The following is a 57071-nucleotide window of genomic DNA, read 5'->3' as shown; positions in this document are numbered from 1 at the left end:
AAGGGAGAGGTCCGTGAGGGCACCACATAGTATATTGCGCGCGTTCGCAGTCATCAGTCTGCTGTTCACCGGGACGGTGATCGCAGCCGCGCCGGCTTCGGCGACACCACAGGCTCCAATCGTCACCGACGTCTCCGTCAAGGTGACATCCGCGAAGGGCTCAGTACTACCCTGCGCGCAGCAGATTAAGGCGCAGGCGCCAAAATCCTGGTCGCCCAACGCTGTCGCCAAGGCAGTCGCAACACTTTGCGACTTTAAAGTCAGCCACGTCGAAACGACTAGCCCGTCAACGATGCATCCGCTATCGACGGGGCCTGGCAGTTTCTGCACAAAAGCAGACGACGGCATTCCCACCGTCGAAGACGTGAGAATCAGTTGGTGCTTTGGGGTGCACGCTGGCACTCCAGGATGGGCGCAGCCAACTAGCCTGCATTGCAGCCAGTCTGCGACCGGGTTCTCGATCGATCTGAAAGGCCCGTGCCAATGGTATGGGCAGAACCCGGCTTATGGAAATGGAAACCAAGCGTTCGGCGCAACCGAGAACTTCACTAGTAGCGCCAAAATTTTTGGGGTTGGGTTTAGCGCTGATCACTATCTGAACATAGCGACACACTGGGACGGCACGAGTTGCATGAGTAGCGACGAAGATACCGCCGGTAACTGCTGGACGCCCTAGCCTCTTGTGGCCCCCATCGCGAGATGGGGGCCACTTTGGCGGATCTAGTACTCCAGCCGTAGATCGTGATCACGGATGAGAAGGTCTCCCGTCCCGATAGCCTGCGGTGAGGTCGCCACGGCGGCTTCACCGCAATGGTAGGAAGGATGTGTCGTGATCCGTCCGGAGGTTGCTGACTTCACCGCCCTGGGCAAACTCCCGTCCGAGGACGGCGAGCCCGACGAGGCTCTTGAGGAGGCCGTCGAACGCGCGGGAGCTCTTCTGGGTCTTATTGAGCGACCCGTGACCGATGAGGAGGCCCATGCCTTGGCGGACTGCTTCGGCGACGACGAATGCTTCGGCGTGGCCTGGGTCCTCCTGCATCTCATCGAGACGGCTCCTCACGCGCGTGAGGACCAGCCTGAAGCCGCTCGACGATGGCGCGATGGTCTGACGAGCCAGTCCCACGCGCAGGCTACCGACGAGCGGCCTTCACATCCGTGATCACGATGGTGAGTGGCGCTTCTCCGCCTACCCGAGTTCACCGAGACGGAGGGTGTCCCTTATCTCGCTGAGCTTCGCGGTTGTCGCCGGGGTCCTTTCCTTCGCCTGTTCGCCGAGACGGAGGGCGTCCTCAATCGCGCTGAGCTTCGCGGAGGACAGGACGCCCGCCCGCTCGATCAGGTCGTCCCGGGACACGGTGGTCAGCCACGTGCAGGGGGTAAAGCCCGGGCGCGGGAACGCGAACCGCAGCACGCCTTCAAAGGGCAGTCCTTCCCTGGCGCCTGCGTGCACTTCGACGCCCAGACCGCTGATGTCGACGCCCGCAGGAGTGACGACCTGCATCGCCCGGATCCTGGACGCGTCGTCTGCCGCCAACAGTACGACCAGCCGCCGCTCGTCGAACTCCACCCACCAGACTTCGCCACGTTGCATATGTCCTCCTGACTCAGGACGGCAGGCGGAACTGCGCGACCCTGACGCGTTGTGGAGACGGATGCGGCCACCGTTGATCATCGTGAGTTGTGTGGACTGACGAAGAGACGGTGGCCGCAGGTCACAGGATAGAACCCGCCCGTTGGCGGGACGCGTTCGAGGGCCTGATGGGCCGGATCGCGGGGCGCTTCGCCCGGGTCGAACCCCGGCGCAGGGCGGCGCGGTTGGTGCTCGGTCTGTTCGCCGACCTGCCGCGCAAGAACTGCTGGACCATCGCCGAGTGGGCTGGCGAGACCACTCCGGACGGCATGCAGCATCTGTTGGCAGGGCCAAGTGGGATGCCGATCAGGTCCGCGACGACGTGTGCGGCTACGTGGTGAAGCACCTGCACGACGACGGGGCGGTGCTGGTCGTCGACGAGACCGGCGATGTGAAGAAGGGCACTGGCACGGTCGGCGTCCAGCGCCAATACACCGGCACTGCCGGCCGCATCGAGAACTCCCAAGTCGCCGTCTACCTGGTCTACGCAGGCAAGCGCGGCCACGCCGCAGTGGACCGGGAACTCTACGTTCCGCGCTCCTGGACCTCCGACCCCGACCGCTGCCGCGCCGCGGGCCTTGCCGAGGAAACCACCTTCGCCACCAAGCCGGAGCTGGCCACGCGTATGGTCGCCCGGTTCCTGGACGCCGGCTATCAGGCTGCCTGGGTTGCCGGCGACGAGGTCTACGGCGGCAACCCGAAGTTGCGAACCGCGCTGGAGGAACGCGGCACGGGCTACGTCCTCGTGGTGGCCTGCTCGCACGAAGTCACCACCGGTGCGGGGAAGTTCCGTGCGGACATCTTGGCCAAGAAGGTGCCCAAGCGGGCCTGGCAGAAGCTCTCCGCAGGGGCCGGGGCCAAGGGCCACCGCGTCTACAACTGGGCAGTCATCGACCTCCCCGACCCCCGCCCCGGGAGTCGTCAGCTACTGATCCGCCGTAACCGCAGCACCGGCGAACTCGCCTACTACCGCTGCTACTCGCCCGCGTCCGTGCCGCTGACCGTGCTGGTCAGAGTCGCCGGATCAAGATGGCGGGTGGAGGAGTTCTTCCAGTCGGGCAAGGGCCTGGCCGCACTCGACGAGCACCAGGTCCGCCGCTATACCTCCTGGACCCGCTGGGTCACCCTCGCCATGCTCGCGCACGCTTTCCTCGCCGTCGTACGCGCAGACGAGCACACCCGCCCCGCACCCGATGCCCTCATTCCGCTCACCTGCAACGAGATCCAGCGCCTGTTCATCACCCTCGTCGTCCGACCCGTCCACGACACAGCCCACCGGATCGATTGGTCGAACTGGCGACGCCGCCACCAGGCCCGATCCCGAGCCAGCCACTACCGACGACAAGCCACTCAGGAAGAAGTTCAGTAGCCAATATCTGTGCCCGTGAAGTGAGAAAATGGCGGAAGGTGCAACGAGGTTTACTGCATCGACAGGCCGAGCGCGGTTATTTACCGCACGCGATCGATCGCAACGTGCTACTGTAGATCCCAGTTGCAGTTGTGGTTCCCGAAATCTTGCAAGTGCCCTCACCGGCTTCATCTGCCGGTGGCGCTCTTTTTCGGCTCCGGCGATCTTTCCGGCGGGATAATCATCGCGGCGACGCGGAGTACGCACAGTGCGAAGCTCCGAACACCGTCCCGAAGGAGATTTATATGGCTGCCGGTACCGTGAAGTGGTTCAACGCGGAAAAGGGCTTCGGCTTCATCGAGCAGGACGGCGGCGGCGCGGACGTCTTCGCCCACTACTCGAACATCGCCGCCCAGGGCTTCCGCGAGCTGTCGGAGGGCCAGAAGGTGACCTTCGACATCGCTCAGGGTCAGAAGGGCCCGACGGCCGAGAACATCGTTCCCGCCTGACGCTGACACGTACTTCGCAGCTGGGGCCCGCACCTTGGGTGCGGGCCCCAGTTCGCCGCTTTCCGGGGCGCAGTCGCTCCGTCAGGGCCGTGGTGATGTCACCCACGAGCTCCTCCGAATTCCCTGCGGATGCTCCACCCCAACGCTCCGGATGCAAATCCGGCAAGGCCTCACTCAAGGAATGCCCGGTCTCACTGTCGAGATCGCGCTGCTCTCTACGGCGGCGTATTCCGAGGCCATTCCCTGCCGATCCGACCGATCTGACCGATCCGATCCGACCGATTCGGTTCCGCATTATTTTCGGCTCGTTCTTGCGATTCTCTGCGCTGTTCACTCGCTGCGGGAATTCCTTGATACGTGCCACATCAAGGAAGGTTCCACATGAACCGCACGCGTACAAATGATCGCTTCGCCCGTACCCGCACCCGCACCGGAAATTCTGGTTCCCAAAGGGGCGGCAGCCGCTTCGGAGCCGCATCCTCCAGCCGCTCCACCGCCCCCAGCCGTGCGAAGGGGTACGGACGCCAACAGGCCTCACCGCAAGGTGAGTTCGCGCTGCCGACGACGATCACCCCCGCGTTGCCCGCCGTCGAGGCGTTCGCCGATCTCGCCCTGCCGACGCCGTTGCTGGCCGAGCTCGGCCGCGCAGGTGTGACCGTACCGTTCCCGATCCAGGCGGCGACCCTGCCGAACTCCGTCGCGGGCCGTGACGTACTCGGCCGTGGCCGCACCGGCTCCGGCAAGACCCTCGCCTTCGGTCTCGCCCTGCTGGCCCGTACGGCCGGTCGACGCGCCGAGCCGCGGCTGCCGCTGGCCCTGGTCCTCGTCCCCACCCGAGAGCTGGCCCAACAGGTCACCGACGCGCTCACTCCGTACGCCCGTTCCGTGCGACTGCGTCTGGCCACGGTGGTCGGTGGGATGCCGATCGGCAGGCAGGCCAGTGCGCTGCGCGCCGGGGCCGAGGTCGTCGTAGCGACGCCGGGCCGGCTCAAGGACCTCATCGACCGCGGCGAATGCCGTCTGGACCAGGTCGCCATCACCGTCCTCGACGAGGCCGACCAGATGGCCGACATGGGCTTCATGCCCCAGGTCACCGCGCTGCTCGACCAGGTGAGTCCCGAGGGGCAGCGGATGCTGTTCTCGGCCACCTTGGACCGCAACGTCGACCTCCTGGTCCGCCGCTACCTGACCGACCCCGTGGTCCACTCCGTCGACCCGGCCGCGGGCGCGGTCACCACCATGGAGCACCACGTACTCCATGTGCACGGCGCGGACAAGCAGCGGACGACCACCGAGATCGCGGCACGCGAGGGCCGGGTGATCATGTTCCTGGACACCAAGCACGCGGTGGACCGGCTGACCGAGCACCTGCTGAACAGCGGCGTCCGCGCCGCGGCCCTGCACGGAGGCAAGTCCCAGCCGCAGCGCACACGGACCCTGGCCCAGTTCAAGACCGGGCATGTGACGGTGCTCGTGGCGACCAATGTCGCGGCGCGCGGGATCCACGTCGACAACCTCGACCTGGTCGTGAACGTGGACCCGCCCACCGACCCCAAGGACTATCTGCACCGGGGCGGCCGCACGGCCCGCGCCGGCGAGTCCGGCAGCGTCGTCACCCTGGTGACGCCTCAACAGCGACGCGACATGAGCCGACTGATGACTGCCGCCGGGATCACCCCCCAGACCACCCAAGTGCGCTCGGGCGAAGCCGAGTTGAGTCGCATCACCGGCGCCCAGGCCCCCTCGGGGATCGCGGTCACCATCACCGCGCCGGTCGTGGAACGTCCTCGGCGCGGCTCGTCTTCCCCGTCCCGGGGTCGCCGGGGCCGTACCGGCCAGGGCCGATCCGCCGGCGAGGCGGCACGCCGCACGCCGCGGCGGTCGTCCGCAGCCACAGCGGCGGCGTAGAACCCTCGTGATCGGAAACCTCACCCATCCATCCAGGAGGCCCCTTTGACACTGGTTCAGACGCAGCAACGCCTGGTCGGTCCCGCTCCGACGACCGTATTCGACGCCCTGGACGCATCCGGACCGCGGGTCGGTGACGACATCACCGTCGAGGTGGCCCTGTTCCTCATGGCCAGTGCCCGTGTCGAGTACCTGCTCCTTTGCGACGAGGACGAACACTGCACAGGTTCGGTCACGCGGGCCCAACTCGCCGTGGTCCGTGACAGCCCCGCCTACACGGACCGGATCCGTGTACGGGACGTCCTCGACACCGGCGGACCGCACGGCCGCGGCCCGGGCGCCCGCGCCCTCACCGTCTCCCTCTGATCCGGCTCACCCGATCGGCATCAGCCCCGTTCCTCCCTCTCCCTTCTCCCTTCCCTGCGAGGCAACATGCGCTGCGTCATCGCCCGGTTCCCCTTCGACCTCACCAAGAGCGGGGTACTTGCCTCGATGAAGGGCGTCAAGCCGGAGCCCATCACGGGGGAGTCCGTGCTCATCGGCCGCCGCCACTACCCCGCGAAGCAGGTGGGCGTGGTCATCACCCGGCAGGACCCCCGCGACTTCACCAGCGGGGAAGTCACCCGGGCCATGACGCGCCTCGGCTTCACTTGTCAAGGCACCCAGGAGCCCACCCGTGAGTCGGCGACCGCCATGCGGCCCCTTACGCCGTTGCAGACCGCGTCGGCGCTGCTCGGCAGCCCCACGCCTCTGGGACTGTGAGAACCGACGGAAGCTGACACCAGGACAACGATGGGGCCCTGCCGACGCGCGTCGGCAGGGCCCCATCGCGTGTCACCGTCCGGTCGACGGCTTCCGGCCGGCCGGAGCGGTCCGGTTACGGTGCCTCACTGGTCGGAGTAACTGAAGTCGCCCACGGTCCAGGCACTGACGTCCATGATCGCGACGCGATACATTCCGCCCGTCTCGGGAATTCCGACGCTGCCCTGCAGGATCCGGGCGAGGTGGAAGTGCAGATGTGTGGGGGCCTCGCCGGGTTCGGGCCGGCCCACGGTCCGGTCGGCGGAGAAGACGTCGGAGAAGGGGCCCAGGCGGTCCGAGTCCTTCAGGACCTCCGACACGCGCTCTCTCCATACGGCTTCGGGAGCCAGCCGCCCGGTGATGACGGCACCGCTGACCACCACGGTCAATGACATCTGATTGCTCTGCTCGGACTCCACCAGGGCGCAGAGATCCACGAGCAGCTCGTCAGGGTTCGACATGAGAGCCGATTCTATTCGGTGCGCGATCAGAGCGCTGGAGTCGGCAGACCGCCGCGCCTCCGCCGCCACCTGCCCGTATGGCCTGCACGACAGAGAATATCCATGCCTTGGGCAACCTAAAATCTATGTTTGACAGAGTAGACATTGGGCGGTGGCGTGATTAGTGTTTCTCTCGTAGTGTAGAAGTCCGCAGGTCGGGGTGACTGTGGAGTCTCGAAGCCGGGTTGTTCGTAGGACGGTGACGAGACGGACGGTCACGCGGTCTGCCAAGTGAGTTGATCCAGCGGAGGAACGGAAGGAGCCGACGCCATCGGGATCGCCCGGCCGACAAGCACGAGGTCGGGTGCCGCAAGACCCCGGAATGGAAGGTGGTCCCCGGTCACGCATCCGCGATCCCCGCATTCCCGCCCTCTCACAGGGGCCGGGTAGCGGAAACAAGAGGTCGGCAGAGCGGTAGCGCCGACAGATGGTGTTCAATTTCCTTCGGGGCCCTGGTGCCGTACGGCATCGGGGCCCCTCGACGCGTTGCACAACGAGGTGAAATGACAGCAGATACTCCACTGAGTGGTCGTCTGGACGACGACGACTACCCCGCGTACACGATGGGCCGGGCCGCCGAGATGCTCGGCACGACTCCCGGCTTCCTCCGGGCCATCGGCGAAGCCCGCCTGATCACTCCGCTGCGCTCGGAGGGTGGGCACCGGAGGTACTCCCGCTACCAACTCCGGATCGCCGCTCGCGCCCGCGAGCTCGTCGACAGGGGGACCCCCGTCGAGGCCGCTTGCCGCATCGTCATCCTCGAGGACCAACTCGAGGAAGCGCAGCGCATCAACGCCGAGTACCGTCGCGCCGCGAACGAGGTGTCCGACACTTCCAGTTCCGGCTGAGCGCGAACGGCCCAACCACGTATGCCCAACCACGTATGCCCAACCACGTATGCCCAACCGTGGGTCCTTCAACGGGACCACGGCCGTGCTCCGTGGTGGGCTGCGCAGTGCAACGGAGTTGACGCGCAGTGTGGAGGATCACCCGTATGGGGCATTCGCCTCGTCGGCGTCGGGGCGGCCGAGGAGCTACTGGTCGTTCTGGCCGTTCCGGTCGCTGGGGTCGGTGCGGAGGTTGGCCGCCAACCGGGTGATGCTCTGGACCGCGAGCTCGGCGAAGTTCGAGCGGGCGACGATCGCGGTGGTCTCCCCTTGCCTGCGGACGCTGCGCAGGTCGCGCTGGACCTGGCGCGAGAGCTGATGGAGCTCGCGTTGGGCGGTGGCGAGTCGCTGCTCGGCGGCGCCGCGGATCCGACGGTGCTCACGTCGGGTGCGGGGGACGGCCGAAGGGTTTGGTGCGGGCGTGTCGGCGCTCGTTTCTGCGTGGTGCGGCTGCGGTACCGCCACGGGGCGGATGCCGACGGCGTCGAGGTAGGTGGCGAGTGAGCCGAGGTCGGACGTGCCGACCACGGCCGCGACGTACCCGTCCGGACGGACCAGCACCCACTGCTCGGACGGCAGCCCGTATGCGCTGTGGACATGGCCGCCGGTGTCGAGGATGTCGCCCCCACCGCCGATGGTGTGGATGTGCAGGCCACGGCGCGGCGCCGGTGCCGGGGCATCGTCGACGTCGTGGCCGAGCAGGGTCCAGTGGGGCCCCTGGAACAGGCTGAACAAGCGCGTGGGGAGGCCGCCCGCGCCGGTCACGGGCGCGTCGGGCGCGCGGTCGCCGGCCCGGACGCTGTTGTCGCGGTCCGGACCGGTCATCGACAAGGGCGAGTCCAGGTAGCCGAGATCGAGCTGACTCACCTCGCGGCCCCGGTGGGTGTTTCGGTTCTTGGCCGCTTCGAGCAGCCTCTCGGAGAGGCCGAGGACTGCCTCGGCGATCGGCCGGCGCTCCTTCTCGTAGGTCGACAGCAACGAATCCGGAGCGCCGTCGAGCACGGCGGCGAGTTTCCAGCCGAGGTTGTAGGCGTCCTGGACGCTCGTGTTGAGGCCCTGTCCGCCGGTCGGCGGATGGCAGTGTGCCGCGTCCCCGGTCAGGAGCACCCGCTCGCGCCGGTAGGTGTCGGCCAGCCGGGCGTTCATCTCGAACGCGGACGCCCAGGACACCGAACGGATCACGACGTCGTTCCGGCCGGTGCGCTCGCGGAAGAACGAGGTGAGCCCCTCGGCCGAGAGGTCGATGTCGACCTCGAAGGGGATCGGGGCCTGGAGCTGGAACATGTCGGTGCCGTAGAGCGGGCACATCGACACCTGCGCCGCCGTGTCCTCGCCCCAGCGGTGCCAGGCGTCCGACGAGACGCCATCGACCAGTACGTCCGCGACGATCGCCCGGACGCCGAGGGTCTTGCCGGGGAAGCCGATGCCGAGGGCCTTGCGGACGAAGCTCGATCCGCCGTCGGCGCCTATCAGGTACGAGGCCCGCACGGTCCGCTCGCCGTCAGGGGTCGCGATCCGTGCGGTCACGCCGTCGGCGTCCTGGTCGAAGCCGACGAGTTCGTGGCTGTAGTGCGGGGCGTGGCCGAACTCGGTCAGCCGTTCCCGCAGCCGGCGCTCGGTGAGGAACTGCGGGACGAGCAGCGGAATCTGGTACGGCTCGTCCGGCGTCGGATCCGACATCTCGACGGTGGCCTTGTCGACCGGTCCCTCGGCGGTGTGGAAACGCTGGACGGGGTACTCACCCCCGGAGGCGACGATCCGGTCGATCACGCCGAGATCCTCGAACACCTCTTGGCTTCGGGGCTGAATGCCCTTGCCGCGTGAGCCGATGAACGGATGCGCCGCCTTGTCGATCAGCAGGAATCCGACATTCCGGCGGGCGAGGTCGATGGCGAGGGTTAATCCGGCCGCTCCCGTTCCGCAGATGATCACGTCGGTGTCCGGGTTGTGAGTCATGGCTCAGCTCTCCGTCGGCAGTAGTTGTCCGGGCGGTTTCAGCACGCTCGTAGGCCACACACCAAGATTGGTTCGTGGCACGTACTAAATTAGTTCGCGGCACGTACCTTTGCAAGTAGAATCGGAGTATGACTTCGCCCAACGACACGCCGCCCCCGGTCGCACCGTCACGCACAGGTGAGGAGCCCGGGCCGGTGGACGTGGACGCCCTCGCCCAGCTGTCGTTTCTGGTGCACAACGCCCTGGACGAGATCGCCGGGCAGCATGACTTGTCGATCATCCAGACGCGGCTGCTCGGGGTGCTGCGGGACCGGGAGCCGACGATGAACCAGCTCGGTCGGCTGCTCGGCCTGGACAAGTCCTCGATCAGCGGACTGGTCGACCGCGCACAGCGTCGCGGCCTGGTCACGCGCACCGTCAGCGCGAACGACCGCCGCGCGTTCCAGGTGTCGATCACCGACGCCGGCCGACAGCTCGTCGAACAGCTCGCGGCAGAGTTCGCCGAGCGGATCGAGCTGTCCGTCGCGCCGCTCTCGGACGCCGACCGGCAGCGGCTGTCCCAGTTGGCGGCCCAGGTCGTGGCCTCCGACGCCCACCGCCGCGGTATCGACCTGCGCACCACACCCCGCTGACCGGGCCTCAGAGAACCCGCTCGTGCTGGGGGAGGGGGCGGCTCGAACGACAACGCCTGGCTCTCCTGGGCCGGACCTCCGAGGCCGCCCCCTCTTCACCGCGTGTGGATCACCAGCCGATGCCGAGCGTCAGCCCGGTCGGCGGGTTCGCGTTGCCCAGGATCTGCACGGACGACTGGTCGTTGACGTCGTCGTAGGGGAAGGCGTAGGCCCGCCGGCCGAGGCCGACGGTGTGGAGGAAGGCGGCGTAGTCGTTCTTGATGCCTCCGGTGTAGTAGGCGGACGGGGTGTACCAGGCCGAGGTGTCGAGGGCCACGCCCCGGTTGAACGCGGCGCAGAACTCCGCGCCGAGCTGTTTTTCCGGGTCGCTGCCCGTGGCCAGCGCGCCCGCGCAGGCCACGACGTCCGGGGAGGACGGCTTCTGGAGCGTGTAGGGACCGGTGCCGTTCTTGGTGAAGGTGAGCGTGGTCCCGGAGACACCGCCGGTGAAGGTCTCACCGAGCCGGGTCAGCCTGAAGGGGTGCGTGGAGTAGTAGGACCAGGTCTGGTCGATGGTCGACTGGAGGTAGTTCGCCTGGGAGCCTCCCGTGAGGAAGAGGTTGGAGGAGCGCGGCGCGGTGATCCGGTAGGTGCTCTGCAGCGGCTTGAAGGCCGCGCCCACCGAGGCGGCGTACTGGGACATCACCTGGGCGCGGGTCAGTGTGATGCCCCGTGTGGTGTCGTAGCCGCTCGACGTCTGCGTCAGACGTGAGGTCATCGGGAAGCCGAACTGGTCGACCTGGGTGGTGTTGCCGCCGAAGGCCACCTGCCCGAAGACGTACGTGTACTCGTACCAGTCGTAGTAGACGTCGGTGTTGGGGTCGTTCGGGTTGCGCAGGTCAGGGCCGCCCCAGCCCTGGTCGTCCGGGGAGACCGGGATGTAGAGCGGGGAGCCGAGGGAGACGTAGATCCGGCCGCCGCGGATCGATGTCGGCGAAGGTACCGAACCGCCCGACTGGGCGAGCGTGAACGACATGTCTGGATAGTTCACGCCGTTCTTGGTCAGGTGTCCCGGCGCGTTCGCGTCCAGGTGGTTGATGTGGGTCATGGTCCCGTCGGCCTTCATGTACGACCACTGACCGGGCGTCACCTGGCCGAGCACGGTGACGTAGATCTGTGTACTGGCGTACGCGCCACGGGTGTTGTTCTGGAACGTGATGGGGAAGCTGCCGCCCCCGCTCCCGCCGCCGCCGCTGCCGATGGCGTAGGAGAAGTGCGGAGTGTCGTAGAGCGGGCCGCTCTTCTCGTACGTGAACCAGTACTCCAGGGTGAAGCCGCTCGGCAGGCCGCTGACGTTCTGCTGCCAGGTGCCCGCGTTGTTCGTCATCCGAAAGTTCTGCTGGCCGGCGCCGGCCGACAGGTAGTGCACGTCGACCAGGGACGCGGGGGTGGTCGGCTTGAACCAGATCTGGACCGAACCGGAACCGGTCGAGGTGACGCCCTGGGTGTAGTCGGCGGCGGCCTTCGCGGGCACCGCCCCGGCCAGGCCGAGCGCCAGCACCGTGAGGAGGGCGGTCAGGACGGCTGTCACCAGCCGCCTGACCTCGGGGCGTGATCTCCTGGACCTGGCCGGGAGATGTACGATCATTCGTCAACTCTCCCGTCAGTGGCCGAAGTCGAACCAGTTGACGTTCACGAAGTCCGCGGGCTGGCCGCTGGTGAAGGTCAGATAGACGTCGTGGGTTCCGGTGACGGAGCTGATGTTCGCGGGGACCGTCTTCCACGCCTGCCAGCCACCGGTGTTGGCCACCGCGAAGCTGCCTATCGGCGCGCTCGTGCGGCTGTCGAGGCGCACTTCGACCAGTCCGCTGACACCGCCCGCCGCGCCGCTCGCGACCCGGCCGTAGAACTGCCTTGCCGCCGTGGCGCCGAAGTCGACACCCTTGTAGAGCGCGTAGTCGCCGTTCGCGAGCGTGTCGATGTTCTGGCCGCCGCCCGTGTCCGTGGTGGTCTCCGTGCCGACGCCCGCCTGGCCGTCGTACGACTCGGCCTGGATCGCGCTGTACGCGTCACGATTGCCGGAAGGCGGCGGGGTCGTGGGCGGCGGGGTCGTGCCGCCACCGCCGGTCGACTGGAGCACCTGGACGTAGTCGACCAGGAGCGGGTGGCCGGGGTCCGTGCCGCCGTCGGGGCCGCCGCCGAAGGCCGCCGGGAACTCGCCGCCCATCGCCACGTTCAGGATGATGAAGTAGCCGTGGTTGGTGGCGTTGGCCCAGGTCGTGGCGTCGACCTGATTCTGCCTGACCGTGTGGAAGTTGACGCCGTCGAGGTAGAAGCGCATCTCCTCGGGGCTGGTCGACCTGTCCCACTCCACGGCGTAGGTGTGGAAGCCGCCCTGGCAGGTCGTGCCCTCGCAGACCTTCTGGCCGCCGATGCCGGACTTCTCGTTGCAGGGGCCGCCCGGGCTGGTGCCGCAGTGCATCGTGGCCCACTCGTTGTTGATGCCCTGGACGTTCTCCATGATGTCCAGCTCGCCGACGCCGGGCCAGTTCCACCAGTTGCCGCGGTACGGGGCGCCCAGCATCCAGAAGGCGGGCCAGTAGCCCTTGGCGGCCGCGCCGGTCACGTTCGGCATCTGGAGCCGGGCCTCGACGCGGAGTTTGCCGCCGGCGGGCGGCTGGAAGTCGGAGCGATTCGTCTCGATGCGGCCCGACGTCCAGTTCCCCGCGGCGTCGCGCCGTGGGGTGATCCGCAGGTTTCCGGCGCCGTCGAGCGAGACGTTGTTGGTGCTGGAGGTCATCGTCTCGACCTCGCCGGTACCGAAGCCGGCCGGGCCGCCGGGATAGCTCGTGCCCGTCGTGTACTGCCAGTTCGAACTGTTGATGCCGGAGCCGGCGGCTCCGTCGAAGTCGTCGAGGAAGACCTGGGACCAGCCGGACGGGGGCGTGGGGGCGGACGCGTCGGCGGGGAGGGTGGCGGCCGCCGCCGCGGCGGCCGCGAGGCCGAGGGCGCTGAACACGGCGATGAGGACGCGCCGTAGGGAGCGGCGTCTGACAGGCGTGCCGGAGGGTTCACTCATGGGTGCCTCTTCGGGTACGGAGTGGGGAGCGCGGGTGGTGGTGAGAGCGCTCCGACGCTTTTTGAGAGCGCTCTCAAAACAGCTGCGCGGACAATGTGCTCCCCGTCACTCCGTACGTCAAGAGGTGAAGTCGGGAAACCCCTTCCGGCGTAGGTGAGTTCACGTCGTGAAAGAAGGGGGGTGTGCTCAGGGCGTATGCAAGGGGCACACGAGAAGCGCGGCATTGCGCGGATTGTGCCGAGCGGACACCGCCGTGGGCGGCGGGTTAAGGGGCGGCCGAGGGGAGTTGGGCGGCTGAGGACCACGCCCAGCAGGGACGACTGGGGGACGTAACCGAAGTGGCGGGAGTCCTGGGTGCGGGCGGCGTCGCCCCGGACGATCAGCGAACCGGGCGGCACCAGTCCGCCGTCCGGGGCCCCGACGATCTCGCGTACATCGGGCGGCACGGCATCGCCGGGCAGGGCGGAGACCCGCTTGACCAGCCAGGCCAGCGCGTCGTCGCCGTCGCCGAACGGGACGGGGTTGCGGAAGACCGCCGCGTCGCCGCGTCGCACGCGCGTGGTACGGCGGACGAGCAGCCGGTCGCCGTCCGCGAAGGCCGGGGTCATGCTCGACCCGGTGCTGATCGCGGCGTTCGGCGCGCTGGTGGGCGCCCTGCTCGTGATCTTCACGGACGAGCTGGGCACGCTGTTCGACGACGGCGCCCCACGCACCTCGGGACGCGTCCGCGGGTCAGCCCCGTAGGCGACCCGGGTGGGCGACCCGGTAGGCGACAACCCTCCCGATTTCCCGGGTGGTCGATGTTCACGCACCACCGTGGCGGCCACCGCGACGTACCCGTCGCAGTCGCCGCAGCACCACGGCGCGCGGCACACCCGTGCAGCGTCGCGCCGTCGCATCCCGCGATCCGATGGGCGGGCACCCCGCCCCACGATGACACGAGACCCCGGAGTCACCCATGCCCTTTCTGGTCACCGCCGTCGTCCTCATCGCCGTGCTCTGTCTGCTGAACCTGCTGCTCACCTTCGGCGTCATACGCAAACTCCGCGCCCAGGCCGACGAGAAGGCCGACCGCGTGGCGGACGGCCTGATCATCCCGGCCGGCTCCGCCGTTCCCGGGTTCTCCGCCGTCACCACTGCCGGTGAGCGGATCACCCGCGAGGGCCTCGGCGAGACCATGCTGGGCTTCTTCTCGCCCGACTGCCGGGCCTGCAAGGAGCGGCTGCCGCTCTTCGTGGAGCAGGCGCGCACCACGGCCCGCGAGACCGGCCGCAGCGTCCTCGCCGTCGTGCACGGCACCGACGAGGAGGCTCGCGAGCAGGTGGCGGCGCTGTCCGAGGTCGCCCATGTCGTGGTCGAGCCGGGCGACGGGCCGCTCGGCGAGGCCTTCGACATCACCGGGTACCCGGTCTTCGGCCTGATCACCGTCGACGGCACCCTCATTGCCACCGCCTTCGACCCCGGCCGTCTGCCGGCGCCCTCGAAGGCCACGGTCTGACCCCGGGCACCGCCCCCGGGTCAGGACGGACCGTCGGGCCGCGCCGCGGCGGCCAGGCTCGGCTGGAGCCGCCGGGCGGCGTCGAGGTGGTCGGCGGTCCAGATGATGCGGACGGCCGTGTTCGTGGCCTGTCCGCGCTCGTCGCTGAGGTCGCGGCGCAGGGATTCGACCAGTTGTGCCTCGGCCGCGGGGTTGCGCGGCAGCGGATCCCGGACGGAGGCGTTGTGCCCGAGACCGGCGGCCAGATCCCGGTACCAGCCGGAGATCTGGCCGGCGGCGCTCAGCAGGACGAGGCCGGCCTCCGCCCGGTTCGGCGTGCTGTCCAGTTCGCCGGCGCGTCTCCACAGCCCCAGGACCGCGTCCGCCGCGAGGCGCAGCCCCACGATGCCGGTCACCAGCGTGGTCATGTCGGCCAGGGGGACCGGTTTGGCGCCGCGTTCGGCCAGATAGCTGCGGAACGCGTCGTCGAGCCTGCGTGCGGCGGCGGCCGCTTCGACGCCCTCCCGCAGCGCGACCTCGTCCGACACGGGCGCGGTGCCGCAGTGGCCGATGGCGTACTGCACCGCGCCCGCCAGATACCGGGCGCTGTCCGTGTACGCCTCGGCGAGCGCCCGGTCGACGGCCGCTGTGGCGCCGCGCGGCCAGAAGAACAGGCCCACCAGCACGCTCACCGCGCAGCCGATGGCGATGTCCTGGATCCGCAACAGCACGATGTGCCAGTCGGGGTCCTGGCCGATGTTGAACAGGATGACGAGGGTGATGGTGAAGGACGCCTGACCGGCGGCGAAGGAGATGGCGGCGGGTGCGATACCGGCGACGAACACGGCGAGGGGCAGCAGGAACCAGAGCGCCGTGCCGTGGTGGCCGATGAGGTGCAGCAGCCCGGTGCCGATGATCGAACCCGCGAGGGTGCCACCCAGGGCGCGGACAGCGTTCTGCCCGGTGTTGAGGGCGTTCGAGCGCAGCACCGACAGGGTTCCCAGGAGCACCCAGAACGAGTGCTGGACGCTGGTCACGTTGGCGAGGCCGACCGCGATGCCGAGGCCGAGCGCTCCCCGCAGGCTGTTGTGCAGCCAGACGGACCCCGGCTGAAGGTGGGCGGCGGCCCGCTCGCGCGCCGCCGCCAGCGGTCGGGTCACGGCGTCGGGCTCGCGGCCCAGCAGGCGTTCGAACCAGCTGCGGCGTTCGGCGGCCGCGGCCAGGGCCACGTTGTCCGCGATCTGAAGCGTCGCGAAACCCAGCTCCTGCGCGCGGAACGAAAGGTCCAGCGCTCCGATGACGGGGTGCACCTGCCAGGGTGTGCCGGCGCCGCCCCGGCGCACGGGAAGCAGGGTAGTGGCGTTGCGCTCCATGTCGGCCATGGCCTTGCGCAGACTCTCCGAGGCTGCGTACAGCTCGTCCGGTGAGCCGCGCGGGGCGTCGAGCAGCGCGGCCACCTCGTCGAGTACGGCCGCGGCGGCCCGGCGTACGGACCGGGCGGCGATGTCGCAGGCCGCTCCACCGTCGAGCGGGGGCGCGCTGTCGGCCAGGATGCTGCTGAGCCAGGTCAGTTCGTCGACCAGGCGGACAAGGGCGCGCGAGCTGGTGGACAGGCCGGTGGGGCGGTACGGGGTGGCGTCGAAGACGGTGCGCAGCTCGGCCGCGGCGGCGGCTGCCTCGTCGGCTCTGGTACGACACCGACCTGTGCTCGGCGCGGCAGGCCCGCCCGCCAGAAGGGACGCGTCGGTGCGCAGTTGCTCGGCGGCCGCACAGCAGACCCGGGCGGCGGGTGCGCTGAGGGGGTCCCTGCTGGGACGGGGCCACAGCAGGGAGACCGCGAGCATGGAGGCGGCTGCAGCAAGGCCCGCTCCCGCGAGCCGAGCGGGAAGCTCCGCGAACGGGACGGGCGAGGTCACCGGGAGGATGAAGGCCAGCAGCAGCGCGGTCGAGGCGCCCGCGAGGACCGAGCTGACCACCCCGGAGAACAGCACCAGAAAACCGATGAAGACCATGGCGGTGACCGCGAGCCAGGTCCTGTCGGCCACGAGCGTACCCAGGCAGATCAGGACGGCCCAGGCCACCGCGAGGCCGAGGTGGGCGCGGAGCCGCTGCACCATCGGACCGGTGAAATCCACGAGCAGCAGCATCGAGAACGCACCGAACGCGGCGAAGGTCGCCATCGTCGGTGACCCGATGACCTGGCTGCACAGGGCGAACAGCGCGGGCATGACGAGCGCCGTCCGCCCGGCACGCCGGGTGGCCGCCAGCTCGGGATCGCGGTCGCGCAGCCACGACGCGACCGACCCGGGACGGATTCGACCGGATGTCCGCACGTGCCCGGCCACCTCCTGTCGACAGGCCTGCGCCCCACCGAGTGTGACGTCTCTTCCGGAGCGACGTCACCCGAACACGATCTCTGCTCGTGATTCACCCAGGCGGGGCGTGCCCGCGGCGTACAGACCGCTCACGCGCGGGGTGCGGAGGTCACCGTCCCGCGGAGGTCACCGTCCTGCCGAGGTCGCGGTCAGCCGGCGAACGCCTCGTTCAGACGGACGTTGTAGCCGTCTTCTTCCATGAGGACGACGGTGACGCCGAACGGGGAGGGATGGTCGAGTTCGAGCGGGATGAAGGAGTAGTTGACCGCGGCCTGGACGGGAAGGACCAACTCGCCGCCCGGCTGTGGTTCGACGGCGGGCTGCCAGGCCGGCTCGGCCGAGCCCCGGCCCTCGGTGGAGTGGGCCGGGGGCTGTTCGGTGTAGGGGAACTGGTGCAGCACATGGCCGTCCTTCGTGGCGTGCACCATGTTCAGACACGGCACCGGGCCGGTGATCGGCAACTGGCAGGCGGTGGCGACGTCGTGAGTCTCCCAGGCGAGCACGACCTCGTCGGCGCCGGCCGCCGCGGCGATGTTCGCGAGCTCGGCGATGCCGGTGAGCGCGTCCTTGCCGGGCTCGGTCGGCCGCACCCAGATCAGACCGACCAACTCGCCGCGCACCAGCGGCATGATGACCGGCCGTGGCACGGCGCCCTCGGCGAGCCCCGCGGCGTACGCGCTCTTCATCGACTCCACCAGCGCGTCCCACGTCTGTGCATCCATGAACTCATCCTCGTCGCCCGCCTGTGTCCGATCAGGCTGACCCTGTCATGCGGGCCGTGCCCTCCGCCAGCGGCTCGGACCGGTCAGGCGGGCGCTCCGGCCAGGACTTCCACCTTGCCGGTGTCGAGCGAGTAGTAGGCGCCGACCACGGCGAGGGCACCCTTCTTCACGAGGGGGGCCAGGTCCAGATTGGAGCGCAGGTCGGCGGCGGTCAGCGTGACCTGCGCGCGGGCCATGGAATCCACCGGGTCGGCACCACCCCCATGGACCTGCTCGTACGCCGGACGCAGGGCCTTGGCGATCGCCTCCAGGTTGCCGGGCAGCGGTTTGCCGTCGCGGATGGACTTGTACGCCGCCTCGATGGCGCCGCAACGTTGATGCCCGAGCACCACGATGAGCGGAGTGCCGCTCGTCATGGGCCCGTACTCCACGGAACCCGTGACCACCGGACCGATGGCCTCCCCGCCCGTGCGCATCACGTACAGGTCACCCAGCCCGGTGTCGAAGAGGAGTTCGGGCGGCACCCGGGAGTCGATGCAGGAGAGGATCGCCCCGAAGGGTTCCTGCTTCTCGGCCACGAACTCGCGCCGGTCCGGATCCCGGTCGGGATGTCGAAGATCGCCGCTCACCCAGCGCTTGTTGCCTTCCATCAGTCTGGTGAACGCCGCGGCGGGCGTGGTCGGCGCCGGTTCCGGCGGAGCGCTGGTCGCCGGCGAGGCCGCGCTCGTCGGCGAACACCCCGCAAGCGCGGCCGTGGCGGCCGTGAGACCGCCGACGAGAAGAACTCTGCGATCGGGATGTCCCGCTCTGTCCATCAGCCCTGACCTCTCAGTCCGCCGAGACGTCTGCGTACGTCTTGACCAGGGGCGATTGTGCAGTGCGGTGAGGGAACAGGACGGGAGGCGCAAGCGGGCGCGGGCCGCTCCGCCACCGATGGCCCACGACCGGGAGACCTGGAACGGTCTGTGGCGGAGCGTCACAGCCGGCCGGTCAGATGCCCATCGACGCCATCTCGATCGCCGACCGGTAGTTCGCCGCCGCGGTCACCACGCAGGCCCGGTAGGTCCGGTTGTCCTTCACGACGAGGAAGTAGTCCTTGAGGTTCTTCCAGTAGCTGAGCAGATAGCCGATGCCCGGGAGGAAACCGGGCGGCCGGGGTACCAGCGCGAAGGCCTCGGAGCACCGGAGGATTTCCCCGGTCGCCTGGGAGAGGACGTCGGCGACGTCGGGGTTCATGTTCCAGCCGGCGGCCAGGTCGGCGTCCCAGATGGAGGCGGCCACCTCCCGCAGGTGCGCCTCCTCCTCCGGGGAGAGGTCGCTCTGGCCGAAGGCGTGCACGGCAGCCAGAGGTGTCCCGGCCGGGGAAGGTCTCGCGGCGGCCGTGGCCGCCGTGCCCGAGACTCCGAGAAGCAGTGCGGCTGTTGTGGCCGCCGCCACCGTGTACATGGCCCGTTTGCCGTCCATGCTGATCGGTCCCCTCTGCGGATGCGCCCGGGGCCTGCCGCCCGGGCAGGGCCGACGCTGTCATGTGCCGTACATACGGGTCAACGGCGACAATCTGCCACCCGCGGCCGACGGCTGCTTCTTGACGCCGGTTCACCAGGAAGCCGCCCGAGACCCCGTCGCGCAGCGCAAGGTACGCATCCGTCGGAGATCGCGGGGCACCATGATGGTGGCGGGAACCACCCGTGCGGGCGACGACGTACGTCCGCCCTGGACGGCTCACCCCGAATTCACGGTGTTCCGAGCGGGACATGGACGGGAGTGGCCCGGTTCACATGGCATAACGGGGGCGTCACCGACAGCATGGTCCTCGTCACCGGCAGGCCGAAGGGATCCAGGATGTTCCGCAAGGTGCTGGTCGCCAACCGCGGCGAGATTGCGATTCGCGCGTTCCGCGCTGGCTATGAACTGGGCGCGCGAACCGTGGCCGTCTTCCCTCATGAGGACCGCAACTCGCTGCACCGGCTGAAGGCCGACGAGGCCTACGAGATCGGCGAGCCGGGGCACCCGGTACGGGCCTATCTCTCCGTGGAGGAGGTCGTCCGTGCCGCACGCAAGGCGGGCGCGGACGCCGTCTACCCGGGCTACGGGTTCCTGTCCGAGAACCCGGAACTGGCGCGCGCCTGCGAGGAGGCGGGCATCACGTTCGTCGGCCCGGACGCCGCCACTCTCGAGCTGACGGGAAACAAGGCCCGCGCCGTGGCGGCCGCCCGGGCGGCCGGCGTGCCGGTCCTCGGCTCCTCGGCGCCCTCGAACGACATCGACGAACTGGTCCGTGCCGCCGAGGACGTCGGCTTTCCCGTGTTCGTCAAGGCGGTCGCGGGCGGCGGAGGGCGCGGCATGCGGCGGGTCGAGGACCCGGCCGCACTGCGTGAGTCCATCGAGGCGGCCTCCCGCGAGGCGACGTCGGCGTTCGGCGACCCCACCGTCTTCCTCGAGAAGGCCGTCATCGATCCGCGCCACATCGAGGTGCAGATCCTCGCCGACGGACAGGGCAACGTCATCCACCTGTTCGAGCGCGACTGTTCGGTGCAGCGCCGTCACCAGAAGGTGATCGAGCTGGCGCCCGCGCCGAACCTCGATCCGGCGCTGCGGGACCGGATCTGCGCCGACGCGGTGCGGTTCGCCCGCGAGATCGGCTACCGCAACGCGGGCACCGTGGAGTTCCTCCTCGACCGCGACGGCAACCATGTCTTCATCGAGATGAACCCGCGCATCCAGGTGGAACACACGGTGACGGAGGAGGTCACCGACGTCGACCTCGTCCAGGCCCAGCTGCGCATCGCCTCGGGCGAATCGCTGGCGGATCTCGGGCTCTCCCAGGAGACGGTCACCCTGCGGGGTGCCGCTCTCCAGTGCCGTATCACCACCGAGGACCCGGCGAACGGCTTCCGCCCGGACACCGGCCGGATCAGCGCCTACCGCTCGCCGGGTGGCTCGGGTATCCGCCTGGACGGCGGTACCACCCACGCGGGTACGGAGATCAGCGCGCACTTCGACTCGATGCTCGTCAAGCTCACCTGCCGGGGCCGGGACTTCAAGTCCGCGATCGGCCGGGCCCGGCGTGCCGTGGCCGAGTTCCGCATCCGGGGCGTCGCCACGAACATCCCGTTCCTCCAAGCCGTACTGGACGACCCCGACTTCCAGGCCGGGCGGGTCACGACGTCGTTCATCGAACAGCGGCCCCACCTGCTCACCGCCCGCCACTCCGCCGACCGCGGCACCAAGCTGCTCACCTACCTCGCCGACGTCACGGTGAACAAGCCGCACGGCGAACGCCCAGACCTGATCGACCCGGTCACCAAGCTGCCCCCGCTGCCCGCCGGTGAGCCGCCCGCGGGTTCCCGGCAGCGACTCGTCGAACTCGGCCCGGAGGGCTTCGCCCGGCAGCTGCGTGAGTCGCCGACCATCGGCGTCACCGACACCACCTTCCGCGACGCCCACCAGTCCCTGCTCGCCACCCGGGTGCGCACCAAGGACCTCCTGGCCGTCGCCCCGGCCGTGGCCCGGACCCTGCCCGAGCTGCTCTCCCTGGAATGCTGGGGCGGCGCCACCTACGACGTCGCCCTGCGCTTCCTCGCCGAGGACCCGTGGGAACGCCTGGCGGCCCTGCGCGAAGCCGTGCCCAACATCTGCCTCCAGATGTTGCTGCGCGGCCGCAACACCGTCGGCTACACGCCCTACCCGACCGAGGTGACCGACGCCTTCGTCCAGGAGGCCGCGGCCACCGGCATCGACATCTTCCGCATCTTCGACGCGCTCAACGACGTCGGCCAGATGCGCCCGGCCATCGACGCCGTACGGGAGACCGGGACGGCGATCGCCGAGGTCGCCCTGTGCTACACCTCCGACCTGTCCGACCCCTCGGAGCGGCTCTACACCCTGGACTACTACCTCCGCCTCGCGGAGCAGATCGTGGACGCCGGCGCACACGTCCTGGCCGTCAAGGACATGGCCGGTCTGCTGCGGGCACCCGCCGCGGCCACCCTCGTGTCGGCGCTGCGCCGCGAGTTCGGCCTGCCGGTCCACCTGCACACCCACGACACCGGGGGTGGTCAGCTCGCCACCTACCTCGCAGCGATCCAGGCCGGCGCCGACGCGGTGGACGGCGCGGTCGCCTCCATGGCGGGCACCACGTCACAGCCGTCGCTTTCGGCGATCGTCGCCGCCACCGACCACTCCGACCGGCCCACCGGCCTGGACCTGGGGGCCGTCGGTGACCTGGAGCCGTACTGGGAGAGCGTCCGAAGGATCTACGCGCCCTTCGAGGCGGGCCTGGCCTCGCCGACCGGACGCGTTTACCACCATGAGATCCCCGGCGGCCAGTTGTCCAACCTGCGCACCCAGGCGGTCGCCCTCGGCCTAGGCGACCGCTTCGAGGACATCGAGGCGATGTACGAGGCGGCCGACCGTATCCTGGGCCACCTGGTCAAGGTCACCCCCTCCTCCAAGGTCGTCGGTGACCTCGCCCTGCACCTGGTGGGTGCCGGGGTGGCGCCGGAGGACTTCGAGTCGACACCCGACAGGTTCGACATCCCCGACTCCGTCATCGGCTTCCTGCGCGGCGAACTGGGCACCCCGCCCGGCGGCTGGCCGGAGCCCTTCCGCACCAAGGCGCTCCAGGGCCGCGCAGAGGCCAAGCCCGTACCGGAGCTGACCGCCGAGGACCGTACGGGCCTGGAGAAGACCCGGCGTTCGACCCTCAACCGGCTGCTGTTCCCGGGGCCGACGCGCGACTTCGACACCCGCCGCCAGGCCTACGGCGACACCAGCGTGCTGGACAGCAAGGACTTCTTCTACGGGCTGCGCCCCGCCAAGGAGTACGCCGTCGACCTCGAGCCCGGCGTGCGGCTCCTCATCGAGCTCCAGGCCATCGGCGAGGCGGACGAACGCGGTATGCGCACCGTGATGTCCTCCCTGAACGGCCAACTGCGGCCGATCCAGGTCCGTGACAACGCGGCGGCTTCCGACGTACCGGTGACCGAGAAGGCCGACCGGGCCAACCCCGGGCACGTGGCGGCGCCGTTCGCCGGCGTGGTGACGCTCGCGGTCGCCGAGGGCGACGAGGTGGAGGCCGGTGCGACCGTGGCCACCATCGAGGCGATGAAGATGGAAGCCTCCATCACCGCCCCGAAGGCCGGCCGGGTGACCAGGCTGGCCATCAACCGGATCCAGCAGGTGGAAGGCGGCGACCTGCTCATCGAGGTCGGCTGAGGCTCGTGTCGCTGAGCACGCGTGCTCCGTCGGGACCGATTTACGGCCGCCCGCCTGATCTGCGACAGGCGGGCGGCAATCGATCGACGAGTAGCTGTACCACCCCGAACGCCATCTCGGAGACCCCGGCGGCCGGCGGTGGGTGGCAACACCCGGCGCGGACGGACAGGTTGACGATGAGGTAGGCGTTCCAGCTCCTCCCCCGAGGGGCGCGACGCATGCTTCGTTCGCCTCGACCGGGGGGAAACAACGGCAACAGCGTCACCGTCGTGGCCCTGCCGCTGATCGCGGCCGAGGCGTTGGACGCCGACTCCACCGCCGTAGGTCTGCTCGCCGCGGCGGTGTGGCTGCCCTGGCTGCTGGTGGGTCTGCCAGGCAGGACGGGCCGACCTGCTCCGCCGGGGCGGTCTTCTCTGCGCCCGCCGTCGCCGCTAGTGTCGTTTTCTGCCCGACCCGCTCTTCGATCTCGATTCCTCGATCTCAGCACTCAACATTTCTGCCGGCGCTGGAGCCGACGCCGACGCGGACTTCCATTCCGCCCCGTCGGCGTCATCATGGACGACTCCTGGCGGCGGGGGCGGTGCCCGCGACGGGCGTCGTTCTCCCGGACCGTCCCACCGCGCAGCGGAAGGTTCACCGTGACAGCGCGGCACTGGTTTCGCCGTACCGCACCGGAAGTCCGCCGTACCGCACGGGCGTCCCGCACCACCGAACCGGCTCGGACGGGAACCGCCTCCTACCGCTCAGCCCTGCGGACCCCCGGCGCGGCGGCCTTCTTCCTGGCCGCGGCTCCCGCTCGGGTCGGGGTGGCCATGGCCGGCCTGGGCATCGTCTGGCTGGTCCATGCCGAGACCGGGTCCTTCGGGATGGCCGGCCTGGTCACTGGCTCGTTCGCCGTGGCGGAGACCCTGGTGGGCCCGCAGACGGCCCGTCTCATGGACCGTTTCGGACAGCCGCGTGTCCTCGTGCCGCTCCTGTGTGCCCACGCCGGAGCGATCGCCGCCCTGGTCGCGCTGGTCCTGACGGGGGCGCCCGCGGTGCTGCTGATGGCGGCCGGCCTCGCCACCGGGGCGACGATCCCCCAGTTCGGTGCGCTCTCCGCGGCCCGCTGGTCGGTCTTGTTGCACGGCAGGGCCGAACTCACCCCGGCCTTCGCACTCGAAACGATCAGCAACGATGTCGCCTTTCTCCTCGGTCCACCCCTCGCGGTACTGACGGCGACTCAGTTGCACCCGGCCGCGGGGACGGTGCTGGCGGGGGCGCTCGTCGTCGGCGCCGGACTGGCCTTCGCGGCGCTGCGCAGTACGGCCCCGGCGCCCGCGGCAGCGCCCGCCCCGGGTCGTACGGCCGTCCGGGGCCCGGAGACTCTGTTGACTCGGAACTTCGCCACCCTACTGGCCGTCAATCTGGCCCTCGGCGTCTTCTTCGGCTCGATGCAGGTCTCGGTGAGCGCCTTCGCCGACGTTCACCACGCCGCCGCGGCAGCCGGGTTCCTGTACGGACTGATGAGCGCGGCAAGCCTGCTGGCCGGCCTGGCCTACGGGCGACACCGCGGGCACACCCCGCCCGCGGCCCAACTGCCCCTGATCCTGGCCTTTCTGGCCTGCGCATCACTGCTGCCGCTCTTCGCCAACGCCCCCTGGCAGCTGGGCCTCGCCCTCCTGCTCCCCGGCGCGGGCGTCGCTCCGTGCATCATCGTCTGCTCGACGCTTGTCGAGTCGGTCATGGACCGGTCCGTCCTGACTCAGGCCTTCACCTGGACGAACTCCGCGAGCGCGGCGGGCATCGCCGTCTCTGCCGCCGCGGTCGGCCGACTCGTCGACGGTCCAGGCGGCACACGAGCCGGCTTCACCGTCCCCCTCCTCGCCCTGACCGCAACGGCAGCCCTGACCTGGTCCAGCCGTCACGCCCTCACTACGGGTACCACGGCATCCAGGCAGCCGCTCTCGGAGGCTGATACGCCAGGCGCCGCCCCCTGACCGACCATCTGACTGGTCTGGCGGGTATGAAGAGGGCGCTGTGCACGAGGTGACCATCGGGGGACGGGACGCGGACAAGGCGGAGCGGCTCGCTACACACATCGGGGGCAGCGCGAAGCCTGCAAGTCTGCGTGCGGCGGCCGAGTTCGGTCAGCTGGTGCTGGCCGCGCTGCCCTTTGTCGCAGGGGCGGGCGTCGCACGGGAGCTGCGGGCGGCCCTGGACGGCAAGGCGCTGCTCGACTGTTCCAACCCGGTCGGGCCGGGCTTCCGACTGCTGACGGAAGGAGGCCCTTCGGCCGCGCGGCAGCTGGCCGCGGCGGCACCGGGAGCCCATGTGGCCAAGGCGTTCCATCTCTGCCACGAAGACGTGTGGCGCATGTGGCCACCCGCCTTCGACGGGCGGCGGTCTCGAACGGGCGGGACTCCTGGAGGCGACCGCCGCGCTGTTCATCGCGCTGTGGGTCGGAGAGGAAGCGGATGCCCAGGCAATCGCACCTCCGCTGGCCTGTGCGGCCGGACCGAGTGGTGAGCAGGCAGAAGGCGGCAAGAGGGTTGATGGCGTACGGCGCCGTCGTCGTACGGCGTGCCGTAGCCAGTAACTGATCCAGAGCTCGGGCCGGTTCGGGTGCTGGTGGTCACCGCACCCGGACCGGCCCGCTCTACGTCGGGCTGGGTCAGCTGTGCAAGGTCGTCACTGTCAGGGCCGGATCGCCGGCGATCTCCGCTTGGGTGAAGCGTTCGGTCACCCAGTGCTTGCGGGAGAAGAGGCGGGTCTGGTCCGTGTAGTGGGGTGAGGTCGGGTTCGACGACTCGCCGTAGGTGAGGAGGGTGTGGGCGCGAGGGCCGTCCGGGGTCAGTTCGACGGCCATCAGGAAGCTGCTGCCGAAGGCGCCGGCGGTCGGGGTGCCGGTGCCCGAGTCAGGGCCCGCCTCCACGACGTCGAAGCAGCCCACGTCGCAGCCGGAGAGCGGAATGCCGGCCCACTTCTGTACGGCGCCGAGCTCGGTGTCGACGGGGAGGTCACGAGCGGCGAAGTCCTGGACGGCGTCGGCCAGGGCGCGCTGGACGCGGACCTCGTCGCCCTTGATGCCGCGCGGCGTCGTGAGGGGCTGGGCGGGGTCATAGGGGACGCGGCGCCAGGTGTCGGGCGGGCCGCCGTCGAGGAGCCGGTTGAAGAAGGTGATCCAGAGCGCGGCGCCCCGGCTGCCGGTGTCGGCGCGGGTGTCCCAGCGGGCGAGGGTCGTGCAGGCCTGCCGTACGTCGACTTCCGTGCCGTCCGTGGTCGTCAGGCTCGGGTGGGCGCGGCACATGTCGACCACGTCGTCGCGGCCCGTCTCGGCCGACAGGACGCGGTTGCCGAGCATCGACGCGCGCAGGGTGGCCTCGGTGAAGCCCGGGGCGCCGAGTCCGTCCGTGCCGTCACTGCGTTCCGCGATCATGCGAAGTCCGAGTTGGGCCCGCTGGTCGAGGTGGGGATCGATGTCGTACACGCCCGGGAGGCCGGTGAGGGGCGCCTCGGGGTTGGTGTACTGGGGTCCGTTGTTGGAGTTGGCGACGTAGTCGGTACGGCTCAGCCTCGGCTGGTGGGAGGGGCCGTAGAGGCCCGGCACGAGCGCGTCGGGGTCGCTGCCCCAGGCGCAGGCCGACGTGGAACCGTCCAGGGCGGCGGGCCCCTCCTCGCTGTCCGGGCGGGCGCAGCGCGCGCGTTGTGCGTCGGTGAGGTGCGGGACGGCCGAGGAGTCGGTGAAGTACGTGCCGCCGCTGGTGTCGGCCGCGAGGGTGTAGGTCCAGGGGATGCCCTGGTAGGTGTTCTGGGCGGTGCGCAGCTGGGCGAGGTTGTGGGCCTTGCCCATGGCCAGCCAGGCGTTCATGGAGCGCAGGTTGTCGGCGTTGGCGTCGCGGACGGCGTAGGCGGTCCTGGTGGTCCAGGCCGAGGAGAGGACGGGGCCGAAGCGTGAGGTGTACAGGGTCCGTTCGACGGTCGACAGCTTGCCGTTCTGGTCGCGGACGGTGACCGGTACCGTGCGGCGTCGCATCTGCTCGGCCTTGCCGTCGACCACGTAACTGGTCGGGTCGCCGGGCACGAGCTTCAGCGCGTAGAAGGAGGCGTGCTGGGCGTCGCTCGCGGTGTGCGTCCAGGCGAGGTTCCGGTTGTGCCCGATCTCGACCAGGGGGGTGCCGTAGAGGCCGGCGCCGGACACGTCCAGGGTGCCGGGGATCGTCAACTGCACTTGATAGAAGCGGAAGTTGCCGAGGGCCCAGGGCAGGTGCGGGTTGGCGAGAACCATCGCGTTGCCGGTACGGGTGGCGTCCCGGCCGAGCGCCCAGCCGTTGCTGGCGACGTCGGCCGCGGCAAGGCCCTGCCCGCCCGGGATGACGGACGCCGCGGCCGTCGTGCCGGAGGTCTGCGAGGCCGTCGTGTCCTTGCCGTCCGGGATCCCGGAGGCCACCGTGCCGCCCGCGCCCGCAGTCGGAGGCTTCGCGTCGCCGATGTCCGGCGCCAGCGCTACCGCCCCGGTCACCCTGTTGACGTCGTAGACGACGCTCCACAGGTCGAGCGCGGTGACCGGCCGCACCCAGGGCTTGCCCTTGCAGCGCGGGTCCGGCAGCTTGCCGACGCCCGTGTCCCGCAGATAGCGGTTGTACCCGGCGGCGTACCCCTCGACCATGCGCCGCAGCTCCGCCGTCGGCCCCAACGGCGCCTTCTGGTCGAGCAGTTGCCGGACGGTACCCGCGCGCAGCTGCCCGCCGTAGTACGTGTCGCTCGCGAGGTTGGAGCCCTCGCCGGACTCTCCGTCGGGCCCGAAGAACCGGGACCGCTCACCCCGCAATGTCACCACCTGGTCGGCGAGTTCGCACACGTTGTCCTGCGCGAACGCGTAGCCGTAGCCGTATCCGAGTCCGTCGAAGTCCCGGGCCAGGATGTGCGGGATGCCGTACTCGGTCCGGCTGATCTGGGCCGTGTGCCGGCCCTCGGCCACCGTCTCGCCGCCCGGCCCCGTCACGGCGGCGGAGGAGGGCGCGGGCAGTAGGGCCACGGTGGCGGAGGTGAGACAGAGGGCGGCCGTAATGGCCGCCAATCTGCCTGACAGGGAACGTATATGACGTTGCGTCAGTGTTCTGGGTTCACCCATGGATGCCACCCTTCAGGGTGAACCTACGGGTGGCATCGAGCCTCCGGCGGATTTCCGGGCGGCGTGTCAGTCCGGGGATGTACGCCTCTTGGGCTCTATCAGCTCCGTCCGACACAGTGTCCGTTGCGTCCTTGGACCGGACCCGCCTGTCGAGCGCCCAGTGCCCGGAGCTGTCCTGCCGGTGTTGTGCGGAGCCGGATGGGGAGTGCCGCTGCGAGGGCGCTCCGCCGGCGGACCAGGTCGTCGGCCACGGTCACTTGGTAGTCCTGGCCGCCGTGCAGGATCAGCATCGGGCAGGGCGGCCCTGCTGCCGTGGCCACTGGGTCGTAGGCGCGCAGGTCGAGCCAGTAGGAAGCGGAAACCCCAGCGGCAGCAGCTTTGATGGTGTGTCGGGGGTGAGGCCGGGGGCCGCCACCAGCGCGGCCTGCCGGGCGAGTGCGGCAACCGTCTCGTCCGCGCCGGGCCTGGGGGTGAGTGCCGCGAGATGGCGGGCCACCCGGACGGCCGCCTCGTGCATCGGCTGTGCGTCTGCCGCGAGCAGCACCAGGCCCGCGATCGACGGGTCGGCGGCGGCGATCCGGGGTGCCGCCTTGCCGCCCATGCTGTGGCCGAGCAGGTGGATCCGGTCCGGGGCCACTTCGGGCTGCTGCCGGAGCGGGCGGACGGCGGCGAGCGCAGGCGGCAGGTACTCGTCGGCCATGGTGATGTCCTGGGGCAGGCGATCCGGGTGCGCGAAGGTCGCCTTGTCGAAGCGCGGCACGGCCACCTGCCGGGTGACGAGCCCCCCAGGCGAGGTCCTTGAGCGCCTTGTTCGGGCCGCTGCTCTCGTCGCGGTCGAACGCACCGCCACCGCAGAGCAGCACTACGGCGGGCCATGGTCCGGGGCCGACAGGCGGGCTGAGTGTGCCGGGCACGGCGAGCGGACCGGTCCCGAGCATGACGTCCCGCTCGGTGAACCGGGCCGTATCCGCATAGTGCGGCGCCTGCCACTCGGCTCCGCCGTGCGGGTCGGGCCGCAGTCCGTGCAACAGGCCGTCACCGCCGACCGACGTGACCACGGTGAAGCCGCTGTCCGCGCAGCCATCGCGCCGAGACTGGCCAACCGTCCGAGTCCTGAGCGGGCACAGTACCTGCTCAGCCCGATCCACTTTTCGGTGGAAAACACGCAGCGGGAAACCGGGCAGTCGGCGGCTGCGACTGATCACGAACTGAATCCAAAGCAACGGTTGCCCGACTCTGGCTCGATGCTGGCCATTTTGTGCCCCCGGACTTGCCGACGCCTTGACGATCCGTTTCCTGCATGTTCAACCAGCCGCCTGTGCCTGCGTTGTGTGCCGTCCCTAAGGTCCCTGAGTGTTTCGGAAGAAGGGGCTCATGGACACACCACTCGCAGTCCAGGCTCGCGGGATCACCAAGTGTTTCGGCGACGTCGTGGCACTCGACGGCGTCGATCTGGAGGTGGCGCAGGGGCAGATCCACGGCCTGGTCGGACCGAACGGCGCCGGCAAGACGACGCTGCTCGGTCTCCTGCTGGGCCTGGCCGTCGCCGACAGCGGCCGCCTCGAGATCCTGGGCACGCCGCTCAGGCGTGCGCTCGCCGCTCCCGACGGTGTCGCCGGCTTCGTGGACGGGCCCGGCCTCTACCCCTCGCTCACCGCCCGGCAGAACCTTGCCGCGCTGGCCGCTCTGCGAGGCCGCGACGCACGTACCGCGGGGGTCGACGACGTGCTCGACCAGGTCGGGCTCACCGATGTCGCCGACGATCAGGCCCGCGGCTTCTCCCTCGGCATGCGTCAACGGCTCGGCCTCGCCGCCGCCCTGCTCACCAAGCCCCGGCTGCTCGTGCTCGACGAACCGTCCAACGGCCTCGACCCGGCCGGCAAAAGACACGTACACGGTGTCCTCACCCGGCTCGCGGCGGACGGAACCAGCGTCGTGCTCTCCAGCCACCGCATGGACGACCTCCAGGCACTGTGCTCCGAGGCCACCATCGTCGCCACCGGACGGGTCGTCTTCACCGGCCCGCTGAGCAAGCTGGCCGCCGAGAACCGTGAACTCGACTACCGGCTGCTCACCTCCGACCCGCGGGCCGCCCGCCAACTGGCCCTCGACACGGCCGGAATCCGCGTCGTCGACGACACCGGGGCACGGCACGACGCCGAGGTGCTCGTCGTACGCGCGCCGGTGCCCGCCCTCGACGAACTGGTGGTGCGGATCGTGCAGGCGGGCATCGCGTTGCGCGAGCTCGCCCCCCTGGTGTCGCCGCTCGAAGCCGCGTTCCTCGCCCTCACCGAGCAGAAGGAGAACGGCCGGTGACCGCGACCATCGCCGACGACAACGTTGCCGCAACCCGCCGTGTCTCCGTTCCGCGCGCCTACCGCTTCGAGCTGGTCAAGCTGGTCTCGCAATGGCGGATCCGCCTGCTGGTCCTCGCCTGCTGGATCGCGCCGGCGCTCTTCGTCGCCGCGGTGAGTCAGCAGAGCACGCTCCCCTCCGACACCCTCTTCGGCCGCTGGATGCACGCCACCGGGTGGGCCGGAGCGCTGGTGATGCTCGGGTTCGCGGGCACCTGGGCACTTCCGCTGCTGACCTCGGTGGTCGCCGGCGACGTGTTCGCCTCCGAGGACCGGCTCGGCACCTGGCGCCACCTGCTCGTGGCGGTCCGCTCTCCTAGGCGGATCTTCGCCGCGAAGGCACTGGCCAGTCTCACCGTCATCCTGCTGCTTGTGGCCGGGCTGGCCTGTTCCAGCACGGCCGGCGGGATCGTCGCGGTCGGCAACCAGCCGCTGGCAGGCCTCGACGGCCACCTGCTGACGCCGGCGGACGCCGCCGGCAAGGTCCTGCTCGCCTGGGTCTGCGTCCTCGCCCCGACCCTGGCCCTCGCCGCGATCGGACTGCTCGGGTCCGTCACGCTGGGGCGGTCCCCGATGGGTCTGCTGCTGCCCGCGCTCGTCGCGCTCGCGATGCAGCTCGCCCAGATGATGCCGCTGCCCGTCGCCGTGCGCCTAGCCCTGCCCAGCTACGCCTTCATCGCCTGGAACGGTCTGTTCACCAGCCCCACGCAGCTCGGCCCGCTCCTGATCGGCATCGTGGTCAGCCTGCTGTGGGCGGTGACCGCAAGTGTGCTGGCCTACGTGCTTTTCCTGCGGCGCGACTTCACCAACCCGACCTACGACGGTTCGGGGCGCCGCGCGGTCACCGCCGGAGTCCTGCCGCTCGTCGGGCTGGTCGCCGTCACGGTCGCGGTGCTCGCCTCGGCGACCGGGGCCACGGGCTCCGGGATCGAGCAGGACAAAGTGCAGCGCTCGGTCGCCACGGCGTTCGCCCACCTCTATCGCCTGCAAACCGAGCAACTCAACCGTCCCGCCGTCACAGAAGCGCAGTTGAAGGCCACGGCGACGTGCGACAAGGGCAGCGTCAAGGTCGCCGCCGAGGGGCCGGGCAACGACTGGCGCTGCGTCGTGTCCTGGCATCTCCCTGGCATCGACGTCGTGGGGACGGCGATCTACCAGCTCGACCTCACACCTGACGGTCGTTTCATGGCCGACGGCGACGGACCGAAGGAAGTGAACGGCTACTTCCTGGTCCGCACCCCGACCGGGGACGCACCCAACCCGCTTTGGCAGTTCGACGGCAATGTCGACCTGCTCGCCACCCCGAAGGGATAACTCCATGCAGGTAGCACGGCAGCGTCGGAGCAACGAGAAGGAACAGATCAACCTTTTGGGCAGACGCGTCGGCCGCCGGAGCACTCTGGTGGCGGCGGGCATCGCTGTGGCCCTCGCCGTCACCGGCACCGCTGTTGCCTCGACGAGCCAGTTCGGCACCCAGCAGGTCGCCCAGGTCACCGCCAACGGCCAGGTCATCTCGAGCGACCAGTACATCGCCCCGTACGGCAGCCGCACCGTCATCAACAACGGCAAAATCATGTCGTCCTCGGTCAGCCCGGACGGGAGCCATCTCGCGGCCTCGATCGCCGACGGTGATGCGTCGCTGGTCGTCATGGACCTCGAGACCGGGCAGGTGAAGCAGCGCGTCGGCACCGCCTCAACGGACGACCTGCGCATCACGAGCGGCGCCGTCGGACAGGAGGGCCCGACGTACTCGCCCGACGGTTCGCAGCTGTGGTTGGGCCAGAGCGACGGCTACACCAGGTTCACCGTGAACTCGGACGGCACCCTCGCCAACCCGACGACCATCTCGATCCCGGCCGACGGCTCCAAGCACGCACTGGTGGGTGCTGCGGTGTTCTCGGCCGACGGCTCCACCGTGTACTCAGCGGTCAACGGCCAGAACCGGGTGGCCGCCATCGACGCGGCGACCGGGACCATCAAGCAGAGCTGGGCCGTTGGCAACGCACCCCGCGGCATCGCCGTGGTCGGCAACAAGCTCTACGTCAGCAACGAGGGCGGGCGTTTGGCCAAGCCCGGCGACACCACGATCAACTCCTACGGCACCCAGGTTCCGGCCAACCCGGAGACCGGTGCCACCACCACCGGCACGGTCAGTGTCATCGACCTGGCGGACCCGACCGCAGCCGTCGGGAGCATCGACGTCGGTCTGCACCCGACGGCCCTGTACGCCAAGAACGGAGCGGTGTTCGTCACCAACACCGCCGACAACAATGTGTCGGTCATCGACACCCGCAAGAACAAGGTCGTGCAGACCATCGCCACCCAGCCGTGGCCGGAGGCGTCGGTGGGCTACGAGCCCAACGCGGTGACGCTCACCGACGACGGCCGTCTGCTGGTGACGCTCGGCCGCGCCAACGCCGTCGCCGTCTACCGGTACAAGTCCCCGCAGGAGCCGGCCAGTTACGTCGGCCTGCTCCCGACTGACTACTTCCCCGCGGAGATCACCACCGTGGGCAAGAAGGTGGTCGTATCCAACACCCGTGGTATCGACGCCCGCCGCCCCACCGGCAAGGCCGGGCACGGCACCCACGACACGACATCGAGCCTGACGCAGTTCACGCTGCCGGACGACAGCGTCATCAGGTCCCAGACGGGCAAGGTCTTCAAACAGAACGGCTGGACGCGCGGCTCGGTCTCGCTGGCCCATGGCAAGGGCAACCAGAAGCAGGTGCCGGTCCCGGCGCGGCTCGGCGCTCCCTCGACGATCAAGCACGTCTTCATGATCGTCAAGGAGAACCGGACCTACGACCAGGTCTTCGGTGACATGCCGCAGGGCAACGGCGACCCGTCGGCGACGCAGTTCGGCGAGAACGTGACGCCGAACCAGCACGCGCTGGCTTCGCAGTTCGGGCTGTACGACAACACGTACGACATCGGTACGAACTCCGCCGAGGGCCACAACTGGCTGATGCAGGCCGACGACCCGGAGTACACCGAGTCCTCGGCCGGTGAGTACACGCGCAGCTACGACACCGAGGACGACGCTCTCGGCCACCAGAAGTCCGGCTTCATCTGGACCGGTGCGCAGGCGGCTGGGAAGTCCGTCAAGGACTTCGGCGAGTTCCAGTCGTTCGAGAGCAAGCCGGCCGGCGCGTCCTGGCAGAACCTGTACTGCGACACCAAGAACATGGAGGCGACCGGGCAGGACACCGCCTACCCCATTCAAACGGGCTCGGCGATCCCGTCGCTCAACAAGGTGTCGGTGCCCGGCTTCCCGCTGTTCGACACCAGCATCCCGGACATCTACAAGGAGCAGATCTGGAAGCAGGACTTCGAGAAGAACGGTCCGGCGAACCTGAACATGTTCTGGCTCTCCAACGACCACACCGGTGGTCCGGCGAACGCGGCCGCTCAGGTCGCGGACAACGACCTCGCCGTCGGCCGGATGGTCGACGAGATCTCGCACAGCAAGTACTGGAAGGACTCGGCGATCTTCGTCGTCGAGGACGACTCCCAGGCCGGCCTCGACCACGTCGACGGCCACCGTGCCCCGATCCAGATCATCAGCCCTTGGGCTCAGCACGGCACCGTCGACAGCCACTACTACTCGCAGATCACGATGATCCGGACCATCGAGCAGATCCTCGGGATCCACCCGATGAACCAGAAGGACAGCGCGGCCAGCCCGATGCGCGGCGCGTTCACCCAGCACGCCGACTTCACGCCGTTCAAGGCGCTGCCCAACCGGACCTCGCTGACCGACGGCCTGAAGACCCCGCCCGCCTGCGGCGTGGACACCCCGGCACCGCAGGACCCCAGTGCAGCGGCCGTGCCCTCGGCAAAGGTGCCGGCGGGCAAGCAGGCACTCGCGGCGAAGTGGGAGGAATGGAAGACGCACCAGCGGCTGACCGGGCCGGGTGCCATTCCTGACTTCGCGAACCCCGCACAGATGAACCACTTCACGTGGTACCAGACACACGGGTGGACGAAGCCCTACCCCGGCGAGGACAAGATCTTCGCGCCCAAGGACGTCCCGGGCGCCTACATCCCCTCCTCGGAGTCCGACGGCTGACGCAGGCTCATCGCGTCAAGGGGCTCCTGGCCGGCGTCACCGCCGACCAGGAGCCCCTTCTGTCCCCACGCAGGCCGAGTTCGCGCTCCTTGTGGTCGAAGTCCGCCGGGGCCGAAGTCCCGGCACCGCAGGGAGGCAAGAGGGCATTGCCCTCCGCCGCCCGGTTCCAGGGCACTGAAACCATCGTGAAACCGCGCTGAATGCGCCCTGCCGCAACCTCCTCGGCATGACGACAACGACAACGCACTCACTCGCCATCGCGGCCAAGGGGCTGCGCAAGGCCTACGGGGACAAGGTCGTGCTCGACGGCATCGACCTGGCGGTGCCGACCGGCACCGTCTTCTCCCTGCTCGGCCCGAACGGCGCCGGCAAGACCACCGCTGTGAAGATCCTCTCCACCCTCATCACCGCCGACGCCGGTGAGCTGCGGGTCGGCGGTCACGACCTCGCCGTCGACCCGCAGGCCGTGCGGGCCGCGATCGGCGTCACCGGGCAGTTCTCCGCCGTCGACGGCCTGATCACCGGCGAGGAGAACATGCTCCTCATGGCGGACCTGCACCACCTGTCCAAGCAGGAGGGGCGCCGCACCGCCGCCGAACTCCTTGAGCGCTTCGACCTCACCGAGGCCGCGAAGAAGCCCGCCTCCACCTACTCCGGCGGCATGAAGCGCCGCCTCGACCTCGCCATGACGCTGGTCGGCGACCCGCGGATCATCTTCCTCGACGAGCCGACCACCGGCCTCGACCCGCGCAGCCGCCACAACATGTGGCAGATCATCCGCGAGCTGGTCTCCGACGGCGTCACCGTCTTCCTCACCACCCAGTACCTGGACGAGGCCGACGAACTCGCCGACCGCATCGCGGTGTTGAACGACGGCAAGATCGCCGCCGAAGGCAGCGCCGACGAGCTGAAGCGGCTCATCCCCGGCGGCCACGTCCGGCTCCGCTTCACCGACCCCGCCGCCTACCAGTCCGCCGCCGTCGCCCTGCGCGAGGTCACCCGCGACGACGAGGCACTGGCGCTGCAGATCCCCAGCGACGGCAGCCAGCGCGAACTGCGCGCCATCCTCGACTGGCTCGACTCCACCGGCATCGAGGCGGACGAGCTGACCGTGCACACCCCCGACCTCGACGACGTGTTCTTCGCCCTGACCGGTCCCACCACCATCCCCACCCAGCCCACCCAGCCGAACCAGTCCAAGGAGAACGTCCGATGAGCGCCCTCTCCCTCGCCGTCCGCGACTCGAACACCATGCTGCGCCGCAACCTCCTGCACGCGCGCCGCTACCCGTCTCTCACCCTGAACCTGCTGCTCACCCCGATCATGCTGCTGCTGCTCTTCGTCTACATCTTCGGCGACGTGATGAGCACGGGCATCGGCGGCGCCGACCGATCCGACTACATCGCCTATATCGTCCCGGGCATCCTGATGATGACCATCGGCGGCACCGTCATCGGGACCGCGGTGTCCGTCGCCACCGACATGAACGAGGGCATCATCGCCCGCTTCCGCACGATGGCGATCCACCGCGGGTCCGTGCTCGTCGGGCACGTCGTCGGCAGCGTGCTGCAGTGCATCGCCAGCGTGGTCCTCGTCGGCGCCGTCGCCGTCGCCATCGGCTTCCGGTCCACGGGCGCAACCGCCCTGGAATGGCTGGCGGCGTTCGGCCTGCTCGCGCTGTTCGCCCTGGCACTCACCTGGATCGCCGTCGGGATGGGCATGGCCAGCCCGAACGCCGAGGCGGCCAGCAACAGCGCACAGCCGCTGATCCTCCTCCCGCTCATCTCCAGCGCCTTCATCCCGGCCGACACGATGCCGGGCTGGTTCCAGCCGATCGCCGAGTACCAGCCGTTCACGCCGGCCATCGAGACCCTGCGCGGCCTGCTGCTCGGCACCGGGATCGGCAACAACTGGTGGATCGCGATCGCCTGGTGCGTCGGCCTGACCGTGCTCGGCTACCGCTGGTCGACGGCGTCCTTCAACCGCGACCCGAAGTAGCCGCCATGACAGCGCGGGCCGCCTCCCGCAACTCGTCCCGCTCCAGGGCGGCGTACTCCGACACCGCGTCGGCGTACGCCGCCGTGTCGGCGTCTTCCGCCGCCTTCCGGGCGCGGTCCGCCGACATCGTCGGCTGGAACTCGCGCATCACCCCCAGCCGTTCGGCCAGCGCGATCATCCGTACGGCACTCGTGTCGCGGGACGCGAGCCCCGCCATGCCAAGGGCGTGCAACACCGTGCCGAACAAGGGGAGTTCGGAGGGCGAGCCGACCGGATCGCACAGCAGCGTCCGCAGCCGCTGCCGCAGCCGGTCGACCACGTGCGCGACCAGCCCGAGCCGGCCGGCGTGCGCGTGCGCCGTCACCGCCACCGACTGGATCAGGAACGCCCACGGGTCGAGCCGGGAGTCGCCGCCGCGCAGCGAGCCGGCCGCGAGCATCCGCTCCACAGCACTGCGCCACAGGCCGAGCCCGACCTCCGTCAGCCCGCGGGCGAGCGCGATCTCGGCGCGCCCGCCGAGGTCGGGCCGGTAGAAGTCGTCCTCCTGCGGGGTGTTGTCGCTCTCCGCCTGCCGCAACCAGTCCTCGGCCTCGTCGGTCTCGCCGCGCTGCAGACAGGAGAGAACCAGGAGCGAGCGGATGCTGATGTAGTCGTGCCCGTCCCCGAGCCGCGGCAGCACCTTGAGCGCTGCCTGGAGATGCTCGTACGCCTCCTCGCCCCGCCCCGTGCGCAGGCACAGCTCGCTCAGCCGGGAATGCACCATCAGCTGCACGGACGGATTGTCGACCGCCGCCAGTCCGGCGACCGCCCGCCGTGCCGAGACGAGCGCGCGGTCGATGTCGTGCTCGAACTCCCAGACGTAGCAGGCGACGCACTCGGCGATGCCGGAGAGCAACGGCTGTGCGCTGCCGCCCTCGCTCTCGCCCTCGCAGAGCCTCCGCAGCACGTCGTAGCCGGGAGGCCGTATCTCGGGGACCGCGCTCAGCACGATCGCGGTGGCGCGCATCAGTGTGTCCGGCGGGGCCGGGGGCAGCCGCCGCAGAGTGACCAGCTGGCGTATGGCGCGCGGGCCGGGGCCCATGAACACGGTCGCCGTGCCCAACACCGCGGCGGTGCGCGCGACTTCGACGTATTCGGGCTCGGGGTGGTAGTGCGACAGCGGCGGGCCGGTGTCCGCGGTGAGGGCGGCGAGGCGGGGAAAGTTGGTGCCGGTGGACCACAGACTGGCGAGGACGGCGGTGAGGGCGGCGGTGGCGGGGTTGTCCGTACGGGCCAGGGCGTGCCGCAGGGCCAGCACGAGGTTGTCCTGCTCGGCCTTGATCCGCTCCCAGGCGGCCTGCGCATCCGAGCCGAAGAGCGCGTCGTGGTACGCGACCCCGAAGTCCCGCGCCCAGGCGAGGAACCGGCCGACGGCCTCCTCGTCCTCGCCCGCCTCCACACGCCGGGCCGCGCTGAACTCCCGTACGGTCTCCAACATCCGGAACCGTACGCCGGCCGGGGTGTCGGCGACGGTGAGCAGCGACTGATCGGCCAGCTGCTCAAGGAGGAACAGCGCATCCTCGCCGAGGACCTGCTCCGCCGCTTCGCCCAGGAAGCCACCGGGGAAGACGGACAGTGTGCGCAGCGCCGCCCGGGCGTCCTCCGTGAGCAGGTTCCAGCTCCACTCCACGACCGCGTGCAGCGTGCGGTGGCGCTCCGGCACGCCCCGCACCCCGCCGCGCAGCAGCGCGAACCGGTCGCCGAGGCGGCGGGCGATCTCCGGTACCGAAAGGACCCGCACTCGCGCCGCGGCCAGCTCCACGGCGAGCGGCAGCCCGTCGAGGTGGCGGCACAGCTCGGCCACCGCGTCCGGCGGCAGTCCCACGCCGGGCCGGGCGGCCCGGGCCCGCTGCGTGAACAGCTCGATGGAGATGTCGAGACCGAGTTCCGGCAGCGCGTACACCGCCTCCGATGTGACGCCCAGCGGGGCCCGGCTGGTGGCGAGCACCCGCAGGTCCTTCGAGGACGAGACCAGGGCCTGTACGAGGTCGGCGGCGCCCCGGACGACCTGCTCGCAGTTGTCCAGCACCACCAGCGCGGACCCGGAGCCGAGCACGCCCAGGATGCCGGACACCGGGTCGGCCGAGCTGGGGCCGCTCATGGCGCCGACGCCGAGCGCGGAGGCGACTTCCGCGGCCACGTCCTCGTCCGCGGTGACGCCGGCGAGCGGCACGAAATACACCACGCGCTGCTCGGCCCGGCGGCTGACGGCGTGCGCGAGCCGGGTCTTGCCGAGGCCGCCGGGGCCGACGACGGTGACGGTGCGGGAGACACGCAGCAGCCGCTCCACCGCCGCGATGTCCTCGTCCCGGCCGAGCAGCGGGTTCGGCTCGTGCGGCACACCGTGCCTGACCACAGGCGCCTCGCCGCGCAACAACTCCTGCTGTACGGCCTTGAGCCCGGCGCCCGGATCCGTGCCGAGCGTCTCGCGCAGCTCACGGCGGTACGCCTCGTACCGCATCAGCGCGGCGGACGGGCCCGCCGTCGCCGCCTCACCGCGCAGCAGCTCGGCGAGCACCTCCTCGTCGCGCGGATGCTCCGAGGCCGCCACGGCCAGCGGCCCGGCCGCCTCCGCATGCCGCCCCAGCCGGGCGAGCGCGAGCGCCCGCGCGCGTACGAGCGTGCCGCGGACGGGGGCGCGCTCGGTGCGCAAGGCGGCCACGGGGTCGTCGGCGCTGCCGGCCCCGTCAGGAGTGCCCTCCCACAGCGCGAGCCCGGCCTCGGCCGCGGCCAGCGATCCCGCGTGGTCCCCGACCCTGGCCCGGTCCGCCCCGGCGGCGGCGTGCAGGAGCAGGGCGGAGCTGTCGACCTGGTCCTCGGCGAGGCTGAGCCGGTATCCGGTCGGCGTGCTCGCGAGGACGTCGGCGCCCAGCTGCGCCCGCGCCCTGGACACGAGGACCTGCACCGCCTTTCCCGGCCGCTCCGGCAGTTCGTCCGGCCACAGCCCTGCCACCAGCCGCTCCATGCTGCAGCCCGTGCGCAAGTCGCCCGCGAGCAGCGCGAGGAGGCCGCGGAGCCGGGGCGCGGTGATCTCCTGTCCGCGATAGGCGACACGTGGCAGCAGGGTCAGGTCGGTGGTCACCCGTGCAGATTAGCCAAGGCGTCGGCTGCCGTAACTCCCGCCGCAGGCCGAACTCCCACCGCCCGGTCAGCCCCGCCCCACGCGCGCCCGGCTCTGGCCTCGGCCAAGGGAGCTCCGGCCGCGCAGGGCGGTGCGGGGCAGCGGGCGAGGGTGACGGCGATGGGCTGGTCGGGGCGGCCGCTGAGGGCCATGACAGCGGGCCTGCCGGCAGGGGGGCGGACGTCAGGACGGCCGGCTCTCGGGCCGTCGACGGGACTCCGGTTGCAGCGCCGGGTACGGGAGGAAGTGGTCGACCCCTGGCATGTCGCTACCCGGGGGAACGACCTTGTCGACGGCGTCGAGTACGTCCGTGTCGAGGCGGACGTCCGCCGCGGACAGAGCGTCCTCCAGGTGCTGCATGGTGCGGGGCCCGATGATGGTCGAGGTGATCGCGGGGTGGCTGCCGACGAACGCCAGAGCCAGCTCGGTCAGCGACAGGCCCGCCTGCCCGGCGATCTCGCGCAGGGCGTCCAGAGCGTCGAATCGGGCGGGCGAGGCAAGGTCGTCGGCGTGGCTGACGCTCCCTTGCATGAAGCGGCCGCCCGGGTCGAACCGCGAACCCGCCGACGGCTGTTCGCCGCGCCGGTACTTGCCGGTCAGCCAGCCGCCCGCGAGCGGGCTCCACGAGATCACCGCCATCCGATGCCGTTGACAGGCCGGCAGCACCGACTGCTCCACCGACCGCGCGAAGACCGAATACTGCGGCTGCTCACACACGAACCGCCCGCTCCCGCTCCGCGAGGCGGCCCACTGGGCCTCGACGATCCATTCCGCCGGGAATGACGACGACCCCAGGTAGAGCACCTTGCCCTGGCGCACGAGGTCGGTCAGCGCGCCGAGGGTCTCCTCCAGGTCGGTGTCCCAGTCGGGCTTGTGCACCTGGTACAGGTCGATGTGGTCGGTACCGAGCCGGCGGAGGCTGTCCTCGACCGCCCGCACGATCCAACGCCGGGAGCCGCCCCGCATGTTGCGGTCCTCGCCCATCGGATAGAAGCACTTGGTCGCGATCAGCACCTCGTCACGACGTGATTTCACCGCCTGACCGACAATGCGTTCGCTCTCGCCGCGGGAGTACACGTCGGCCGTGTCGATGAAGTTGATCCCTGCGTCCAGGGCCCGGTTGATGATCCGTGCACAGTCGTCGTGGTCGGGATTCCCGAACGTGCCGAACATCATCGCGCCGAGACACTGGCTGCTCACCTCGACACCGGTCGTACCGAGCTTGCGATAGTCCACGCGATTCCTTCCGTTCAGGCACACACCCAGCAAGGGCGCCCCGGCCAGATGCCGTCGCCGTGCGCTCCACCCCGTCTGCGAAATGCTGTTCTACCTATACCAGAATGTCATTCTCATCAACCAGTGTGTCTACGACCCGTCTCCGTCGTCGGGAGACGCACCCGGCGGCGGTCGGTGCGTCGGACGAGGGAATCGTGTTCGCGGCGGATGGCGAGGTGAGCGTCGGGGCGGACTTCCGGGCGCTGGAGGCTGCCTGGATGGAGGGCGTTGTGGCGATGGCCCGCGCAGGCGCCAGGGTCATCGTCGATGACGTCTTCCTCGGCGGAGCGGCATCCCAGAAGCGGTGGCAGTGGGCTCTGGGTGGACTGGATGTGCTGTGGGTCGGCGTCAGGTGTGAGACGTCAGCTGATCGCAGGATCGGCTCCAGGCTCCCGACTGCCCGACCGGCAGTCGCAGGCCGCTCAAGCTGCGGCGGCGCCGGGCCGGCCTCTTCCGAGGATGCCGTACAGGTCGCCGACCGATTCCAGCCGTGGAAGAACCCGTGCGAGGCGCCGCAGAAGAAGGTCGTGGCACACCGCGGCTGCCTGCGCCAGGCGGCTCGCCCACTCGACCTGATCAAGCCTCGCCGCCGAGAAGGCTCACACCCTGCGGGACCGTCGCCCGCAGCTCCCTCACCAAGGCGCGCACGACAGCGGATCCGGCCAGTTCGGAGGTGGTGACATAGCCGACCTGGCGTGTCGGGCGCTCGGGGCCGAGATCAGTGATCCCGACCGAGTTCGGCGCTCCGACCAGGGAGAGCGCCGGCATGATCGCCATTCCGTGACCTCCGCTCACCAAGGAGAGCACCGCTCCGTCGTCCTCCGCCTCGACGGTTGCCTTCGGGATCCAGTCCTGTGCGGCCCACCAGTCGCGGGTGTACGAGCCACAGTTCTCGGCCCAGTCGACCAGCGGCAGCGAGCGCGGGGCGGCGTGACCCGTCGCGTGCACCAGGGCATACGGCTCTTCAAGGAGTCCGCTCGCGATCAGACCCGTTGGAAGCGGCACGGAGCCGCCCAGCGTGGCGATCGCTAGGTCGGCCTTCCCGTCGGCCACTTCGCCCGCAGTGCCGCGCCCCACCTCACGTACGATCCGCACCCGCGGCTCGATCCCGGGGTGCCGGGCGCGCAGCCGCTGCAGGACGGGTGGCAGCAGGTGGAGGGCCGCGCTGCGGAAAGCCGCGATCCGCAGCGGCCCCTCCGCAGCTCCGGGCCGGGCCGCGCCGCGCGCCTCGACGGTCAGGACGTCCAGTAGACGCAGGATGCGGCGGGCGTGCGCGACGGCCTTCTCTCCGGCAGGGGTGGGGCGGGCTCCGGTGCGGCCGCGTTCGAAGAGGACGGCACCGATCTTGCGCTCGCTGCCGCGAACCGAGTGGGAGACCGCGGACTGGGTCAGACCGAGTGTGTCGGCCGCGGCCGAGAAGCCGCCGGTGTCCGCGACCGCCACCAGGACGCGCAGTTCCTGCGGGGCGAGATCGGAGTCGGTCGTGCGGGCCACGGGGCGCTCACCTCAACGTATGAGAACTGCTCATGGAACGGTGTGTCGCATGAGCCCAACCGGCTGCCCAGGCGGCGCATTCCCGCCCTACGGTCCAGGCATGAACGAGACCGCGCTCACCGTGCACCAGACCGCTCGCCCCCACGGCTTTCCCACCGCCGAGCACTTCGCCTTCGTCGAGTCCACGCTCCCCGACCCCGCAGCCGGCAGCGCGCTCGTGGAAAACCTCTACTGGTCCGTCGACCCCTACCACCGCGAGATGATGGACGACGTGCCCGGCGGCTTCACGCTCGACGCACCGCTGGAGGGCCGCACCATCGGGCGGGTGATCGCCTCGCGCACGCCTCGGCTGACCGAGGGCGAGATCGTGTTCCACCGGCAGGGCTGGCGCACGCACGCGGTGGTCACACCCGAGGAGATCCGGCGGCTGCCCCGCTTCGACGGGGTGCCCCTGACCGCGTACTTGAGCACCCTCGGCGGCACCGGCCTGACCGCCTATGTGGGCCTGACCCGGATCGCCCGACTCCAGGAGGGGGAGGACCTGTTCGTGTCGGCCGCCGCGGGCGGGGTCGGCACGGCGACCGGGCGGTTCGCCAGACTGCTCGGCGCCGGACGGCTCGTGGGCAGCGCGGGCTCGGCGGCGAAGGCCGACCACCTCACACGGGAGGTGGGCTATGACGCCGTCTTCGACTACCACGACGGGCCCGCCGCCGACCTGCTCGGCAAGGCCGCGCCGGGCGGCATCGACGTGTTCGTCGACAACGTCGGCGGCGAGCAACTGGCCGCGGCGGTGGGAGCGCTGCGCGAGTTCGGGCGCATCGTCCGCGTTGGCACGATCAGCCAGTACAACACCCCCGACGCGCCGTCGCCGCGCTTCAACTACGCGGACATCGTGGAGAAGAGCCTTCGCATGGAGGGCTTCCTGGTCAGCAACTACCGCGACATGCAGGAGGAGTTGTACGAGTTCGCGGTGCCGCATCTGCAGAGCGGCCGGCTCGCTCCGGACGAGACGGTGGTTGACGGTTTCGAGCGCATCGTGGACGCGTTCCTGGGAATGCTGCGCGGCGAGAACACCGGCAAGATCATTGTGCGAGACCGCACACAAGCCCGTCCGTAAACTGCCACCCGAACTCCGGTGTCATGAGGGGGATCCGTGCCCCTCAGGTCACCGACGAACTCGGTATCGCGGAGCGGCGCCGCTTCCAGGACCTCGGCACCGCTGTGTGAAGTGCCATCTGTCTGCCATTAGCCCTGTGCCACTTTTGCGCCACCAACGACACCTAGCGTGGCTGCTGGATCAGTGTGGCGTTGGGATGGCGCGAAGTCGCGCACGCCCGAGCAGGCCGGCGAGATGGGGCAGCTCACTGAGACCGCGACCGGGAAGACGCGGTCGGTGGGTTCGAAGTGGAAGGGCGATTCGTTCTCTTCGAGCAGCTCGCGGGCAGCCGTCCCCAGGCCAAGGACGTCGCGAGGGTAGACGTCCTCTCCCGGACCCGCTTTTTCGGCGTCAGCAGACCAGGTTCATCCCATGCCGCCGGCCACCGCTCCGTCGGCAATGGCATTACTGGGCCCTCGTCCTGGCGTCGCTTCCACGCATCTGGCACCCCCACCCTCTCTGTGATCGAGAGCCTATGTGTGCTCCGATCCGGCCCCGATTCCGAGGGCCGCACTGGCGCGGTCGCCGCCTTTGGCGCGATCGGCTTGACGCCTTAGAGGCTGCGCGGGCAGGCGGCGTCGCTGGGCGGGAAGTAACACAGGGCCGGGCTCCGAGGTCATCGAGTCGTGTGCAACTCCGTGCGGGCCAAGACCCGTTCGGCCTTCACGTACGTCTCGAGGCCGTCACCGGCAGGTCGGCTTGACCTTGACGCACGGGTCAATCCTTAGCGTCGTCGGCATGGACACATCTTCGAAGAGCACAACGTTCTCCGGTCGCTCCGGCATCTCCCGTACCGGGCTGGAAGCCCGGCTGTTCGCACGGCCTGAGGGTCTGCCCGCTCCCGGGGACTTCGAGATCACCGAGGTCGCTGTTCCCAGTCCCGCATCGGGGCAGGTGCTGGTCCGCAATCTGTTCATGTCGCTCGACCCCGGCATGGTCATGCTGATTGCGGGCGAGTCCGGCCTGCCGATGCCCCGCTATGAGGTCGGCGAGGTGATGTACGGCGATGCCATCGGTGAAGTGGTCGCCTCCGCGGATTCATCGCTTGGCGAGGGCGACCTGGTGATGCACCGGCTCGGTTGGCGCGAGTATGCCGTGGCGCAGGCCGGGCTGTTCCGCCCTGTCGACCGGGACGCCTACCCGTCACCCTCCACCTACCTGGGCTTCGGACTGGTCGCCTACGTCGGGCTCATGGACGCGGCGGAACTACGGCCCGGCGACACCGTTTTCGTCTCCAGCGCGGCGGGGGCGACCGGGAGCATGGCCGGTCAGATCGCCCGGCTCAAGGGAGCGGCCCGGGTGATCGGCAGCGCCGGTTCGCGGGACAAGGTCGCCCATCTGACCGGGAGACTCGGGTTCGATGCGGCCTTCGACTATCACGACGGACCGATCGTCGACCGGCTGCGTGAGGCCGCACCCGAAGGCATCGACGTCTACTTCGACAACGTGGGTGGCGAACAGCTGCGCGCCGCGATCGAGATCATGAACCCGCATGGCCGCATCGCCGTGTGCGGAGCCCTCAGCCGGCAGAGCGAAGCCAGTCCCGGCGGCGGCCCCGGCGACCTGCTCAGTGCCCTCGGCAAGCGGCTGACCATCCGCGGCTTCTCCGTGGGCGATCACCTTGAGCGTGCTCCGGAGTTCGGCGCGCAATTCCGTACGTGGCTGCGCGAGGGCGCGATCGTCCATGACGAGACGGTGATCGATGGGCTGGCCAATGCACCGCAGGCCCTCCTCGATCTCGTGAACGGCGCTTACACCGGGAAGACGGTGGTCCGACTGGGGAGTTGACCTTGACGTACGGGTGAAGCTTTATGGTCGGACTCGGAGGTGGCTGCAATGCTGATCGGTGAACTGGCCGCGGAGGCCGGGACCACGACCCGTGCCCTGCGTTACTACGAGGAGCAGGGCCTGCTGGAGTCCGACCGTACGACGGCGGGATATCGCCTGTATGAGCCCGGTGCGGTACGCAGGGTCCGCAACATCCGTGAGCTTCTGTCCTGCGGGCTCACCGTGGAGGATGTGAAGTCCCTCCTGGCCTACCTCGACGCCGATCTACCCAAGGTGCTCTCCTACTCGCCGCTGTGCGCCGACGGCTACGGCGTCGGCGCACAGCGGGTGGCTCAGCTGGAGGAGCGAATCGCGATCCTCACCGAGCTGCGCGACAGCCTCGTCCACCGGATGCCATGGCTGGCGGCACCCGACGGCACCGCAGACGAGCAGGCCGCTTGATGGTGGAGTGCCGCGGCCGTTTCCGCCGGACGAGCAATCCGTCCAACGTGCCGCGCAAGACGGCCCGGATCTGCTGCCTGCACGAGGATCGTCCGTGCCTGTCATCCCGGCTTGGCTTGTCGAGTCGTTGTGGGTTCAGCTTTCCGCACTGCTCCCTGAGCGGCCGACGTTTGACCCTGGCCACCCGCTGGGTGTTCACCGCCGCCGTCTCAACGACCTGATCTTGGGCCTGGTATTGGAAGGTATCTCCGTCGATGGCTGCATCGCCGAAGCCCCCGGCGGAGGAATGGTTTCCGGGCCCTTTCCAGCCGATCGTGGTAGTCGGGGGGTGAAACGCTCCCTCATGGTGGACGGGTACGGCATCCCGCTCGGCCTGGTGCCGGCTGGTGCCGACCGGCACGGCTCGCCGCTGCCGGCGCCGACACTGGACACCGACGCGCTACTCCGAGCGGGCGGCTATTACTACCAACCGACCCTGCCCGCCTCCCGGCTCGGCAGCGAGGCGGCGGGCGTGGTCGAGGCCGTCGGGCCGGAGGTGACGCGGTTCGCGTCGGGTGACGCTGTGAGCGTCCTGGTGACAGGGACCGGCATGTCAGCAGATGGCATCTACGCCGACCGCGCCATCGTCCGGGAGGACGCGGTGCTGTCCCGGCCCGCAGGGATGGACGCACCAACCGGGGCCGCTGTGTGGATGTCCTATCTCACCGCCTACGGCGCGCTGATCGAGGTCGGTCGGGCCCGGCCGGGCGACCATGTACTCATCACCGCGGCGTCCAGCAGCGTGGGCACGGCCGCCATTCGGATCGCCGGTCAGATCGGGGCCATACCGATCGCCGTGACCCGCACCGAGGCCAAGGCCGAGCAGCTGGTGCGGACAGGTGCCGCCCATGTCATCGCGACCGACCACGACGACCTGGCCGACCGCGTCGAGGACATCACCGGCGGGGAGGGCGCCCGCGTCGTGTTCGACTCGATCGGCGGCCCGGGCCCGACTCAACTCGCCCAACTCGTGGCCTGTGACGGCGTGCTGATCGTGTACGGCTGGCTCGACCCCCGCCCCGCCCCGCTGCCCATGAACTGGCCGCTGAACGTCCACGGTTACGGCGTCCATCACGTCATCCAGGATCCCGACCGCACCCGCCGGGCTCATGCCTTCATCACCGCCGGCCAGCGCACCGGAGCCCTCGCGCCCGTGATCGACCGCACCTTCGACCTGTCCGCCAGCGCTGACGCCCACCGTCACATGGAGGCCAACGGTCAGGTCGGCAAGGTCATCGTCACCGTCCGGCACTGAAGCGGACGGAGCCCCTACCGGGCAGCCATCGCGAGACCGGCGAGCGCTTGCCGGCTGAGTGTTCTGTGGCCACCGCGGCCAACCAGGAGGTCCTGCCCGCGGTTGCGTGACGGCTACGCCAGATGCCCCTCACCCACTACGACATCCGGGCTGGCGCGCCACGAAAGCGTGGTCACCACCTCATAGTTGGCCTGTCCGGACGGTGCTGTGGTGCCAGGCTCGCCGCATGGCAGATGATGCAGTGGGGAACCAAGTCGCTGGTCTTCGCGCCGAGTGTGAAGAGCAGGCACGGAAGAATCGCTTCCGTCGGCGATTCTGGCGGCTTACCCATGCCGCCCTCGGGCTGCCGGCCGCTGTGCTGGCTGGTATCTCAGGCGCAACGGGGCTGTCCTCGGAGGGGGCCCGTATCCCTGCGGCGGTGCTGGCGCTCGTCAGTGCGGGACTCGGCGCTGCCATCGCGTTCCTGAAGCCGGAGGTGCATCAGCGAGCGGCACATGCACGCCGCAGGGCTTACCTCGCGTTGGAGGTCGAGGCCCGCTTCGCGCTGACACGGGCGGCGTCCAGTGGCGAGCCCGTTCCCCTGACGATCTACAGGGATCTACTGGAGCGCCGAAGGATGATCATCGCTGGCCAGGTGGACGAACTTGTGCAGTTGGTGGCCGTGGGGGGAGCAAGCCTCGAGATCGAGAGGGGTGAGGGAGGAGTCGCGTAGGGCTGAGGCGCAGCGTTGTGACTGAGCACGCTGGGCCGTGCCTCCTCGATCAGGTGACCCGTTGCCCCGGTCACGCATTCATCCCCACCTCGTAGACCACAACTACCAGGTGACCCACGCCCGTTCAGTTGGCCGCGGAGCACCGTTGTTTGCCAGTGCTCATGAGGAATGTGCTGGTCTGGTCGTGAGACCGTGCAGCCGGGTACCGGCCCTCGCCACCTGCTGGGGGCGGACCAGGTCGTCGTTGTCGACGGCACGCGGCGTGATCCGGCGGTTCGAGCTCGCCGAAGTCGGTTCAGATGACGGTCCCTGCCTTGATGACGTGGCGCAGGTGCTGTTCGGGGCGGGTGAGGACGCGGATGTCGTCGAGGGGATTGCCGTCGACGACGAGCAGGTCGGCGCAGGCTCCGACGGCCAGGGTGCCGATCTCGCCCTCCATGCGCAGCAGGCGGGCGGCCGTGGTGGTCGCGGCGCGGAGGATGTCGGCCGGGGGCTGGACCTGGGCGCGCAGGGTGAACTCTTCGAGTTGCGCGCTCTGCAGGGGGCCGAGCAGATCACTGCCGAAGACCAGGTTGACGCCTGCTCTGTGGGCGCGTTCGAGGGCGGTCAGGCCCGCTTCGTGCACCTCGGCGATCTTTCTGTATGACTGTTCGGGCATTCCCGCGTGCTTGCCGAACCGGGCCATCTGGTCGTAGGTGACGAGGGTGGGGACCAGATAGGCGTCATGTTCGAGGAGGAGGCGGATGGTGTCGTCGTCGAGGAGGTTTCCGTGCTCGACGCACCGGACGCCCGCCCGCAGGGCCCGGTTGACGCCGCGAGGGTGGTAGGCGTGCACGGTGACGTAGCGGTTGTGGTTCTCGGCCTCGGTGACGGCGGCGCGGATCTCGTCGTCGGAGTACTGGACGGCCGACACCTCGTCGTGGGGTGAGGCGACCCCGCCGCTGATGAGCATCTTCAGGTGTGCGGCGCCCTTGCGGAACTCGTCCCGCGCGGCGGTGCGTACGGCGTCGGCGCCGTCGGCGATACGGGCGAAGGAGGGGTGGCCCTGACAACAGGGCGTCGTGTCGTCGCCGAGCGGGCGGACGTCCCCGTGTCCGCCGGTCTGTGACAGGGCCTTGCCACCATGGATCAGTCGGGGGCCGAGAGCGAGACCCTCGTCGATGGCCCGGGCCATGCCGTGGTCGGCGCCGCCGACGTCGCGGACGGTGGTGAAGCCCCGGCGGAGCATGCGTTCGGCTTCTCTCAGGGCGCGGACCGTGGCGTATCCGGGGGACCAGGATTCCGATTCGGTGCGGTCGAAGGTGGTCAGGAGGATGTGGACATGGGCGTCGACGAGGCCGGGCATGACGGTCGCACCGCCGGCGGCCAGCACCGGCACGTCCTGCGGTGCCGCGGGCGGGCGTCCGGTGCCCAGGGCGGCGATGCGGCCGTCGGCGACCTCCAGCCATGAGGCGTCGGTCATCTCGCCGTTCTCGGGGTGCAGCAGACGGGCGTCGGTGATCAGCAGGCGTACGGGGTGCGGGGTGGTCATGCTCGCTTTCCTTCCGGTTGTTCCCGGCCGCGGCCGGAGGTTCGTCCGCCGGGGCCGGCTCGGATCTTCGGCGGCCGGTGCGGACGGTCGGGCTTCAGGAGGATGTGTGCAATGTTAGATGCAGGACATGCATTCGTGCAATGATTGATGCATGAAGTTCACGACGCTGTCCCTTCGCACCTCACCCGGTCGCCGTGACGAGCTGATCGCCTACTACCGGTCCGCCGGCATCCTGGGGGCTTCCGGTGCGCCGGCCGCGCAGGTTCTAGTTCCTGCGGACGACGAACCGCACACCATCGTCGTCACCGCCCTGTGGGCCGATGTCGCCGCCCGCGCCGCATGGCAGAATTCGCCCCGGCGCCGGGAGATCGCCCTGGGCATGGCGCCCTTCTTCGACTCCGCCGACGCCATCAGCACCCGCGAGTTCCACGTCGCCGAGCATTACGCGGCGCAGTGAACCCGCCCGACGCACGAAGAGACGAGGCGGAGTGACCATCGAGGCGTGGCTGGCCGGCCGCACCACCCGCGGGGCGCTCGGCCCCCAGGCCGAACGTGTCGCCCACGTCCTGTTCCGGGCGCCGCAGTTCGCCAGCTACTCCTCGGCCCGCGAAGTCGCCGAACGCGCGGGCGTCAACGTCTCCACCGTGGTGCGCACCGCCCAGCAACTCGGTTTCGACGGCTGGCCCCAGCTGCGCGAGGAGCTCCGGGCCCGCTACCTCGCCTCCGTCTCCTCGGGTGAGCTGTCCGCGGGCCCGGCCGCCGACCCTGCGGCCCAGATGCTGCGTCAGGACGCCACCAACATCACCGCTCTGGCCACCCCGGACAACCTCGCCGCCATCCGCGCCACGGCCCGGGCCGTCAAGGCGGCCCGCCGCACCCTCGTCATCAGCTCCGGCAGCGGAGCCGGCCCCGCCCACATCCTGAGCTACCTCGGTGCCGTCGCCGGCCACGACATCCAGCTCGCCCTCGGCTCCGCCACCAGCCAAGCCGTCCACGTCGCCCGCCTGGAACCGGGCGACTGCCTGATCACCATCAACGTCTGGCGCCTGACCCGTACGCTGCGCGGCCTGACCCGGCTCGCCCGTGAGCGCGGCGCCACCGTCAGCGTCCTCACCGACCTGGGCTCCTCGCCACTCGCCGAGTACGCCGACCACCTGATCGTCACCCCCGTCGAGGGCATCCAGGCAGGCCCCTCCCTGACCGCCATGGTCGCCGCCGTCCAGGCCGTCCTCAGTGAACTCACCGACGACGACGCCATCCGCGCCTCGGGTCAGGTCCAGCAGATGTGGCAGGAACTCGACCTGATGGACGACCAGCCCTGACAGGCCGGTTTGCCGGGCCCGCCCGGAACCGCCCTGCTGTTCACGACGGCGGCGGCGCGAAGGGCACACGGCCCGTGGCCCGGCCCTGGAGGTCGAGCAGCCGGTCCATGTGCTTGACGGAGTGGAGCACCGCGGTACGGTCCCGGACCTCCAGATCCGGGAAGCGGTCGGCGAGCAGTGCCTCGAACGGGTCGACGGCGGCGAGCCCGTGGAGCCACACGATGACGGTCAGGTTGTGCGGGCCGCTCACGGAGACGCACGAGCGCACCTGCTTCATGCGGGCCAGCGCGTTGCCGGTCGCCTCGCGCGGGGAGTGGGGGACCGAGGCGCGGTAGATCATCGCCGTCGGCAGTCCCGCGAGGGGGCGGGCCAGGTCGCAGCGCAGCGTGATCTCGCCCCCGCGCAGCATGCGCTGGAGCCGTCTGTGGGCGGTGTGCCGGCCCCAGGGCGCGGTGATGAAGGGCTCGGCGCGGTCCAGCGGACGACCCCAGTCGAACACTTGGATAGGCAGACAGTCTGCAGGGTTGTCGCCGACCTCTGACGAACTGTGTTCCTTGCCGGCCGACGCCCACCATGCGGCCAGAACTGGACCAGGTACCGCTCGACGTCCTCCGGCACGCCCTCCCGCGCCAGGCGTGCCACCTCACGGCGGCCCTCGCAGTACACCCGCACTCGCCACCTGCCGTCCGTGTCGGACAGGTGCACATAGGTGTCCATCGGCCCGGCCGCCACGCCCCACAGCGCCAGTTCACCTGACGGGGAGTGAAGCTCGGCTTCCGCCTGTTCCTCCCAGTCGCCGCGGTCATCGGCGGTGGGCGGCTCCCCGTCCCATACTTCGGCAGTCATGGCGGCGGTGTGCGTGTGGCCGGCGCTCTCGATGTCCAGCCGACCCTCATGGGCGGTCAGGAACGCACCACCGGCCTCACGGCCTTCCGGATACTTCAGGGGGACTTGTGTGTCGTCGAGGTCCTGAAGAGCGAAACCGTAGAAGTCGACCTCCACGGCAAGCTTCTGCTGCCGGATCAGCTCAGCCACCGCAACTCCCGAGCCCGATCACCTGGTGCGACACCATCGGTGATCGTATCGGGCGCGACGCCGCGCGGGACGCCGTTCGGGAGTCTGGCGCCCGGGCGAGGGTGCGTGTGCGCGGCTGTCCTGGGGGGTGTCGTTTCGGATTCTGCGCCGTACCACTGTCACTCCTGCAGGTTCAGCTGCCAGGAGACGCCGAAGCGGTCGTTCACCCAGCCGAACTTGGCGCTGAAGCCGTACGAGCCCAGCGGCATCAGCTCCGTGCCCTGTTCGGCGAGGGCGCCATAGAGGTGGTCGAGTTCGGCCTCGGTGTCGCACTCGACGAACAGCGACACCGCCGGGGTGAACCCGAAGGCGTGCTTGACATGGCTGTCGATGCACATGAACCGCTGTCCGGCGAGCGAGAACGTGGCGCGCCGGACCGTGCCCGCCTCGCCGGGGCCGTCGGCGTCGTAGCGGGAGATGTCGACGACTTCGGCGTCCTCGAACAACGACATGTAGAAAGTCAGCGCCTCCTCCGCCCTGCCCTCGAACATGAGGAATGTGGTGATCTTCTGTGGCATCGAGGCCATGGTGCTGTCCTCCGGATAAAGGCGTCAGTCCTTCGAGGACGAGGCTAGGACCTGCCTCTGACACTGGCCTCACGGACACCGCCAGCCACCATGGTCTCGGTGATCCGATCCTCACGCCCATGGCTGAGCCGGAGACGCGCAGCCGATATCACTTGGAATGCCCAGCTGCCAGAACCGGGGACCCCACCTCACCCGCCGTAACCAACCGCACGGAAGCAAGGCCCCTCATTCGTGATTCTGTTCGTGCCGACGCCTGGCCGCCTCAGGGGTCGGCCGGAGAGGCCGGTTCAGCCGATCTTGCGAGCCACGCCCCCGTAGAAGCCGATCTCGCCGGATCGCGCCGGCGGCGGGGTGTCCGGGCGCCAGAACGGGACCTGGGCCAGGCCGGGCTCGACCAGTTCGAAGCCGTCGAAGAACCGCTCTACCTCGGCGCGGGTCCGCAGGTTCAGCGTGGCGGTGGCGTTGTTGTAGACGGCCTGGGCCTCGCTGCGGTCGGCGAAGTCGCCCGTGGCGTGCGAGAGCACGAGGTAGCTGCCGGCCGGCAGCGCGTCGCGAAGGGCGGCGACGGCCTGATCGGGCTTCTCCGCCTCGGTGATGAAGTGGAGTATGGCGACGAGAAGCAGGGCGACCGGCTCGTCGAAGTCGATGACTCGGCGGACGTCGGGGTGGTCGATGATGGCCCGCGGGTCGCGCAGGTCGGCGAGCACGATACTGGTCGCGCCGGAGCGGCTGAGCAGAGCGTCGCCGTGTGCCTTCACGATCGGATCGTTGTCGACGTACGCGACGCGCACGTCCGGGGCCACCTCGTGGGCGGTCTCGTGCACGTTCGGGGCGGTGGGCAGCCCGGTGCCGACATCGAGGATCTGACGGACGCCGCTGCTGACGACGTAACGGACGGCGCGTTGCAGGAAGGCGCGGTTGGCCTGCACACCGATCCGCACCTCGGGTGCCGCGGAGGCGAGACGGTCGCCGGCCTGTTGGTCGACCTCGTAGTTGTCCTTGCCGCCCAGCAGGTAGTCGTAGATCCGCGCAGGATGTGGCCTGCTGGTGTCTATCTCCTCGGTGCGGAAGCCGTCCTGACTCACGCTGCGCTCCTCTCGACGACTGCCCCGGCCACCTTGCCCGCGAGCGGCTGACGACAGCTTCGCATATCAACTGCCCTGCCCATGACCGTAGTTACTGGCGCGAGCGATGTGGTCACGGTCGGTGCGCGCAGGAGGCCGCCTCGGTCGACGGGGCATTCGGTGCCGGGCCGGTGCCCGGTCAGGCGGAGGACCGCTGTACGGCCCGTGGGTGAAGCGGGGCGGCGGTGGACCGGGGTTCGCGGTCCACCTGGGAGCGCGACCGCATGGAGCCACCCCTGGGTTCCACGTCAACGGACGCGAGACGTTCCTCGCCGCCATCCGCCAGGAGCCGCGCGGTTCGCCGTCCCGGCAACGGGTGGCGGCGGTGTGGCACTCACGGCGGCCCACCGGGCGTCCGACGCCCGCCATCTGCTGGGGGTGCGCGCCAGGGACGCGATGTGGGAGGCGAGCGCGGTCGTGGCGACGGGTTCCCCGTACCGGGGCGGACCCGACCTGATCGAACTCGGCCACCTGGACGACAACGGATTCCGACGGCCGGCCCAGTTCGACGGGCGGTACTTCTCGACCGAGGTCGCCGCAGACGCCGTTTCCTGCCGGAGGCACCGTTGGGCCCGGCACATCAACCCGGGGCCCTGAGTTCCTGATCCGGCGCACCACCCGTACCGATCAGCACGGACCAGCCACAATGCCCGTACGCATCAAATACCCGTACGCATCAAGGGAGAGTTCGTGTCAGTGAAGGGAGCGACATCCTCCATGCTGGTCCATTCGTCCTCGTTCACGGTCGACCTCGGCGAGAACGGCTACCTGATCGGCTTCACCGACGACTACGAGTATCCCCGGGAGATGCCGTTCGGCTGGCGCTGCGGTCCGGCCACCGACGCCGGCGCCGTCGTCCTCACCACCACCGACACCGGCCCCCTCCAGCTGACCGTCCAGGTCCACAACGCCCCGCCGGCACCCGAAACCGGCGCCGAGTGGGAGCCCATGGAAGAGATCAGCCTGCGGGCCGACCTCCCTACCCTCTGCCTCGCGACGCTCGAACAGGGCGACATCCTCGACGCATGGCCGGACGAGGAACCTGCCCTCCACCTCCCGCCCGTGCCCGACGGCACCCACTGGGTGCGGATGCGCCTGTACTGCCACACCGACGACCCCGAACCCGGCATCGGCGACCACGGTGAGCGGCACCTGGTCCAACTCTGGCGCGCACCCCACACGCCCCCCGTCCACCCCGGAATCAGCGAGGCAGACCGCCAAGCTCGCGTCGACTACGCCGCGGACATGGCCATCCCCGGCATGGCAGAGTCATGCCATGCCTCTTTCGATATCCGGCCGGCCCGGCAGTCCGATGATGACGGGTCTGGCCCTTGTCGCCGTCCTGTGTCTCGGCGGCTGCGGTGAGCAGCGCGCCACGGACTCGACGGCCGGGGCTCCTACGGGCACGCCTCGGAGCGCCGCTTCCGGCGCATCGGGAGCCTCCCCGTACGTGGAGCCGGGGGCAGGCGACGGTGCTCCCCACTACAACGAGAACAACGGCTACCGCCGCCCGGGAGCCATGTCGCCCCCCAGTGCGATGGACGCGGGAAGGGAAGCCGATCGCATCAGGCCGGTCCTGAAGCGGCTGTGGGAGCAGAAGAAGTGGGACCCCGTGACGGTGCGCGCGGCACTGCTCCACCTCGGCTACGAGGAAGAGCGGACCGGGTCGAACGGGAAGCCGCTCGGCGGGACGCTGATGGTCCGGGCCATGAACTCGCGCTTCACGGACGGTCGCGAGGTCACGCCCGAGGGAGCGTTGGTCGGCCTCCGCGTCCATGACGACGCCTGCGTCACGGCGTTTGTGCAGAAGTCCAACTACGAGGTGACGACCAACGGCCCGTACCCGGAGACCGGGTGCTTCGAGCCGCCCTACGGCCACTGAGCGTCCCGCCAGGCCACCGAAGGCTCGGCCCCAGCCTCGCCCCCCCGGCACCACGTCCCCCTCACCATGAGCGTGCAGCCCACTGCCCGCTGCCCGCGCCGTGCAGGCGGAAGCGCGGGAGAATCGGAGGGTGAGGTTCCGTGACAGCCGGGCAATCTCCTGGCGGGGGCGGACCGTATATATGGGTATGTCGAGATTCCGGTTCCCCGTGGGCCGTCTCCCGGACGAGGCTCTGCTGTCCGGGCTGGCCACGGGCGACCCGGAGCTGGCCGTCACCTTCGTACGGAGGTTCCAGCACACGGTCTTCGGTGTCGCCATCGCCGTCACCGGGGACACACAACTCGCCGAGGACATCGCCCAGCAGACCTTCGAACGTGCCTGGCGGCATGCCCAGATCTACGACTCGCGGCGCGGCTCGGTGAAGACCTGGCTGACGACCATCGCACACAACCTCGCCATCGACGCCGTCCGCGCGCGGCGGCCGGAGCCGCTGGCGCCCGAGGACCTCGACGTGATCCTGGGAGTCGTCAGTGACACCCCCGAACAGCATGTCCTGGCCGACGAGGCGTCCTCCCGGCTGCGGGCGGCGGTGGGGGAACTGCCCCGCGAACAGGGCCGCGCGCTGGTGATGGCGAGCATCTACGGCATGACGGCCCAGCAGGTTGCCGACTGGGAGAACATCCCCCTGGGCACCGCGAAGACGCGCATCAGGACCGCTATGGCGAAGCTGCGCACCACGCTCGCGTCCCCGAAGCGAGGCGACCATGTCCAATGACATGACCTGCGAGAAGCTGCGGGAGATCGGCGCCGAACTCGCTCTCGGCATACTGCCGGGACGCGAGCGGGCCGCAGCGGTCGCCCACCTCGACCGATGCGCGGACTGCCGCGAGTACGTCGAGCAGCTGACCCTCGTCGGCGACGGGCTGATCGGACTACTGCCGGGCTGCGAGCCGCCGGTCGGCTTCGAGACCCGGGTGGCGCAGGCGCTGACCCAGGGGATGCCGGCCCAGGACGGCCGGGCGCGCGCCCGCGTTCCGGGCGCCTGGCGCAGGGGCTTCGGCGGCCGGCTTCGACTCCGACTCGCCTCCGCGGTGGCCGCACTCGTCCTCGCCGTCGGCTTCGGCGGCTGGGCGGCCGGAACGGCGATCGAGAACGTGGTGGCCGGCGCCTCCCGGACCACCGGCGACGAGGCCGACATGCATGGCGATCTGACCTCGGCCGCGGCCCCCAGGCAGTCGGCCGGCGAGGTGTACGCCCACACCGGCTCCCCGGGCTGGATCTACATGACCGTCGACCTCACCGGCACGCACACCTCGTACAGCGGCATGGTCTCCTGCCTGCTGGAGCGGCGCGACGGCGGCACGGTCCGGACGGGCACCTTCACCCTGCGCCAGGGCCGCGGGTTCTGGGGCGGCCCGACCCCCGTCGACCCCGCGTCCGTGTCCGGCGCCCGCTTGACGTCGCCCGACGGCACCGTGCTCGCCACCACCCGTTTCACGTCGGGCGGGGAAACGTAGCGACGTCCCCGGCTCCCGGGTTTCCGGAGGAGGGCATACGAGGGCCGTACGCCGGGACGATCGCGCCGAGCGACGCGGCCAGTTCGGTGACCGTCGGCCGGGCCGACGCGTCCATGCCCAGGCAGCCGTCGATGGCCGCCGCGAGGGCGCGGGGCAGCCGGCGCCGCGAGCCGATCGGCGGTGCGCTCACCTCCAGCGGACACCCGTGGTGATCGCC

Annotated in this window: 48 protein-coding genes and 3 pseudogenes (1 of these 51 cut by a window edge); 31 read left to right on the top strand and 20 right to left on the bottom strand. The window is 70.0% G+C overall.

From position 1 onward, the window contains the following. Positions 1 to 829: 829 nt before the first annotated feature. Positions 830 to 1159 (top strand): hypothetical protein, encoded by a 330-nt coding sequence (locus ACFZDJ_RS26265; RefSeq protein ID WP_266944778.1) that lies wholly within the window; start codon positions 830 to 832, stop codon positions 1157 to 1159. Positions 1160 to 1186: 27 nt separating this feature from the next. On the opposite strand, the gene ACFZDJ_RS26260 is transcribed toward ACFZDJ_RS26265, so the two are convergent. Beyond that, complete coding sequence (locus tag ACFZDJ_RS26260) at positions 1187 to 1591, bottom strand: type II toxin-antitoxin system PemK/MazF family toxin (protein ID WP_391062091.1); 405 nt, start codon at positions 1589 to 1591, stop codon at positions 1187 to 1189. Between the two features lie 167 nt (positions 1592 to 1758). Between ACFZDJ_RS26260 and ACFZDJ_RS26255 the strand changes: the two are divergent. The 5 genes and pseudogenes from ACFZDJ_RS26255 (at position 1759) to ACFZDJ_RS26235 (ending at position 6157) form a co-directional block, all read left to right on the top strand. Continuing rightward, positions 1759 to 2999 (top strand): annotated as a pseudogene (locus ACFZDJ_RS26255) (IS701 family transposase). A 284-nt stretch (positions 3000 to 3283) separates the two neighbouring features. Beyond that, positions 3284 to 3487: a cold-shock protein gene (locus ACFZDJ_RS26250; protein WP_030872951.1), complete on the top strand. Its 204-nt coding sequence runs from the start codon at positions 3284 to 3286 to the stop codon at positions 3485 to 3487. Positions 3488 to 3868: 381 nt separating this feature from the next. After that, a complete protein-coding gene (locus ACFZDJ_RS26245) occupies positions 3869 to 5395 on the top strand; it encodes a DEAD/DEAH box helicase (RefSeq protein WP_391062088.1) in 1527 nt (508 codons plus the stop codon). A 45-nt stretch (positions 5396 to 5440) separates the two neighbouring features. Then, entirely contained in the window at positions 5441 to 5761 is a 321-nt protein-coding gene (locus ACFZDJ_RS26240; RefSeq protein WP_390940410.1) for a hypothetical protein, read from the top strand. 66 nt (positions 5762 to 5827) lie between these two features. After that, positions 5828 to 6157, top strand: coding sequence for an SCO5918 family protein (locus ACFZDJ_RS26235; RefSeq protein WP_384924047.1), 330 nt, complete (start codon positions 5828 to 5830; stop codon positions 6155 to 6157). A 125-nt stretch (positions 6158 to 6282) separates the two neighbouring features. On the opposite strand, the gene ACFZDJ_RS26230 is transcribed toward ACFZDJ_RS26235, so the two are convergent. After that, on the bottom strand, positions 6283 to 6657 hold the full coding sequence (locus ACFZDJ_RS26230) for a hypothetical protein (RefSeq protein WP_391062085.1): 375 nt from the start codon (positions 6655 to 6657) through the stop codon (positions 6283 to 6285). Positions 6658 to 7199: 542 nt separating this feature from the next. On the opposite strand from ACFZDJ_RS26230, the gene ACFZDJ_RS26225 reads away from it, so the two are divergent. Beyond that, positions 7200 to 7544, top strand: coding sequence for a MerR family transcriptional regulator (locus ACFZDJ_RS26225; RefSeq protein ID WP_054235794.1), 345 nt, complete (start codon positions 7200 to 7202; stop codon positions 7542 to 7544). A 186-nt stretch (positions 7545 to 7730) separates the two neighbouring features. On the opposite strand, the gene ACFZDJ_RS26220 is transcribed toward ACFZDJ_RS26225, so the two are convergent. Further along, positions 7731 to 9539, bottom strand: a complete 1809-nt coding sequence (locus ACFZDJ_RS26220; RefSeq protein WP_391062082.1) for an FAD-dependent monooxygenase — start codon at positions 9537 to 9539, stop codon at positions 7731 to 7733. A gap of 128 nt (positions 9540 to 9667) precedes the next feature. Between ACFZDJ_RS26220 and ACFZDJ_RS26215 the strand changes: the two genes are divergently transcribed. Further along, a complete protein-coding gene (locus ACFZDJ_RS26215; protein ID WP_391062079.1) occupies positions 9668 to 10171 on the top strand; it encodes a MarR family transcriptional regulator in 504 nt (167 codons plus the stop codon). Between the two features lie 109 nt (positions 10172 to 10280). On the opposite strand, the gene ACFZDJ_RS26210 is transcribed toward ACFZDJ_RS26215, so the two are convergent. Genes ACFZDJ_RS26210 through ACFZDJ_RS26200 form a run of 3 tightly spaced genes read right to left on the bottom strand, consistent with a single transcriptional unit; the run spans position 10281 to position 13807 of the window. Then, positions 10281 to 11798, bottom strand: a complete 1518-nt coding sequence (locus ACFZDJ_RS26210) for a beta-1,3-glucanase family protein (RefSeq protein ID WP_391062076.1) — start codon at positions 11796 to 11798, stop codon at positions 10281 to 10283. A gap of 15 nt (positions 11799 to 11813) precedes the next feature. Beyond that, on the bottom strand, positions 11814 to 13229 hold the full coding sequence (locus ACFZDJ_RS26205) for a carbohydrate-binding protein (protein ID WP_391062073.1): 1416 nt from the start codon (positions 13227 to 13229) through the stop codon (positions 11814 to 11816). After that, on the bottom strand, positions 13226 to 13807 hold the full coding sequence (locus ACFZDJ_RS26200; protein WP_391062508.1) for a hypothetical protein: 582 nt from the start codon (positions 13805 to 13807) through the stop codon (positions 13226 to 13228). Before ACFZDJ_RS26200 ends, ACFZDJ_RS26205 begins: the two co-directional genes overlap by 4 nt. On the opposite strand from ACFZDJ_RS26200, the gene ACFZDJ_RS26195 reads away from it, so the two are divergent. Both ACFZDJ_RS26195 and ACFZDJ_RS26190 read left to right on the top strand, forming a co-directional pair. Then, a complete protein-coding gene (locus ACFZDJ_RS26195; RefSeq protein ID WP_391062549.1) occupies positions 13704 to 13973 on the top strand; it encodes a hypothetical protein in 270 nt (89 codons plus the stop codon). The two genes, ACFZDJ_RS26200 and ACFZDJ_RS26195, sit on opposite strands and share 104 nt — an antisense overlap. Positions 13974 to 14187: 214 nt before the next feature. Continuing rightward, on the top strand, positions 14188 to 14727 hold the full coding sequence (locus ACFZDJ_RS26190) for a hypothetical protein (protein ID WP_391062070.1): 540 nt from the start codon (positions 14188 to 14190) through the stop codon (positions 14725 to 14727). A 20-nt stretch (positions 14728 to 14747) separates the two neighbouring features. Here the strand turns inward: ACFZDJ_RS26190 and ACFZDJ_RS26185 are convergent, their stop codons facing one another. From ACFZDJ_RS26185 to ACFZDJ_RS26170, 4 genes are all read right to left on the bottom strand, one after another. Further along, on the bottom strand, positions 14748 to 17039 hold the full coding sequence (locus ACFZDJ_RS26185) for an FUSC family protein (RefSeq protein WP_391062067.1): 2292 nt from the start codon (positions 17037 to 17039) through the stop codon (positions 14748 to 14750). A gap of 191 nt (positions 17040 to 17230) precedes the next feature. Next, the gene (locus ACFZDJ_RS26180) at positions 17231 to 17803 is read right to left on the bottom strand and encodes a hypothetical protein (protein WP_391062065.1); all 573 of its coding nucleotides are present in this window, start codon (positions 17801 to 17803) and stop codon (positions 17231 to 17233) included. 83 nt (positions 17804 to 17886) lie between these two features. Continuing rightward, a complete protein-coding gene (locus ACFZDJ_RS26175; protein WP_391062063.1) occupies positions 17887 to 18618 on the bottom strand; it encodes a carbonic anhydrase in 732 nt (243 codons plus the stop codon). Positions 18619 to 18793: 175 nt separating this feature from the next. Next, positions 18794 to 19267 (bottom strand): hypothetical protein, encoded by a 474-nt coding sequence (locus tag ACFZDJ_RS26170; protein WP_391062060.1) that lies wholly within the window; start codon positions 19265 to 19267, stop codon positions 18794 to 18796. 378 nt (positions 19268 to 19645) lie between these two features. Here ACFZDJ_RS26170 and ACFZDJ_RS26165 point away from each other — a divergent pair, with 378 nt between their 5' ends. The 3 genes and pseudogenes from ACFZDJ_RS26165 to ACFZDJ_RS26155 form a co-directional block, all read left to right on the top strand. Further along, positions 19646 to 23020, top strand: a complete 3375-nt coding sequence (locus tag ACFZDJ_RS26165) for a pyruvate carboxylase (protein ID WP_391062057.1) — start codon at positions 19646 to 19648, stop codon at positions 23018 to 23020. A gap of 638 nt (positions 23021 to 23658) precedes the next feature. Then, on the top strand, positions 23659 to 24999 hold the full coding sequence (locus ACFZDJ_RS26160) for an MFS transporter (protein ID WP_391062055.1): 1341 nt from the start codon (positions 23659 to 23661) through the stop codon (positions 24997 to 24999). Positions 25000 to 25036: 37 nt separating this feature from the next. Further along, positions 25037 to 25598 (top strand): annotated as a pseudogene (locus ACFZDJ_RS26155) (NAD(P)-binding domain-containing protein); the annotation flags it as partial. 75 nt (positions 25599 to 25673) lie between these two features. Here the strand turns inward: ACFZDJ_RS26155 and ACFZDJ_RS26150 are convergent. Together ACFZDJ_RS26150 and ACFZDJ_RS26145 are read right to left on the bottom strand one after the other, a co-directional pair. Then, positions 25674 to 28079, bottom strand: a complete 2406-nt coding sequence (locus ACFZDJ_RS26150) for a penicillin acylase family protein (protein ID WP_391062052.1) — start codon at positions 28077 to 28079, stop codon at positions 25674 to 25676. 337 nt (positions 28080 to 28416) lie between these two features. Then, complete coding sequence (locus ACFZDJ_RS26145) at positions 28417 to 28893, bottom strand: alpha/beta fold hydrolase (protein WP_391062050.1); 477 nt, start codon at positions 28891 to 28893, stop codon at positions 28417 to 28419. A 614-nt stretch (positions 28894 to 29507) separates the two neighbouring features. On the opposite strand from ACFZDJ_RS26145, the gene ACFZDJ_RS26140 reads away from it, so the two are divergent. From ACFZDJ_RS26140 to ACFZDJ_RS26120, 5 genes are all read left to right on the top strand, one after another. Next, positions 29508 to 30449 (top strand): ABC transporter ATP-binding protein, encoded by a 942-nt coding sequence (locus tag ACFZDJ_RS26140; protein WP_384924074.1) that lies wholly within the window; start codon positions 29508 to 29510, stop codon positions 30447 to 30449. Next, positions 30446 to 31801, top strand: a complete 1356-nt coding sequence (locus ACFZDJ_RS26135) for an ABC transporter permease (protein WP_391062048.1) — start codon at positions 30446 to 30448, stop codon at positions 31799 to 31801. The genes ACFZDJ_RS26140 and ACFZDJ_RS26135 overlap by 4 nt, the downstream gene beginning before the upstream one ends. Positions 31802 to 31805: 4 nt before the next feature. Beyond that, a complete protein-coding gene (locus tag ACFZDJ_RS26130; protein WP_391062044.1) occupies positions 31806 to 34559 on the top strand; it encodes a bifunctional YncE family protein/alkaline phosphatase family protein in 2754 nt (917 codons plus the stop codon). 226 nt (positions 34560 to 34785) lie between these two features. Continuing rightward, entirely contained in the window at positions 34786 to 35775 is a 990-nt protein-coding gene (locus ACFZDJ_RS26125) for an ATP-binding cassette domain-containing protein (RefSeq protein ID WP_391062042.1), read from the top strand. After that, positions 35772 to 36557, top strand: a complete 786-nt coding sequence (locus ACFZDJ_RS26120) for an ABC transporter permease (RefSeq protein WP_390940371.1) — start codon at positions 35772 to 35774, stop codon at positions 36555 to 36557. The genes ACFZDJ_RS26125 and ACFZDJ_RS26120 overlap by 4 nt, the downstream gene beginning before the upstream one ends. On the opposite strand, the gene ACFZDJ_RS26115 is transcribed toward ACFZDJ_RS26120, so the two are convergent. Together ACFZDJ_RS26115 and ACFZDJ_RS26110 are read right to left on the bottom strand one after the other, a co-directional pair. Continuing rightward, positions 36538 to 39678 carry a BTAD domain-containing putative transcriptional regulator gene (locus tag ACFZDJ_RS26115; protein ID WP_391062039.1) on the bottom strand — a complete coding sequence of 1047 codons (3141 nt, stop codon included), beginning with the start codon at positions 39676 to 39678 and terminating at the stop codon, positions 36538 to 36540. The genes ACFZDJ_RS26120 and ACFZDJ_RS26115 overlap by 20 nt on opposite strands. A gap of 222 nt (positions 39679 to 39900) precedes the next feature. Continuing rightward, a complete protein-coding gene (locus ACFZDJ_RS26110; protein WP_391062037.1) occupies positions 39901 to 40953 on the bottom strand; it encodes an aldo/keto reductase in 1053 nt (350 codons plus the stop codon). Positions 40954 to 41114: 161 nt separating this feature from the next. Here ACFZDJ_RS26110 and ACFZDJ_RS26105 point away from each other — a divergent pair. Next, a pseudogene (locus ACFZDJ_RS26105) lies at positions 41115 to 41357 on the top strand (chloramphenicol phosphotransferase); the annotation flags it as partial. Between the two features lie 211 nt (positions 41358 to 41568). Here the strand turns inward: ACFZDJ_RS26105 and ACFZDJ_RS26100 are convergent. After that, complete coding sequence (locus ACFZDJ_RS26100; RefSeq protein ID WP_391062035.1) at positions 41569 to 42486, bottom strand: LysR substrate-binding domain-containing protein; 918 nt, start codon at positions 42484 to 42486, stop codon at positions 41569 to 41571. 100 nt (positions 42487 to 42586) lie between these two features. Between ACFZDJ_RS26100 and ACFZDJ_RS26095 the strand changes: the two genes are divergently transcribed. The 5 genes from ACFZDJ_RS26095 (at position 42587) to ACFZDJ_RS26075 (ending at position 47877) form a co-directional block, all read left to right on the top strand. Beyond that, a complete protein-coding gene (locus ACFZDJ_RS26095) occupies positions 42587 to 43603 on the top strand; it encodes a zinc-binding dehydrogenase (protein WP_391062031.1) in 1017 nt (338 codons plus the stop codon). A 777-nt stretch (positions 43604 to 44380) separates the two neighbouring features. Then, entirely contained in the window at positions 44381 to 45430 is a 1050-nt protein-coding gene (locus ACFZDJ_RS26090) for a zinc-binding dehydrogenase (protein ID WP_391062028.1), read from the top strand. 48 nt (positions 45431 to 45478) lie between these two features. Continuing rightward, positions 45479 to 45871, top strand: coding sequence for a MerR family transcriptional regulator (locus ACFZDJ_RS26085; protein ID WP_391062025.1), 393 nt, complete (start codon positions 45479 to 45481; stop codon positions 45869 to 45871). A 328-nt stretch (positions 45872 to 46199) separates the two neighbouring features. Then, a complete protein-coding gene (locus ACFZDJ_RS26080) occupies positions 46200 to 47165 on the top strand; it encodes a zinc-binding dehydrogenase (protein WP_391062023.1) in 966 nt (321 codons plus the stop codon). Positions 47166 to 47391: 226 nt separating this feature from the next. After that, positions 47392 to 47877, top strand: a complete 486-nt coding sequence (locus ACFZDJ_RS26075) for a hypothetical protein (protein ID WP_391062021.1) — start codon at positions 47392 to 47394, stop codon at positions 47875 to 47877. Between the two features lie 295 nt (positions 47878 to 48172). Here the strand turns inward: ACFZDJ_RS26075 and ACFZDJ_RS26070 are convergent, their stop codons facing one another. Then, positions 48173 to 49408, bottom strand: coding sequence for an amidohydrolase family protein (locus ACFZDJ_RS26070; protein WP_391062018.1), 1236 nt, complete (start codon positions 49406 to 49408; stop codon positions 48173 to 48175). A 151-nt stretch (positions 49409 to 49559) separates the two neighbouring features. On the opposite strand from ACFZDJ_RS26070, the gene ACFZDJ_RS26065 reads away from it, so the two are divergent. Further along, positions 49560 to 49865 (top strand): antibiotic biosynthesis monooxygenase, encoded by a 306-nt coding sequence (locus ACFZDJ_RS26065; protein ID WP_391062016.1) that lies wholly within the window; start codon positions 49560 to 49562, stop codon positions 49863 to 49865. Positions 49866 to 49896: 31 nt separating this feature from the next. Continuing rightward, the gene (locus tag ACFZDJ_RS26060) at positions 49897 to 50730 is read left to right on the top strand and encodes an SIS domain-containing protein (protein ID WP_391062014.1); all 834 of its coding nucleotides are present in this window, start codon (positions 49897 to 49899) and stop codon (positions 50728 to 50730) included. A 40-nt stretch (positions 50731 to 50770) separates the two neighbouring features. Here ACFZDJ_RS26060 and ACFZDJ_RS26055 read toward each other — a convergent pair whose 3' ends face one another. From ACFZDJ_RS26055 to ACFZDJ_RS26045, 3 genes are all read right to left on the bottom strand, one after another. After that, positions 50771 to 51229: an Lrp/AsnC family transcriptional regulator gene (locus tag ACFZDJ_RS26055; RefSeq protein ID WP_391062011.1), complete on the bottom strand. Its 459-nt coding sequence runs from the start codon at positions 51227 to 51229 to the stop codon at positions 50771 to 50773. 694 nt (positions 51230 to 51923) lie between these two features. Further along, complete coding sequence (locus ACFZDJ_RS26050; protein WP_384916524.1) at positions 51924 to 52322, bottom strand: VOC family protein; 399 nt, start codon at positions 52320 to 52322, stop codon at positions 51924 to 51926. A gap of 296 nt (positions 52323 to 52618) precedes the next feature. Next, entirely contained in the window at positions 52619 to 53416 is a 798-nt protein-coding gene (locus tag ACFZDJ_RS26045) for an SAM-dependent methyltransferase (protein WP_384916520.1), read from the bottom strand. Positions 53417 to 53782: 366 nt separating this feature from the next. On the opposite strand from ACFZDJ_RS26045, the gene ACFZDJ_RS26040 reads away from it, so the two are divergent. From ACFZDJ_RS26040 to ACFZDJ_RS26020, 5 genes are all read left to right on the top strand, one after another. Continuing rightward, entirely contained in the window at positions 53783 to 54052 is a 270-nt protein-coding gene (locus ACFZDJ_RS26040; RefSeq protein ID WP_391062008.1) for a hypothetical protein, read from the top strand. A gap of 120 nt (positions 54053 to 54172) precedes the next feature. Continuing rightward, positions 54173 to 54820 (top strand): hypothetical protein, encoded by a 648-nt coding sequence (locus tag ACFZDJ_RS26035; RefSeq protein WP_391062006.1) that lies wholly within the window; start codon positions 54173 to 54175, stop codon positions 54818 to 54820. Continuing rightward, positions 54732 to 55337: a hypothetical protein gene (locus tag ACFZDJ_RS26030; protein ID WP_391062003.1), complete on the top strand. Its 606-nt coding sequence runs from the start codon at positions 54732 to 54734 to the stop codon at positions 55335 to 55337. Before ACFZDJ_RS26035 ends, ACFZDJ_RS26030 begins: the two co-directional genes overlap by 89 nt. Positions 55338 to 55524: 187 nt before the next feature. Then, entirely contained in the window at positions 55525 to 56112 is a 588-nt protein-coding gene (locus tag ACFZDJ_RS26025; RefSeq protein WP_390940335.1) for a sigma-70 family RNA polymerase sigma factor, read from the top strand. Next, the gene (locus ACFZDJ_RS26020; RefSeq protein WP_391062000.1) at positions 56102 to 56854 is read left to right on the top strand and encodes a hypothetical protein; all 753 of its coding nucleotides are present in this window, start codon (positions 56102 to 56104) and stop codon (positions 56852 to 56854) included. The genes ACFZDJ_RS26025 and ACFZDJ_RS26020 overlap by 11 nt, the downstream gene beginning before the upstream one ends. Here ACFZDJ_RS26020 and ACFZDJ_RS26015 read toward each other — a convergent pair. Beyond that, on the bottom strand, positions 56832 to 57071 hold the final stretch of the coding sequence (locus ACFZDJ_RS26015; RefSeq protein WP_391061998.1) for a protein kinase. The gene runs 705 nt beyond the window's last position; only the last 240 of its 945 coding nucleotides appear in the window; its start codon lies off the right edge, out of view — the gene reads right to left on this strand; the stop codon is at positions 56832 to 56834. The two genes, ACFZDJ_RS26020 and ACFZDJ_RS26015, sit on opposite strands and share 23 nt — an antisense overlap.

This window comes from Streptomyces sp. NPDC007896, assembly GCF_042959425.1.
In the GTDB taxonomy this organism is placed as follows: Bacteria; Actinomycetota; Actinomycetes; order Streptomycetales; family Streptomycetaceae; genus Streptomyces.
This window is presented reverse-complemented; position numbering and strand designations above follow the sequence as displayed.

Bases quoted from the DNA above. Each gene is read 5' to 3' on its own strand.
- ACFZDJ_RS26260 (WP_391062091.1), bottom strand. From the start codon at position 1,591: ATGCAACGTGGCGAAGTCTGGTGGGTGGAGTTCGACGAGCGGCGGCTG.
- ACFZDJ_RS26250 (WP_030872951.1), top strand. From the start codon at position 3,284: ATGGCTGCCGGTACCGTGAAGTGGTTCAACGCGGAAAAGGGCTTCGGC.
- ACFZDJ_RS26245 (WP_391062088.1), top strand. From the start codon at position 3,869: ATGAACCGCACGCGTACAAATGATCGCTTCGCCCGTACCCGCACCCGC.
- ACFZDJ_RS26235 (WP_384924047.1), top strand. From the start codon at position 5,828: ATGCGCTGCGTCATCGCCCGGTTCCCCTTCGACCTCACCAAGAGCGGG.
- ACFZDJ_RS26230 (WP_391062085.1), bottom strand. From the start codon at position 6,657: ATGTCGAACCCTGACGAGCTGCTCGTGGATCTCTGCGCCCTGGTGGAG.
- ACFZDJ_RS26225 (WP_054235794.1), top strand. From the start codon at position 7,200: ATGACAGCAGATACTCCACTGAGTGGTCGTCTGGACGACGACGACTAC.
- ACFZDJ_RS26220 (WP_391062082.1), bottom strand. From the start codon at position 9,539: ATGACTCACAACCCGGACACCGACGTGATCATCTGCGGAACGGGAGCG.
- ACFZDJ_RS26215 (WP_391062079.1), top strand. From the start codon at position 9,668: ATGACTTCGCCCAACGACACGCCGCCCCCGGTCGCACCGTCACGCACA.
- ACFZDJ_RS26210 (WP_391062076.1), bottom strand. From the start codon at position 11,798: ATGATCGTACATCTCCCGGCCAGGTCCAGGAGATCACGCCCCGAGGTC.
- ACFZDJ_RS26205 (WP_391062073.1), bottom strand. From the start codon at position 13,229: ATGAGTGAACCCTCCGGCACGCCTGTCAGACGCCGCTCCCTACGGCGC.
- ACFZDJ_RS26190 (WP_391062070.1), top strand. From the start codon at position 14,188: ATGCCCTTTCTGGTCACCGCCGTCGTCCTCATCGCCGTGCTCTGTCTG.
- ACFZDJ_RS26180 (WP_391062065.1), bottom strand. From the start codon at position 17,803: ATGGATGCACAGACGTGGGACGCGCTGGTGGAGTCGATGAAGAGCGCG.
- ACFZDJ_RS26175 (WP_391062063.1), bottom strand. From the start codon at position 18,618: ATGGACAGAGCGGGACATCCCGATCGCAGAGTTCTTCTCGTCGGCGGT.
- ACFZDJ_RS26170 (WP_391062060.1), bottom strand. From the start codon at position 19,267: ATGGACGGCAAACGGGCCATGTACACGGTGGCGGCGGCCACAACAGCC.
- ACFZDJ_RS26165 (WP_391062057.1), top strand. From the start codon at position 19,646: ATGTTCCGCAAGGTGCTGGTCGCCAACCGCGGCGAGATTGCGATTCGC.
- ACFZDJ_RS26140 (WP_384924074.1), top strand. From the start codon at position 29,508: ATGGACACACCACTCGCAGTCCAGGCTCGCGGGATCACCAAGTGTTTC.
- ACFZDJ_RS26130 (WP_391062044.1), top strand. From the start codon at position 31,806: ATGCAGGTAGCACGGCAGCGTCGGAGCAACGAGAAGGAACAGATCAAC.
- ACFZDJ_RS26125 (WP_391062042.1), top strand. From the start codon at position 34,786: ATGACGACAACGACAACGCACTCACTCGCCATCGCGGCCAAGGGGCTG.
- ACFZDJ_RS26120 (WP_390940371.1), top strand. From the start codon at position 35,772: ATGAGCGCCCTCTCCCTCGCCGTCCGCGACTCGAACACCATGCTGCGC.
- ACFZDJ_RS26095 (WP_391062031.1), top strand. From the start codon at position 42,587: ATGAACGAGACCGCGCTCACCGTGCACCAGACCGCTCGCCCCCACGGC.
- ACFZDJ_RS26090 (WP_391062028.1), top strand. From the start codon at position 44,381: ATGGACACATCTTCGAAGAGCACAACGTTCTCCGGTCGCTCCGGCATC.
- ACFZDJ_RS26085 (WP_391062025.1), top strand. From the start codon at position 45,479: ATGCTGATCGGTGAACTGGCCGCGGAGGCCGGGACCACGACCCGTGCC.
- ACFZDJ_RS26075 (WP_391062021.1), top strand. From the start codon at position 47,392: ATGGCAGATGATGCAGTGGGGAACCAAGTCGCTGGTCTTCGCGCCGAG.
- ACFZDJ_RS26070 (WP_391062018.1), bottom strand. From the start codon at position 49,408: ATGACCACCCCGCACCCCGTACGCCTGCTGATCACCGACGCCCGTCTG.
- ACFZDJ_RS26065 (WP_391062016.1), top strand. From the start codon at position 49,560: ATGAAGTTCACGACGCTGTCCCTTCGCACCTCACCCGGTCGCCGTGAC.
- ACFZDJ_RS26050 (WP_384916524.1), bottom strand. From the start codon at position 52,322: ATGCCACAGAAGATCACCACATTCCTCATGTTCGAGGGCAGGGCGGAG.
- ACFZDJ_RS26035 (WP_391062006.1), top strand. From the start codon at position 54,173: ATGCTGGTCCATTCGTCCTCGTTCACGGTCGACCTCGGCGAGAACGGC.
- ACFZDJ_RS26030 (WP_391062003.1), top strand. From the start codon at position 54,732: ATGCCTCTTTCGATATCCGGCCGGCCCGGCAGTCCGATGATGACGGGT.
- ACFZDJ_RS26025 (WP_390940335.1), top strand. From the start codon at position 55,525: ATGTCGAGATTCCGGTTCCCCGTGGGCCGTCTCCCGGACGAGGCTCTG.
- ACFZDJ_RS26020 (WP_391062000.1), top strand. From the start codon at position 56,102: ATGTCCAATGACATGACCTGCGAGAAGCTGCGGGAGATCGGCGCCGAA.